We start from the raw sequence: 56,793 nt of genomic DNA, 5'->3' as shown, positions 1-56,793 counted from the left end.
GCGGCCCACCACGAACTCGCTGACCGCCATCCCGCCCGCGGCCGCCGCCAGCACCATCCCGGCCCGCCCCTCGCCGCCGAGGTAGGGCACGACCATGGCCTCGGCCCCGGCCAGGCACACGCACGGCAGCCATTGGGCGAGCAGCAGTCCCCGTACCCGCCGGTCGCCGACCAGCCGCCGGTTCACCCGCAGCGTCTCGCGGACGGCACCGCCCCACCCGGACAGCAGCCGCCCGGCCTCCCGGGCGACCCGGGCCGGTCGATGAGGCAGGCCCACGCGCAGCACCACCGCCGCCACGACGGACAGCGCCGACGTGACGGCCAGCGCCCCGGACGGCCCGGTGGCGGCCAGGAACGCGCCCCCTGCCGCGAGCCCCACGATCTGCGCGCTCGCCGAGGCCACGTTGAGCACCGACCGCCCCAGCACGAACGCGTCCCCGGGCAGCACCTCCGGCAGCATGGCCGCCCGCGCCGCCATGAACACCGGCGAGAACAGCCCGGTGGCCAGCACGAGCGCCAGCAGCGCCCACACCGGCAGCTCCGCGTACGCCAGCACCAGGCAGGTCACCGCCCGCACCACCTCGCCGGCGATCATCAGCGCCCGCGGCGCGACCCGGTCGGCCAGCGACAGCAGGAACAGCCCGCCCACGATGAACGGCAGCCACCCCGCCATGTACGCCGCCGCCGACAACCCCGCCGACCCGGTCCGCGCGTACACCAGCACGGACAGCGCCAGCATCTTGACCACGTCCCCGGCGATGAGCAGCACGAAGCTGCCGAACAGCACCCGGAACTCCTTGACGGCGAACACCTCGCCGAACGTCGCGCCTTTCACCCGACCGATGGTGCGGACCGGACCGCCACTAGCGCGACTTCTTCGGATATAACCGAAAGGTGCCGGTGCGCATCGACGTGACCTCGCAGGACCTGATGGCCAGCAGGTTCGCCATCTCCCCGCTGATCGAGACCATGCACGCCCAGTGGCTGCTGGCCGGGCGCGTCGAGGCGGGCCCGCACGCGGAGTGGGCGGAGCGGTGGCGGGGCACGTACGCGCGGCTCGCCGCCCGCTACCCGGCGCTGCGGGCCGCCGCCGCGGTCAGCGGCAACATCGGGGCGGCGAACGTCGACTTCATCGCCCCTCCCCCGACCGCCGTGGACGTCGCCTTCGCCGACGAGCTGGCCGCCGTGCGCGCCACGCCGGTCGCGCGGGCGCACGCCGAGATCGAGCGGGTGCTGGCCCAGCGCCCGCCGGTCACCGGCTGGGTGCGGGAGCTGCTGCTCGGCCCGGAGGTGGTGGAGCTGTTCGCGGAGGCGTACGAGGCGCTGTGGACGGACGTGCTCGCCCACGACTGGCCGCGCTTCCACGCGATCCTGCAGCGGGACGTGGCCTACCGCGCGGGCCGGCTGGCCGCCTACGGCTGGGCGGCGGCCCTGGACGACCTCAGCCCGCGGGTCCGGTGGCGCCGGAGCGGGCACATCGAGGTGCGGATGCTCTCCGGGCGCGAGGAGCGGCACGACCTCGGGGGCAAGGGGCTGCTGTTCCTGCCGTCGGCGTTCATGACGTCCATCGCCACCTATCTGGACGAGCCCTGGCCGTACGCGCTGCTCTATCCCGCGCGCGGGCTGGGCGCGGCGCCGCCCCGGCCCGACGGCGCCCTGGCGCCGCTGATCGGCCGCAGCCGGGCCCGCATCCTCGCCGAGCTGGCCGAGCCCGCGACGACCACGCAGCTCGCCGCCCTGCTGGGCCAGAGCCCCGGCACGACGGGCGAGCACATCGCGGCCCTGCGCCGCACCGGCCTGATCGCGGGCGCCCGCGTGGGCCGCGGCGTCCTCTACACGCGTACGCCTCTCGGCGACGCCTTGATCAACGGCTAGCCTGGGACATCAAAGGTATGCTCGTTGAGCATCAGTTCTGCAAAGCTGTTCAAGGAGGGCGCATGAACGCCGCCGACGCCGCCCCCGACACCCAGCAGGCCAGATTCCCACACGAGCTGATGTACGCGGCGGCGCAGCAGTACTACCTGGAGGACGCCACCCAGGGCGACATCGCCAAGCGGCTCGGCGTCTCCCGCGCGACCGTGAGCCGGCTGCTCACCGAGGCCCGCAGGCAGGGCATCGTCGAGATCAGGGTGCACCGCCCCGACACCATGGCCGACGGCCCGCTGGCCGACGAGGTGGCCCGGGCGCTCGACCTGCGGCGGGTCCACCTGGTGCCCAAGGTCAGCGGCCCGGCGCTCGGCCCGTGGCTCGCGCCTGGGGTGGCCCGCGCCCTCGCCGGCGTGGGGTTGGAGTCGGGCGACGTCGTGCTGGTCGCCTCCGGCACCACCGTGTACGAGTGCGCCCGCGAAGGGCTCGGCCAGTTCCCCGGCGTCACGATCGCCCCGGCCGTCGGCGGCCAGGAGGAGCCGCAGCCCTGGTTCCAGACCAACGAGACCACCCGCATCCTGGCCGAGCGCGTCGGCGGCGTGCCCGCCTACCTCTACGCGCCCGCGCTGCCCGGCCCCGAGCTGTTCTACTCGCTGCAGCACGAGCCGTCCGTGCGCCGGGTGATGGACCTGTGGGCGCGGGCCAAGTGCGCGCTCGTCGGGGTCGGCTCGGCGCCGCTCATGCGGCAGATGGTGCCCTCGCTCATGCCGCGCGACGCCGAGAGCCTGCGCCGGGCCGTGGGCGACGTGTGCATGCGGGTCTACGACCGCGACGGCGCGCCGGTGACGTACCCGGGGAGCGAGCGGCTGGTGGCCGCCAAGCCCGAGGAGCTGCGCCGCATCCCGTCCGTCATCGCGGTCGCGGTGGGCGCGGAGAAGGTGCTGTCGATCGTGGCCGGCGCCAGGGGCGGCTACTTCAACGAGCTCGTCACGGACACCCCGACGGCCGAGGGACTGGTGGCCGCCGCTCACCAGCTCTAGCCGTAGTGAACAAGTGTGCTGGACAAAGTTTCTGAAGGCACGCTAACGTCGTTTCGTGAGCAGCGAGGGCAGCGAGGGCAGCGCCTGATGGCGGTCATCTGCGTGGACGCCGGCACCACGGTCATCAAGGCGGTCGCCTACGACCACACCGGCGCGGAGTCGGCGCTCGCCCGCCGCGCCACCGCCGTGTCCCGCCCCGCCCCCGGCCACGCCGAGCAGGACATGGACGCGGTCTGGGACGCGGTCGCGGCCACCGTACGCGAGGTGGCCGCCGCCGTCGCCGAGCCGGTCGAGCTGGTCGCCGTCACCGCCCAGGGCGACGGCTGCTGGCTCGTGGACGCCGACGGCGAGCCGACAGGCCCCGCCGTGCTCTGGAACGACGCCCGCGCCGCCACCACCGTCGACGCCTGGACCCGCGACGGCCTGGCCGCCGCGGCCTTCAGGATCAACGGCTCCTCGGCCGCCTCCGGGCTGCCGCACGCCGTCCTGTCCTGGCTGCGGGCCCACGACCCGGCCAGGATCGACCGGTCGGCCGCCCTGCTCACCTGCGGCGGCTGGATCTGGTCGCGGCTCACCGGGGAGCTCGCGGCCGAGGAGTCCGACGCCTCCGCGCCGTTCATGGACCTGCGGGCGCGGGCGTACGCGCCGGAGCTGCTGAGCCTGTTCGGCATGGAGTGGGCGGAACGGCTGCTGCCGCCGGTGCGCTCCTGCCCGGTCGCCGGGCTCACGCGGCGGGCCGCGGACGCGCTCGGCCTGCGCGCCGGCGTTCCCGTGGTGATGGCACCGTACGACATCGTGACGACCGCGCTCGGCGCGGGCGCGGTGGCTCCCGGGCAGGCGTGCGCCATCCTCGGCACCACCCTGTGCACCGAGGTCGTCGCCGAGAGCCCGGCGCTGGACGGCGAGCCGACCGGCATCACGATCGCGCTGCCCGGCGGCTACCTGCGGGCCTTCCCCACGTTCGCCGGGACCGAGGTGGTGCAGTGGACGTGCCGGCTGCTGGGCCTCGGCGGCCCGGAGGAGCTGGGCGAGCTGGCCGGGCGGAGCGAGCCCGGCGCGGGCGGGCTCGCGTTCCTGCCCTACCTGTCGCCGGCCGGGGAGCGGGCGCCGTTCTCCGACCCGCTGGCGAGGGGCGCGCTGCTGGGCCTGTCGTTCGAGCACGGGCCCGAGCAGATCGCGCGGGCCGCGCTCGAAGGGCTCACCCTGGTCATCCGCGACTGCCTGGCCGCCACCGGCAGGGACCCCGGCGAGCTGCGGGTGTGCGGCGGCGGCTCGGCCAGCGCCACCTGGCTCGGGCTGATCGCCGACGTCACCGGGCTGCCCGTGCGGCGGCCGGCCGACGCCGAGGTGGGGGCGCGGGGCGCGTACGTCGCGGCGCTGGCGGCCACGGGAGCGGCCCCGTCGCTCGCCGCGGCGGCGGCCGAGCACGTACGGCTGCGCGACGCCGTCGAGCCCCACCCGGCCCGCCGCGCCCGCTACGACCGGCTGTTCGAGGACTTCCTGACGCTCCGCGCGGGCCACGCGGACGCCTGGCCGCTGCTGGCCGAGATGCGGAGCCGGGCATGAGCGTGTGGATCGGCGTCGACCTCGGCACGCAGAGCGTGCGCGCCCTGGTCGTCGGCGGCGACGGCGAGGTGGCCGGCGCCGCCGCCCGCCCGCTCACCAGCCACCGCGACGGCCCCCGCCACGAGCAGGACCCCGAGCAGTGGTGGCGCGAGCTGGCCGCCGCCACCCGCGAGGCGCTGGCCGGCGTGGCCCCTGAGCGGGTGCGGGGCGTCGCGGTCGCCGCGACCAGCGGGACGATCCTGCTCACCGGCGCGGACGGCCGTCCGCTGACGCCCGCCCTCATGTACGACGACCGCCGCGCCTCCGCCGAGCGCGCCAACGAGGCGGGCGCGGCCGTGTGGGAGCGCCTGGGCTACCGGCGCATGCAGCCCAACTGGGCGCTGCCGAAGCTGCTCTGGCTCCTCCGCGACGCCCCGGCGGGCGCCCGCGCCGCCCACCAGAGCGACTTCGTCAACCGGCGGCTGGTCGGCCACGAGGTCGCCACCGACCTCAGCAACGCGCTCAAGACCGGCGTGGACCTCGTCGCCGAACGCTGGCCGGACGAGGTGCTCGGCCTGCTGCCCCCGGGCACGCTGCCCGAGGTGGTCCGGCCCGGCGCGCTCCTCGGTACGGTCTGCGCCGAGGCCGCCGCCGAGACCGGCATCCCGGCCGGCACGCCGGTGGTCGCGGGCGCCACGGACGGCTGCGCGGCCCAGCTCGGCGCGGGCGCGACCGGCGTCGGGAGCTGGAACTCGGTGCTCGGCACCACGCTGGTGCTGAAGGGCGTGACCGAGGAGCTGATCCACGACCCGCTCGGCGTCGTCTACTCCCACCGCGCCCCCGACGGCTCCTGGCTGCCGGGCGGCGCGTCCAGCACGGGCGCCGGCGTCCTGTCCCGCGACCTGCCGGGCCGCGACCTCGACGCGCTCAGCGCGGAGGCCGCCCGCAGGGAGCCGGCCTCCGCCGTGACCTACCCGCTCGTCTCGCGCGGGGAGCGTTTCCCGTTCGACGCGCCCACCGCCGAGGCGTTCACGCTCGGCGAGCCCGCCGACGACGTCGAACGGTACGCCGCGATCCTGCTCGGCGCGGCGTTCGTCGAACGGCTGTGCTTCGACTACCTGGACCTGCTCGGCGCGCCCGTGGACGGCGAGATCATCCTCACCGGCGGGGCCACGCGGAGCGCCTACTGGACCCGGCTGCGCGCGGACGTCCTCGGACGTCCCGTGACGTTGCGCGAGAACGCCGAGCCCGCGCTCGGCATGGCCGTGCTGGCCGGCGGCGACCCGGCCCGCATGATCAGGACCAGGGCCGTGGTCGAGCCGTCCGGGGCCGGGCGGCGGGAGCTCTACCTGCGGTTCGTCGCCGAGCTGGAACGGCGCGGCTGGCTGGACCCGTACGTCGCCGCACACGCCCGCGAGAGGACCACCCGTTGACCGACCTCGTGCTCGTCCGCCACGGCGAGACCGTCTGGCACGCCGAGAACCGCTACGCGGGCGTCAGCGACGTCGAGCTGACCCCGCGCGGCCACGAGCAGGCGGCCACGCTCGCCGAGTGGGCCGCGGACGCGGGCCTGACGGCCGTCCTCGCCTCCACGCTCAGCCGCGCCGTGATCACCGCCACCGCCGCCGCCGAACGGGCCGGTCGGGCGCTGCGCACCGACGCGCGCCTCGTCGAGCTGGACTTCGGCGAGGGCGAGGGGCTGACCTCGGCGGAGATGGCGGCGCGCTTCCCCGAGGCGCGGGCCGCGTTCGAGGCCGACCCGGCCGCGCATCCGCTGCCCGGCGGCGAGGACCCGCGCGCCGCCGCCGCCCGGTTCGTCGCCGCGCTGCGGGACGCCGCGGCGGCGCATCCCGGCGGGCGGGTGCTGGTCGTGGCGCACACCACGGCGATCAGGCTGGCGCTCTGCGCGCTGATCGGGGTGCCGCTCGGCGAGTACCGGCGGCTGTTCCCGCGCCTGGACAACTGCGCACTGACCGAGCTGCGGCTCCGCGACGACGGTCGGCCCGCGCTGCTTCACTACAACTGCCCGACGGGAGCCGTTCGTTGACCATCCGAGTCCTTGCCGCAGGTGACCACTTCGTCACCAACCGCCTGCTGGTGGACGCGCTGCGGCGCGAGGTCCCCGGCGAGGTGGACGTCCACGAGCTGACGCTGCCGTGGCCGGTGGTGCCGTTCGGCCGCGTCGGCGAGGTGGACGAGGCCTCGGACGTCGAGGACGAGCTGATCGAGGCGCTGCGCGGCGTCGAGGTCTGCGTGACCCAGATGGCCCCGCTGACCAAGCGCGTCCTCGACGCCTCCCCCGACCTGCGGCTGTTCTGCGTCAGCAGGGGCGGGCCGGTGAACGCCAACCTGGAGGCGGCCGCGCGGGCCGGGGTGCGGGTGACGTTCGCGCCGGGACGCAACGCGGTGGCCACCGCCGAGCACACGCTCGCCATGCTGCTCGCCGCGACCCGCCGCATCCCCCAGACCCACGCCGACCTGGCGGGGGGCGTGTGGCGCGGCGACTACTACACCTACGACAACGTGGGCCCCGAGCTGGAGGGTGGCACGGTCGGCCTGGTCGGCTACGGCGCGATCGGCCGCCGGGTGGCCCGGATGCTGGCAGGGTTCGGGGCCGAGGTGCTGGTGCACGACCCGTACGTGGACGTCCCCGGCAAGGTGGAGCTGCCGGAGCTGCTGCGCCGCTCGCGCTTCGTCTCCCTGCACGCCCGCGCCACCGCGGAGACCGCCGGCCTGATCGGCGCGGCCGAGATCGCCGCCATGCCGCCGGGATCGGTGCTGGTCAACTGCGCGCGCGGCGCGCTGCTCGACTACGACGCGCTCTGCGACGCGCTGGAGTCCGGCCACCTGTTCGGCGCCGCGATGGACGTCTTCCCCGAGGAGCCGATCCCCGAGGGTTCGCGCCTGCTCACGGCGCCGAACCTGGTCATGACCCCGCACCTGGCCGGGGCGAGCAAGGAGACGGCGGCGAAGGCCGCCGCGATCGTCGCGGCCGACGTGGCCCGCTACGTCCGCGGCGAACCCCTCCTGCATGTCGCTAACCCTTGAGCGCCCCCGCCATGAGCCCGCGCATGAAGAACCGGCCCAGCAGGACGTAGATCACCATCGTGGGGATCGACGCCAGGATCGCCGCCGCCATCTGCTGGCTGTACGGGGTGGCCTGCGCGCCGGCGATGTTGTTGAGCATCACGGTCGTCGGCCAGCTCGTCGGCCCGGTGAGGAAGACGGCGAACAGGAAGTCGTTCCACAGCGAGGTGAACTGCCAGATGACGACCACCGCGATCGCGGGCCCGGACACCGGCAGCACCACCGACCGGTACGCCCGCAGCATCCCGGCCCCGTCCACCCGCGCGGCCTCGATGAGCGTGGTGGGGATCGTCACGTAGTAGTTGCGGAAGATCAGCGTGCAGATCGGGATGCCGTAGACGACGTGGGCGAGCACCAGGCCGGGGATGCCGCCGTAGAACACGCCGTCCAGCCCGGTCAGGTCGTTGAGCCCGACGAGGAGCTGCACCAGCGGGATCATCACCCCCTGGTACGGGATGAACATCCCGAACAGGAACAGCGTGAACAGCACGTCCGCCCCGGGGAAGCGCCACTTGGACAGCACGTAGCCGTTCATGGAGCCGAGCGCGCACGACAGCAGCGAGCCCGGCACGGCCAGCAGCACGCTGTTCCACAGCCCAGGGGCGAGCTTCTCCCACGCCACCCGCCAGGCCTCGACCGTCCACGTCCGCGGCAGGTTCCACGCCTGGCTCGGGTCCGCCTCGGTGAGCGGCTTGAAGCTGGTGACCAGCAGCACGTAGATCGGGATGAGGAAGACCGCCACGAACAGGCACAGCACGCCGAACCGCGTCCACTGGAACACGGCTCCCCGCCGCCCGGCCACCGCCGTCATGACGTCCTCTCCTTGCGCACGGACCAGATGAGGTACGGGATCACGAAGATCGCCACGCTCACCACGATGTACGCCGCGATCGTGGCCCCCTTGGCCGGGTCGTGGGAGTCGAAGACCGCCACCCACATGAACACCGCCGGCACGTCGGTGATGATCTGCTTGCCGGACACCGCCACGATCAGGTCGAAGACCTTGAGCGAGATGTGCCCCAGGATGATCAGCGCCGACAGCAGCACCGGCCGCAGCAGCGGCAGCACGACGTGGCGGTAGACGCCCCACTCGGTGCAGCCGTCCACCCGCGCCGCCTCGCGCAGCTCCTCGGGCACGCCGCGGAAGCCCGCGAGGAACAACGCCATGATGTATCCGGACATCTGCCAGATCGCCGGCAACGCCATCGCGGCCATGCCCCAGTCCTGGTCACGGAACCACTGCCACTCCGGCAGCCCCAGGTAGCCGAACAGCCGGTTGAGCCCGACGGCCCGCTCCCCCGTCCCCGAGTTCATCAGCCACCGCCACACGATGCCGGTGGCCACGAACGAGATCGCCATGGGGAACAGGTAGATCGCCCGGAACGTCCCCTCGCCCCTGATCCCCTTCTCCATGAGGAACGCCAGCAGCCAGCCGAGCAGCAGCGCCCCCAGCACGAACACGATCGTGAACAGGATCGTGTGGTTCACGGACAGGTGCCAGCGGGGCTGGTCCCAGATGTCGACGAAGTTCTTCAGCCCCACGAACTCGCCCTCGGCCACCTGGCTGTGCTTGTCGGTCATGGCGAGCTGGAAGTTCCAGCCCAGCAGGCCGTACACGAAGACGCCGATCAGGATGATCGACGGGGTGACGAGGAGCAGCCCGGGCAGCCACGTACGTGCCCGCCTCACGATTCTTCCCTCCAGGGACGCGACGGCCGGCCGGGCCGCCGCGTCCCGCTCGATGGCGTCAAAAGAGCGCTACTGGGCGTTGGCCGTGGCCGCGTCGGCGAGCCCCTGCTGGAGGGCCTTGACGTCCTTGCTGCTGATGAAGAGCCCGACCGCCTCGGTGATGGCGGCCAGCCACGGCTGGTTCACCGAGACGCCGTGCTGGACCGAGCCGGCCAGCTTGTTGCCCGACCAGTCCTTCAGCGCGTCGGCCAGGTAGTCGGTGTAGAGGGACTTGTCGGCGTCGGTGCGCGCGGGGATGGAGCCCTTCTTCGGGTTGAAGGCGTCCTGTCCCTCCTTGCTGGCCGCGACCTTGAGCCAGGCGATGGCCCCGTCCCGGTGCTTGGCGCCCTTGGGCAGGGTGAAGCTGTCGGACAGCCAGAGGTAGGTGCCCTCGGTGCCGGGGGCCGGCGCCCAGTCGAAGTCCGTCTTCGAGGTCTTGCCGAGGCCGCCCTCGGGCGGGTTGTGGAAGTAGCCGTAGGCCCAGTCGCCCATGATGTTGAACGCGGCCTGGCCGTCGGCCACCTGCTTGGCGGCGGGCTGCCAGTCGTCCTGCGGGTCGCCCGCGTACGACATGATCTTGTTGAAGCTCTCGAGGGCCTTGGTGACCTCGGGCCCGGCCCAGTTGCCGCCCGGCTTGAACAGCGCGTTGTAGGCGTCGGTGCCGAGGCTGCCGAGCAGCACGTTCTCCAGCAGGTGGGTGACGGTCCACTCCGAGCCGATGGACAGCGGGATCTTGCCCGTGGCCTTGACCTTCTCCAGCGCCGTGATGAACTCGTCGATCGTCTTCGGCGCGGCGGCGACGCCGGCCTCCTTGAGCACGGCCGGGTTGTACCAGAGCACGTTGGAGCGGTGGATGTTCACCGGCACCGAGTAGATCTTGCCGTCCACGCTGATCTGGTCCACGAGCTGCTGCGGGAAGACGTCCTTGAGCTTCAGCTCGTCGTAGAGGAAGGTGAGGTCCTCCAGGTTGCCCGCCTTGATGTAGCCCTGCAGCTCGGCGCCCGCGTGGCCCTGGAAGGTGTCCGGCGGCTGGCCGGCCTGGAGCTTGGACTCCAGCAGCGCCTTGGCCTTGTCGCCGGAGCCGCCCGCCACGGCGGCGTCGAAGAAGGAGTAGGTGGAGTTCTGCTGCTCGAAGATCTTCCGCATCTCGGCGAGGCCGTCCGCCTCACCGGGCCCGGTCCACCAGGAGAAGACCTCGACCTGCTGCTTGCCGCCACTGGCCGCGGGCGGTTCGGAGGACTCTCCTCCGCCGCCACCGCCGCACGCGGCTAATCCCAGGACGCCCGCCATCATGATCGAGGCGGTTGCCAACCACCGTCGCATCGCACACCATCCCTTCGAAGTCCCCCGAAGCAGGTGGTTCTTGACAACGTTGTCAACGGGGCTATCAACCCATCTCACACAACGGGACGTCAAGGGATGAGGTGGTAACAGCTCCGCATACTCCCCCTGACGCAGGCGCTTGTTCCTTGTCACTCCCGGGGGCGCGGCGCTCACGCTGGGCACACTTCCTGGCATGCCCGACGAGCCCCTGGAACTCGGCGAGATCTCCTTCTCGGACTGGCACGCCCACACCGGCAAACTGGCCGAGGTCGGCTTCCTCACCATCGCCAGGCGGCTGCCGTCGCTGGTGTCCCAGGCGATGAGCATCGCCTGGCGGGCGAGCCCGCGCGACACCGCGCTGGCGATCACGCTCAACCTGCTCGGCGGGGTGTTCACCGCGTTCGGGCTGCTCGCCACGACCGGCGTGCTCACCGCGCTGTTCAGCGCGGGCCCGACCGCCGACCGGGTGATGGCCGCGCTGCCCAGCCTGGCCCTGGTGGGCGCGGCGGCGGCGCTGCGCGCGGCCGTGCAGGCCGGTGCGGGCTGGGCGCAGGCCCGCCTCGACCCGCAGGTCAGCCGGCTCACCGAGGAGCGGCTGTACGGGCTGACCAGCCGCGTCGAACTGGCCGCCTACGACGACCCCGACTTCCACGACGCGCTCCAGCGGGCCCGGCTGCGCGGCGTGGCCATGGCGGACTCGGTGGTGTCGGCGACCGTGGACGTGCTGACCGCCGCCGTCGGCATCGCCGCCGTGGCCGGCGTGCTGGGCGTGCTGCACCCGGTGCTGCTGCCGCTGCTCCTGCTGGCGGTGCTGCCGGACGCCTGGGCCATGGTCCGCAGCGCCAAGATGCGCTACGCCACCCTGTACGCCCTCATCCCCGCCGCCCGCCGCAAGTGGATCATCGGCGAGCTGCTGGCCGACCGCGACCCGGCCGCGGAGGTGCGCGCGTTCACCATGCGCGGCTTCCTGCTGCGCATGTACGACGCGGTCGCCAAGGTCGAGCAGGACGTGATGCTCGGGCTGGCCCGGCGGCAGACGTACGCGCGGGTCGCCGGCGAGGCGCTGAGCGGCCTCGGCGCCGGCCTGGTCTACGTCGCCCTCGGCGTGCTGCTCGCGATCGGCGCGATCCCGCTCGCCGTGGCGGGCACGGCGGTGCTGGCGATCAGGTCCGCCCAGCAGTCGCTGTCCACCCTGATGTACGCCACCAACCGCCTCTACGAGGAGGGCCTGTACTTCACCGACTTCCTGGAGTTCTGCGCCGACGCCGAGCTCCGGGTGCCGGGCAGCCGGGCCACCCCGATGCCGGCCGGCTTCCAGCGCATCACCGCCGCGAACGTCACCTTCACCTACCCCGGCGCGGAGGAGCCCGCGCTGCGCGAGGTCTCCGTCGAGATCAAGCGGGGCGAGATCATCGCGTTCGTCGGCGAGAACGGCTCCGGCAAGACCACCCTGTCCAAGATCCTCGCCGGCCTGTACGAGCCCGACTCCGGCACCGTCCACTGGGACGACACCGACCTGCGCCAGGTGGACCCCGACGAGCTGCGCCTGCGCACCGCCGTGATCGCCCAGGACCACACCCGCTGGCCGCTCGCCGCCCGCTACAACATCACGATGGGCACCGACAAGGGCGAGCAGGCCCTGCACTCGGCGGCGACGGTGGCCGGGGCCGACGAGGTGATCGCCGGGCTGCCGCACGGCTACCGCACCCTGCTCGACCGCCGGTTCAAGGACGGCCACGAGCTGTCCGGCGGGCAGTGGCAGCGCATCGCCGTGGCCCGCGGCTTCCACCGCGACGCCGACCTGCTCATCTGCGACGAGCCCACCGCCGCGCTCGACGCCCGCGCCGAGCACGCGCTGTTCGAGCGGATCCGCGGCCACGCCGACGGCCGCACGGTGCTGCTCATCACCCACCGCCTGGCCAGCGTCCGCTACGCCGACCGCATCTACGTGCTGGAACACGGCCGGGTCACCGAGGAGGGCGACCACGACGCGCTCATGGCCAGGGGCGGGCTCTACGCCGACCTCTACAGCCTCCAGGCCACCGCCTACCGATGATCACGAAAGGGCGGCCTGGATGACCGCCCGCGCGATCGTCGCCACGGCGGCGGCCCGCGCGCCCGGCCGCTCCAGCACCACCCCGACGGCGACCTCGGGCTTGTCCGCGGGCGCGAACGCGGTGACGAGCGCCTGCTCCTGATCCGGGGGCGCGGACTTCGCCGTCCTGGCGGCCGCCTCGACGCCGGGCGGCGCCGCGCTCGTCCCCGTGCCGCCCGCCCGCGGCACCGTCGTCATCAACGCCGCCAGGTGTTTGGCCAGCGCCGGCGGCATCGCCACCCGCCACGGCGCGGGCGCCGCCTGGTTGATCACGGAGCCGTCCGGCAGCCGTACCTCCTCCACCAGGTACGGCCGCATGAGCACCCCGCCGTTGGCCACCGCCGCCGACATCATGGCGATCATGAGCGGCGTGGCCCGGTTGTCGTGGTGCCCGATGGCGGCGAGCGCCGTCTGCGCCCGGTCCATGCTCAACGGATACCTGCTGGGCGTGGCGGGCAGCGGGATCGCGAGCGGCCCCGCGTTGAAGCCGAACGCCTCCGCCTGGTCGCGCAGCAGGTCCTGGCCGAGCTGCAGCCCGATGCCGGCGAAGGCGGTCTCGCAGGAGACCTGGAAGGCGTAGATGAGGGTGGGGTGCGCGTCGTCGCAGCCGGGGTTGTTGCGCACGGTCTGCCGCCCGCCCGGCAGGGACAGCAGCGCCGGCGCGTCGAGCAGGCTGGAGGGGGTGTACTCGCCGGAGGACAGCGCCGCCGCCGTGGTGACCAGCTTGAACGTGGCGCCCGGCGGATAGGGCCGGTTCAGCGCCCGGTTCAGCAGCGGCCGGCCGGGGTCCTCCCTGAGCCGCCGGCCGGTCACGTCGAGCAGGTCCCGGTCGAAGGTGGTGAAGGCGTTCGGGTCGTACGACGGGTACGACGCCAGCGCCAGCACCGCCCCCGTCGCCGGATGCAGCGCCACCACCGCCCCCGGCACCCCGGCCGCGCGCAGCCCGTCGTACGCCGCCCGCTGCGCCCGGTCGCTGATCGTCAGCCGGACGTCGGCCCCCTCGACCTCGCCCGCCCGCACCAGCGAGCGCACCTTGACCTGGGCGTCGGCGCCGGACAGCACGCCGTCCTCGGCCTGCTCGATGCCGGTGGCCCGGTGCAGCGCCAGATGGCCGGTGACGGCCGCGTACACCGGCCCGTGCGGGTAGACCCGCCGGAACCGGTAGGGGCCGCCACCGGACGGGCGGCTCACGGCGACGGGCGTGCCGTCGTAGGTGAGGATGTGGCCGCGCGGGTGGGAGTAACGCTCGATGAGCGGCCGCTCGTTCCTGCGGTCGGCGTTGAGCGCCGACGTGCCGAACGCCTGGATCACGGTGACCTGCCCCAGCAGCGCGAACAACAGGCCGCCGCACATCAGGGCCACGCGGCCCACCGACTCGTTGATCCTCCCGCCCCGCGTCTCCGCCATCACGTCCTCCCGAGGGCCGTCAAGGCCCGGGCGTGCGGTGACCTGTCTGGTTCACCCATCAGAGTTCTCCGTTCGTCGCCGCAGTAAAGGTGCGGCACTGGATAATGATCGGATGACTCCTCAGGTGGGCGGCTGGCGCCACGCGGCCGTGGGCGGCCGGGCGAAGAACCGCATGCAGGAGTCGATCGCCGCCACGGCAGCCAAGACCGGCGAGCACGGCCGGCGGGTCGTGGTGCTGGAGGTGATGCCTGACCACGCGCGCCTGTTCGTCAAATCCCGTCCCCAGCGCGCCCTGCGCTCCGCCCGGACGGTGCAGCGCCACCTCCGGGCGCGAGACGAACGCGCCCCCAAGGGTGGTGGCTGTGCGTAGGTCGTACAAGTTCCTGTTGCGCCCGACCCGTCGGCAGGAGACCGCGCTCGCGGCCTGCCTGGAAGACCACCGGCAGCTCTACAACGCCGCTCTTGAGCACCGCCGCACCGCCTACGCCAAAGCGAAGGTCACGATTCGCTACGGCGACCAGTCCGGTGAGTTGAAGCACATCCGGGCCGACGATCCGGACGGTCAAGCCCGGTGGTCGTTCTCTTCCCAGCAGGCCACGCTGCGCCGGCTGGACAGGGCGTTTCGCGCGTTCTTCGACCGGGTCAAGGCCGGGCGCACGCCCGGGTTCCCGCGGTTCAAGGGCCGGGGCCGCTTCACTGCGGCGGAGTGGCCGAAGGACGGTGACGGCTGCCGCTGGGACTCCCAACCCGACCACCCCACTGCCACGTTCGTGCGGCTGCAGGGCGTCGGGCATGTTCGCGTCCACCAGCACCGGCCGGTCAAGGGCCGGGTGAAGACGATCAGCGTCACGCGGGAGGGGGCGCGCTGTTACGTGGTGCTGTCGTGTGACGACGTGCCTGCCGAGCCCTTGCCCGCGACGGGCGCGGCGGGCGGGATCGACATGGGCGTGGCGTCGCTGGTGACCACCAGCGACGGCGAGCACCTCGCCAACCCGCGTCACCTGGCCGCCTGCGCCGACCGGCTCGCGGCGGCCCAGCGGGACCTGGCTCGCAAGAAACGCGGCTCCAACCGCCGCCGCGAGGCCGTGGCCAAAGTCGCGGCGCTGCACGCCAAGGTACGTCGTCAACGTCTCGACACCGCGCACAAGGCCGCGCTGGCGCTGGTGCGCGCCTACGACGTGATCGTGCACGAGGACCTGCGGATCGCGAACATGACCCGCAGCGCGTCCGGCACGGTCGAGGCGCCCGGCCACAATGTCGCGGCCAAGTCCGGTCTGAACAAGTCGATCTTGGACGCGGGTTGGGGGGTGTTCCTGCGGGTCCTCGCGTACAAGGCTGAAAGCGCCGGTCGGGAGGTGATCGCGGTGAACCCCGCCAACACCTCCCGCAGGTGCGCCGAATGCGGTCACGTCGCCGCGGAGAACCGCGTCACTCAAGCCGTGTTCCGATGTCGGGCGTGCGGGCATGCCGCGCACGCCGACGTGAACGGGGCGGTCAACATCCGCGGGGCAGGGCTTGCCCTTCGCCAGGCTGCGCAAGCGGCTTAGCGAGAAGCCGCTTCCATCGGGGAGCGGAGGAGTCACGGCTCACGGTCTAACAGCCGGAGCGCAAAGGGCGGGCTACAGGAGACTGCGGTAGTAGGAAATCTTGTTGTGGATGTAGTCCTGCCGTTCGGCGAGGTTGGCGATCTGCTCCTGGACCTGCCGGTCGTGCTCCTCCAGCAGTTTGATCCGGTCGGGCACGGTGTGGTCGCCGGCGCGGACGAGCTCGGCGAAGCGGAGCATGGTGGCGATGGGCATGCCGGTCTCACGCAGGCAGCGCAGGGTGCCCAGCCAGCCGATGTCCTCCTCACTGAACCTGCGCTGCCCGGCGGCGTTCCTGTCGACGCGCTCCAGCAGCCCGATCTTCTCGTAGTAACGCAAGGTGTCGAGGGAGAAGCCGGTCTCCACGACGGCTTCGGCGGGGGTGTACACGCTCACCCCCTCAGGATTTCACCTGGAGCGTGCTCCAGGTCAACCGTTTGACATGGAGCGCGCTCCAGGTCCGAAAGTCGGAGCCATGAGATTCGCACTCGGGACGATCCCCTTCGGCACCAGCGTCAGTCTGGAGGACACCTTCGCCCTCCTCGACCGCTTCCACGAGGCGGGCGGCACCATGCTGGACACCGCCAACAACTACCCGTTCTGGGTCGAGGGCCGCACCGGCGACGAGAGCGAGCAGGCCATCGGGGCCTGGCTGGCCGCCCGCGGCAACCGCGACCGGATCTTCATCAGCACCAAGGCGGGCGCGCGGCCCACCGTGCCCGGCGACACCACCCTGGACTCGGCCGAGGGCCTGTCGGCCGCCGCCATCGCGCGGGCGGCGGAGGGCAGCCTGCGCCGGCTCGGCACCGACCACGTCGATCTGTACTGGGCGCACATCGAGGACCATTCGGTGCCGCTGGAGGAGACGCTGGGGGCCTTCGACGAGCTGGCGCGGGCCGGCAAGGTCGGGGCCGTCGGGGCCAGCAACACGGCGGCCTGGCGGCTGGAGCGGGCGCGGAGCGTCTCGGCGGCGCGGGGCTGGCTGCCGTACACGTACGTGCAGCTCCGCCACACCTATCTGCGCCCGCGACCGTTCACCAGCCCCGCCGAGGCCGGGCACCGGCTGGTCACGGACGACCTGCTCGACTATCTGGCCGCCGAGCCGGACGTGACGCTGTGGGCGTACAACACGCTGATGTTCGGCGCCTACACGCGGGCCGACCGGCCGATCCCGGAGATCTACGACCACCCCGGCACCACGGCCCGGCTGGCCACGCTGCGCGAGGTGGCCGGGGAGCTGGGCGCCACCCCGAACCAGGTGGTGCTGGCGTGGCTGATGGCGGACGGGATCGTGCCGATCGTGGGGGTGTCGACGATGGCCCAGCTCGACGAGGCGATCGGCGCCGCCGGGCTCAAGCTGGACGCGGAGCTGAAGGCCCGCCTGGACGCGCCCCGCTGACGCTCAGGACAGGGGCGGCTCAGGGCAGAGGCGGCTCAGGGCAGGGGTCGGCTCAGGGCAGGTGGTCGGCGAGGTAGCGGCGGACGAGCTGCTTGCACTCGGCGATGAGCTGCGGGTCGCCCGCCGGGTCGGCGCGGAAGGCGAGCTTGAGCACCGCGTCGGTGGCCTCCACCGCGACCAGCAGCGCGCGGTCGAGGCCGGACCCGGCGGGCGCGTCCAGCAGCTCCTTGGTGAGCAGGCGCAGCCGGTCGGCGACGATCTCATTGTTGTCCCTGGCCTCGTCGAGCGCCCGGTGGGTGCCGGGGAGCGCGGGCCCGCCGGGGGCGATGAGCACCTCGCCGAAATCCACGACGCCGAAGCCGGGGGTGGTGCGCTTCATGTGGACGAACTCGTCGACCGCGAGTTCGACGAGGTCGGTCCAGTGGCCGAGGTCGGCGGCGGCGATGCGCTGCGTGATCCGCTCCAGGAACGCGTCGAGGTTGCGCAGCGCGAGCGCCCGCACCAGGGCCTGCTTGTCGCGGAAGAACTGGTAGAAGGTGCCGATCGGCACCTCGGCGCGGCGCGCGACCTCCTTGGTGGTGAGCGCTTCGTAGCCCACCTCGTCGAGCAGCAGCGCGCACTCGTCGAGCATGCGCTCCACGCGGACCGCGCTGCGGCGTTGGGCGGGACGGCGGCGCAACACACTCGTCATGCCTCCATCCTTGCGCATTACCTGCAGGTAAAGGGAATCCGAGGTGACGGAGTTAACATGAGCCACACTCGCATCAACTGAGGAGCGCGCATGTTCCTGTGGGGCACCGCCACGGCCGCCTACCAGATCGAGGGGGCCGCCGACGAGGACGGCCGCGGCCCGTCCGTCTGGGACGTCTTCGCCCACGAGCCCGGCCGGGTACGCGACGGCCACACCGGCGACGTGGCCTGCGACCACTACCACCGCTGGCCCGAGGACGTCGCCCTCATGGCCGGCCTCGGCGTCAACGCCTACCGCTTCTCCGTCTCCTGGCCCCGGGTGCTGCCGAGCGGCGCGGGCGAGGTGAACGCCAAGGGACTCGACTTCTACGAGCGGCTGGTGGACGCCCTGCTGGAGCAGGGCATCCAGCCGGTGCCGACGCTGTTCCACTGGGACCTGCCGCAGGCGCTGGAGGAGTGCGGCGGCTGGCTGAGCCGCGACACCGCCGCCCGCTTCGCCGACTACGCGGCCGTCGTGGCCGGGCGGCTGGCCGACCGGGTGCCGCTGTGGATCACGCTGAACGAGCCGTTCGTGCACATGGCCTACGGCTACGCCATGGGCGTGCACGCCCCCGGCCGGGCGCTGCTCACCGAGGCCCTGCCGGCCGCACACCACCAGCTGCTCGGGCACGGCCTCGCGGTGCGGGCGCTGCGCGCGGCCGGGGCGCGCGAGGTGGCGATCACCAACAACTGCACGCCCGTGCGGCCCGCCTCCCAGGAGGAGCCCGACCTGCGGGCGGCCGAGGCGTACGACATCCTGCACAACCGGCTCTTCCTCGACCCGGTGCTGCTGGGCGCGTACCCGGACCTGTCGGCGTACCCGCCGGGGCTGGACTGCGTGCGGGACGGCGACCTGGAGGTCATCGCCTCGCCGATCGACGCGCTCGGCGTCAACTACTACAACCCCACCAGGATCGCCGCACCGGAGGCCGGCGCCGGGCTGCCCTTCGCCGACGCCGGCCTGCCCGGCCACCCCACGACGGCCTTCGGCTGGCCGATCGTCCCCGACGGCCTGCGCGAGTTGCTCACCGGGCTCAAGGCCCGCTACGGCGCGGCGCTCCCGCCGATCCACATCACCGAGAACGGCTGCTCACAGGAGGACGTGCCCACCGAGAGCGGCACCGTCGAGGACGAGGGCCGCATCGCCTTCCTGCGCGACCACATGGCGGCGATGCGGCAGGCGATGGCCGAAGGCGTGGACGTGCGCGGCTACTTCGTCTGGTCGCTGCTGGACAACTTCGAGTGGGCCGAGGGCTACCACCAGCGGTTCGGGCTGGTGCACGTGGACTACGCGACGCTGCGGCGCACCCCGAAGGCGTCCTACCGGTGGTACGCGGAGTTCGTACGGAGTCAGAACACCGACACGTGAACGTGGTCGTAGTGGTTGGCCGTGACGCCGCCGCGGTTGGACATCGGATCCCAGCCGCCGCCGGAGCGGATGTCGTAGTAGCGCTGCTTCCAGATGATGTACATGACGCCGATGCGGGCGCCGTTGCTGATCAGCCAGGCGGCCAGGGCGTCGCCGTTGGCCGCGTCGGCGCCCGTGGCCATGGTGCCGCCGCGTGACATCATGAAGTCGCAGGCCCGGCCCTTGCCGTGCTCGCCGGGGTCGCCGGGGCGCAGGCAGCCGACGCCGTACTTCATGGGGAAGTTGGCCATGATCTCGGCGCGGACCGCGACCATGCGGGGGGTCAGGCCGTCGGCGCCGCCGGGCTGCTGGAAGCCGAATTTGTTGAGCAGGCGCTGGATCTCGTCGCGCTTGCTCTGCAGCCGCTTGATCTCCCGCTTCATCTTCTGGATCTTGTCGTTGGCGTTGAGCTTCGCCTCTTTCGACTTCTTGATCAGGCTCTGGATGCTCTTGACCTTCTCGGTGCGCTCGACGGCCATGTAGGAGAGGTTGGCGGCCTGGCCCAGGATCTGGTGGGGCTCGGCGCGCATGCCGAAGAGCTTGGTGTTGTCGAGCGGGCCCAGGATGTAGGAGGCCTGGGCGATCCGGCCCACGTCGGCCTGGGCGGCGCGGAGCTGCGCTTCAAGGTCGCCGCTGGTGTCGGTGGCCCTCTTGGCCTGGATCCTGATCTCCTCCAGGCTCTGGATCTGGCCACGGTAGAGCTCGTTGAGCTGGGCCGCCTGCTTGGTGAGCCTGCGCAGCTCGGCGGGGCTCGGCGCGGCGGAGGCGGGCGGCGCGCCGGAGAGGGTGAGCAGCCCGGCGAGGACGGCGACCAGAACGGCGACGCGTCCGGTTCTCACACCCGCCCCCTCCTTCATGGTCGGTCCGAAACTATAGAAGATGATCTTGATATCTGTCATCCGAACGACCGAACTGCTGCACCTTTAGCGAGGTTCCGGCGATTTGTCGGATTTAAGGGGGACGTAAAAATTTGGGCCTTGTAGGGATCGCTCCAACGGTCTGAGATGGCGGTCGAATCCGTCTCGCAAGGGGGGCAACAAGCGTGACTCGATTAACGACCATCGCCTCGGCCGTCGTGCTCGGAGTGGCCACGGCCGTCGTGGCCCTGCCGGCCCAGGTCTCCGCGGCGCCGCTCCCGCCCTCGGACCGCATCGAGCTCTACGAGCTCGACAGCGCGCCCGGCACCGGGCAGACGCTCAGGGAGAAGGGCTTCGACGTCGTCCAGCAGCAGGTCGAGGGGGGCAAGGAGCACGTCGAGCTGACCGCCGCCGCGGCCGGGCTCGCCGGGCTCAGGAAGCTCGGCTACAAACCCGAGCCCGTACGCAACCCACAGGGCCAGACCCAGCTCGAAGCCGCCAGATCCCAGGCGTCCGGCGGCTACACCGTCTGGCGGTCCTACTCGGAGCCCGGCGGCATCGCCGACCAGCTCAAGGCGCTCGCGGGCGCCAACAAGGACGTGGTCAAGCTCCAGTCCATCGGCAAGACCCTGCGGGGACAGGACATCCTCGCCGCCAAGGTGAGCACCGGGGCCAGGCTGCTGCCCGACGGCCTCAAGCCGGCCACGCTCTACTCCGCCACCCAGCACGCCCGCGAGTGGATCGCCACCGAGGTGGACATGCGGCTGCTGAAGTACGTCCTCGCCAACAAGGGCCGGCTGCGCGACCTGCTCAACAGGACCGAGCTGTGGTTCGTCCCGGTCGCCAACCCCGACGGCTACGACTTCACCTTCACCGAGGGCAACCGCCTGTGGCGCAAGAACCTGCGCGACGTGAACGGCGACGGCCAGATCACCGTGGGCGACGGCGTGGACCCCAACCGCAACTACCCCACGAACTTCCACTACGACGAGGAGGGCTCCTCCAGCATCCCGAGCAGCGAGACCTACCGCGGCTCCGGCCCGGCCAGCGAGCCGGAGACCCGGGCCCTCGACGGGCTGCTCAAGCGGGTCGGGTTCGAGATGCAGCTCAACTACCACTCCTTCGGGCCGCTGCTGCTCTACCCCGCCGGCTTCCAGATCGCCACGCCCACGGCCGACAACCCGATCTACGAGGCGATCACGGGTGACGACGAGCATCCGGCCGTCCCCGGCTTCGACCCCGACCTCGGCGCCGAGCTCTACACCACCAACGGCGAGACCACCGACCACGCGCACTACGCGTACGGCACGCTGTCCTGGACGCCGGAGCTCGACGAGGGCTGCGACGGCTGCGGCTTCGTCTTCCCCGACGACGAGGCCCTGGTGCAGGCGGAGTTCGAGAAGAACTTGCCGTTCGCGCTCGACGTGGCGAACTCGGCGGTCAACCCGGTCGAGCCGGTCAACCACCTGGGCAACACCACCCCGGACTTCGTGCTCGACCCGTTCCAGGTCAGTTACGGCAAGGACCAGGTCGTGCAGGTCAACGCCAAGCGCAAGCTCGGCCCGGTGCTGCTCAACTGGCAGGTCAACGGCGGGCGTACGAAGACCGCGCTCACCGGCGAGTGGAAGGGCGGCGAGCGGTACGGCAAGGGCTACGACCGCTACTACCACTGGATGCGCGGCAAGATCACCGGGACCAAGCCGGGTGACCGGGTGAAGGTCTGGTTCAGCGCGATCGGCAAGAAGAGCGCCGACTTCACCTACACCGTCGCCTCCGACATCGGCGGCAAGGTGCTCGTGCTCGCCACCGAGGACGTCACCGGCCTCAGCCCCGCCCAGGGCGCCACCGAGGCCAAGTACGCCGCCGCCTACACGGCCGCGCTCACGGCCGCCGGATACACCTCCGACGTCTACGACATGGACAAGATGGGCCGGGTGCCGCCGCATCCGCTCGGCGTGCTCAGCCACTACAAGGCGGTGGTCTGGGAGACCGGCGACGACATCATCCCGAGGTCGCAGGGCCAGGTCCCCGGCACCACGTCCAAGGGCGGGGTGCAGACCGAGCTGGCCGTGCGCGACTACCTCAACGAGGGCGGCAAGCTGCTGCACGCCGGCAAGTACCCGTCGTACGCGGCCAACAACAACGGCGCGTACTACTACGAGCCGGACGCCGGCCAGCCCGAGTGCACGGTGCCGGACGACCCGCCGTGCATCCCCGTCTTCAACGACTTCCAGCAGTACTACCTCGGCGCCTACGTCTTCTTCGACGACGCGGGCACCGACCACGACACCGGGCAGCCGTTCCCGCTGCGGGGCCAGGGCGGCGCGTTCGAGGGCTTCCAGGCCGGCCTGGAGCCGAGTCACACCAACTCGTTCGTGGCCACCTCGGCCATCCTGCCGGCCGCGCAGTTCCCGCTGTTCGCCAGCTCCGCGCAGGTCAAGTGGGTACGCCCCGGCGGCCCGTTCGACCCGCACACCGGCTCCTGGGACGTCTACAGCGGCATCGCCGACGTGTCGTGGAAGCGGCTGACGACGACCGTGGACCTCACCGGGAAGAGCAGCGGCGAGCTGACGTTCTGGACGTCGTACGACACCGAGGCCGACTGGGACTTCCTGACCGTGGAGGCCAGGACGGCGGGCGGCGACGACTGGACCACGCTCCCCGACGCCAACGGGCACACCAGCCAGAGCACCGGCGAGAGCTGCCAGACCGCCAACAGCGGCGGCTGGCGGGTGATCCACCCGTTCACGCAGCGCTACCAGGGCCCGGCCTGTGAGCCGACCGGCTCCTCCGGCGCCTGGCACGCGGCCTCGGGCAACTCGGCCGGCTGGCAGCAGTGGCGGATCGACCTGACCCCGTACGCGGGCAAGCGGGTCGAGCTGTCGATCTCCTACATCAGCGACTGGGCCACCCAGGGCGCCGGCGTCTTCCTGGACGACGCCAAGGTGACCCTGGACGGCGCGACGGCCGTGGAGACCTCCTTCGAGAGCGATCTGGGCGGCTGGGCCGTCGGGGCGCCGCCGGCCGGCACCTCGGTCTCCATCAACAACTGGTTCCGTACCGACCAGGTCTTCGAGGAGGGCGGCGGCATCGTCACCAAGGACACCGTCTACCTCGGGTTCGGCGTCGAGAGCGTGACCGACCAGGCGGCGCGTACGGACCTCGTCAAGCGGTCCATGCGGCACCTGCTCGGCGACCGGCGCTAGCGGGCGCGACACGGAGGGGCGCGGCGCGGGCCGCGCCCCTCTTGCGTGCGTGAGCAGAACATGATTCGGTCGCCTTTGAGGCATACCCCCATCCCGTCCAGCAGGAGGCTCTCGACATGCGCCAGCACGACACGCTTTTCATCGGGGGCGAATGGGTGGCCCCCGCGGGCACCGGCACCATCGACGTCATCTCGCCCCACACCGAGGAGGTCGTCGGCCGGGTGCCCGACAGCACCGCCGCGGACGTCGACCGCGCCGTCGCCGCCGCCCGCGAGGCGTTCGACCACGGGCCCTGGCCGCGCATGACGTTCGCCGAGCGGGCCGAGGTCATCGCCCGGCTGGCGGCGATCTACAACGAGCGGCAGAGCGAGATGGCCCAGCTCATCACCGAGGAGATGGGCTCGCCGATCACCTTCTCCAACCTCGCGCAGGCGCCGCAGCCGCTGGAGATGCTCAACTTCTACGCCGAGCTCGGCAGGACGTTCGAGCAGGAGGAGCAGCGGCCCGGCCTGTTCGGCCCGGTGACCGTGCGCCGCGAGCCCGTCGGCGTCGTGGCCGCCGTCGTGCCGTGGAACGTCCCGCAGTTCGTCACCATGACCAAGCTCGCGCCCGCCCTGCTGGCCGGCTGCACGGTCGTGCTCAAGCCCGCGCCCGAGACGCCGCTGGACGCGTACCTGCTGGCCGAGTGGGTCGTCGAGGCCGGCATCCCGGCCGGCGTGCTCAACATCGTGCCCGCCGGGCGCGAGGTCGGCGAGCACCTGGTCTCGCACCCCGGGGTGGACAAGGTCGCCTTCACCGGCTCCACCGCCGCCGGCCGCCGCATCGCCTCCATCTGCGGCGAGCAGCTCAAGCGGGTCAGCCTGGAGCTCGGCGGCAAGTCCGCGGCCATCATCCTGGACGACGCCGACCTCGCCTCCAGCATGGGCTTCCTGTCCCTGGCCTCGCTCATGAACAACGGCCAGGCGTGCGTGGCGCAGACCCGCATCCTCGCCTCGCGCAACCGCTACGACGAGGTCGTGGACGCCGTCGCGGGCATGGTCGCCTCCCAGCAGGTCGGCGACCCGGCCGACCCCACGACCGGCATCGGCCCGCTGGTCGCCAAGCGGCAGCAGGAGCGGGTCGAGGGCTACATCAAGATCGGCATGGACGAGGGCGCCAAGGTCGTGATCGGCGGCCTCGACCGGCCCCAGGACCGCGGCTGGTACGTCGCCCCCACCGTCTTCTCCGGCGTCACCAACGAGATGCGCATCGCCCGCGAGGAGATCTTCGGCCCGGTCCTGGCGGTGATCCCGTACGAGGACGAGGCCGACGCCGTCCGCATCGCCAACGACAGCGACTACGGCCTGGCCGGCACGGTGTGGACCGCCGACACCGAGCACGGCATGGACATCGCCCGCCAGGTCCGCACCGGCACCTACGGCGTCAACTGCTACCTGCTCGGCGCGAACACGCCCTTCGGCGGCTACAAGTCCAGCGGCATCGGCCGCGAGCTCGGCCCCGAGGGCCTGTCCGGCTACCTGGAGTACAAGAGCATCGCCCGCCTGGGCTGAGCCCTTGCGTGAGAAGCGGCCCCGCGCCCAGAGGGTGCGGGGCCGTTCCCGTGCCGAAGGCCACCCAGCGCGCCCCCGCGACGCTGGGCAACCGCCTGACTACTGAAGTATGTCCCATGTCCAGCCCGTAGCCGGATTTCATCCCCAGGGACTTTCTCCCGGCGGTTTCCTTCCATACGCCTCAGTACGACGTGTATTACTCAGGAAAAGTTCAAGGAGATCCATTTGCCGATCCGGCGGACGAGATCAGGGGTCGCCGCGGCCTCCGCGTGCCCGTAGCCCGGCTCGATCCAGAGCTCCTTCGGCTCGCGCGCCCCCGCGTAGATCTGGTGCGCGTGCTCCAGGGGGAAGAACGTGTCGGCGTCCCCGTGGACGACCAGCAGGGGGACCGGCGCGATGAGCGCGGCGGCCTCGTACGGCGGCAGCGGGACCGGGTCCCACGGGGCGCGGCGGATCCTGGTGCGCTTGACCAGCCGCGCCGCGAACCGGCCCACCGGCTGCTCGATCGCCCAGTGGACCTGGCGCATCGGCCTGGTGCCCCGGTAGTACCAGCGGGCCGGGCCGCTCACCGCCACCACCGCGTCCACGCCCTTGAGCAGCCCGGCGTGGCGCACGGCCACCGCCGCGCCCATCGAGAAGCCGACCACCGCCACCTTCTCGTAGCCGATCCTCCGCGCGTGCCGGACGGCCGCCTCGACGTCCAGGATCTCCACGTCGCCCACGGTGGTCTCGCCGCCGGAGCGCCCGTGGCCGCGGAAGTCGAAGGCGAGCACGCCGCCGTAGCCGCTCAGCACGTGCACGATGCGGCGCGCGGGGCGCTCCCGCCACGAGCCCGTGAAGCCGTGCGCCACCACGATCCCGACGCCGTTCCCAGGCGCGCCGTTCCCGGCCGCGCCGCCGGTGTGGCGGGGCGGGGTGTGGGCGGCGTCGATGCGGACGCCGTCCTCGGTCCTGAGCATGACGGAGAAGCTGGGCGCGAAAGGCATGGATGCGAGCTTAGGCGCGGCCCGCGTCCTGCCCCCGACCGGCGTCCCCCTCCCCCGCCGTGTCGTCCCTGCGGGGGACGCCCAGGTCAGCCACGCCCAGCACGATCCGCACCCACGACTCCTCGGCCGCCCGCACGGCGTGCGGCACGTCGGAGATCATCACGCGGGCGCGGCTGGCCCGTACGCGGTCCCTCAGCGTGGCGGCGGGGAGGTCGGCGGGCATGGGATAGGCCACGCCGCCCGCGGCGATCACCGCGTCGGTCGCCACCAGCAGGTCGGGCCCGACGGGCAGGCAGATGAGCACGGTGTCGCCCGTCCGCACGCCACGCCGGCGGAGCTGGACGATCGCGACGGCCGACCGCTCGTCGAGCTGCTCCTCCGTGAGCTTCACTCCGGTGTCCGCGTCCATGATGACGTAGCGCTCATCCATGCCGACCACCGTAGGGAGGGCGTCTCGTGCGTACATGGGGCGGAATATGCAAATCCCTATGCAGTCCCTATGCAGAAGGGCCCGACGCCTGCTCGGCCGCCCACACCGCGATCTGGGCTCGGGAGGTATAGCCGAGCTTCTCCATGATGTTGGCGATATGCCGGGCCACGGTGGCGGGGCTGATGACCAGCTCCCCGGCGATCGCCCGGTTGGACAGGCCGCGGGTGAGCAGGCCAGCGATCTCCTGCTCGCGGGCGGTGAGCAGCGGGCGGCGTACCGGCTCGACCGGCACCGGAGGCTCCCGGCGCGGCTGCCGCTCGCCCTCCAGGACGCGGCGGGCGGCGTCGTCGGGGCCCATGACCCGGCCCCGCGACCACAGAGCGGCCGTACGGCCCTCGCCGAGCCGGGCACGCGCCCGGCCGAGCAGTTCCTCGATGCGGAGCGTGGCGTGCTGCTGGCCGATGGACTCGCGCAGCGCCGCGGCCGCGGCGGCGGCCGGCAGCGCGCCCTCCAGGTCGCCCTCGCACTCCGCCAGCACCGACAACCCCATCAGGCAGCGCGCCACGCCCTGGCGCTGGCCGGTCTCCCTGCTCAGCGCGAGGCTCGCGGCCAGCCGCCGCCGCGCGACGGCGAACTCGCCCAGCATCGCCGCCACCCGTCCGCCGTGGGCCAGGCAGCGGGCCAGGTCGCCGTCGGCGCCCAGCTCGCGCAGCCAGGGGACGGCCATCTCGTACCTGGCCTTGGCCGTCACCAGATCGCCGCGAACCTCGGCCACCGCGCCGAGCTGCGCGGCGGCACGGGCCATGATCCACCGGTGGCCGTGCTCGCGGGCGCGGGCCAGCGCCTCCTCGCCGTGCCGCTGCGCCTCCCGCAGCCGGCCACGGGTCAGCGCCACCGCCGACAGCCCGGCCAGCCCCGCCGCCTGGTTCCACGGATCGCCCGTACGGGTCGCCGCGGCCAGCCCCTCCTCGGCATGGCGTACCGCCTCGTCGACGCGGCCCATGCGCAGCAGCACCACGACGACGAGGCTGTGCATGACGCAGCGCGGGAACACGTTGTCCGGCGCGAGGCCCGCCAGGCTCTCCTCGGCCGCCTCCAGCGACCGGCTCAGCTCGTCACGCGCCTCCAGGCCATAGGCCAGGTACGCCTTCGCGTGCGCGACCTGCTCCGGAGACACCGCCGACACGTCCAGCGACAGCAGCCGCTCGATCCAGTCGACGATCTCCGCGGGATTGCCGCCCAGCGGCAGCAGGGCCGTGCTGACGGTGCACAACCGCAGGCCCAGCGCCACGTCGCCGGACTCGACGGCCCAGTCGAGCGCCGCCCGCTGGTCGTCCAGCAGGCTCCGGCTCGCGGTCAGCGCCCGCAGCCGCTCCGGCCACGGCACGCCGGGGTCCACCATCTCGGTCGCGAAGAGACGTTCCTGCAGCTCGCACATCACGCCGAGGTGCCGCTCGCGCAGCAGCTCCCGCTCGCCCGCCTGACGCAGCCGCTCCAGCGCGTAACGCTTGATGGTCTCCAACAGCCGGTAGCGGGTGCGGTTCTCGTCGCACAGCACGAGCGACTTGTCGACCAGGCCGCCGAGCAGATCGACGATCTCCGCCTCGGCGACGGGCCGCACGGCGCACACCCGCTCGGCCAGGCCGAGATCGAACCCGCCCGCGAACACCGCCAGCCTGCGCAGCACCACCTGCTCCTTGTACGAGAGCAGGTCGTAACTCCACTCGACGGCCGCGAGCAACGTGCGCTGCCGTGCGGGGGCCGTGCGTCCGCCCGTGGTGAGCAGCGAGAATCTGTCGTCGATGCGGTCGGCTATCTGGCCGGGACTGAGCAGGCTCGTACGGGCCGCGGCCAGCTCCAGAGCGAGCGGGAGCCCGTCCAACGCCCGGCACAGGCGTACGACGTCGGCGATGCTCTCCGGCCCCAACCGCGTCCCCACGGCCGCCGCCCGATCAAGAAACAACTGCACCGACTCCACCTCCACCACCCCACCCCACCTCCCCCAATCACCCTCTTTCTCCTCCTCACCACCATCCCCCCACCTGACCACCCCGCCCTGCTCATCGCCCACCCCACCGGCGGCCCCTTCCCCCACGCCCACCACCCCGCCCGCCACGCCCAGCACCCCGCCTGCCGCATCGGCGCCCAGCACCTCATACGCTGACCCGCCGCCCACCACCCCGCCTGCCGCGCCTCCGCCGCCTTCCACCCCAAGCGCCGCACTCCCGCCGACGCCCAGCACCTCGCCGCCGGGAATTCCCGCACCACTCCGCGTCCCACCGCCCACATGCCGCTCCGCGCCACCCGCGAACTCCCCACCACGAGCCGCCTCGCCCCCGCCAGCGCCCAGCAGCTCATGCGCCGCATCGGGCCCCACCGCCCCCCGCGCCACAGCCCCGCCAACGCCCACGACTCCACAGGTCACACCACCACCGGCGCCCATCACCCCGCCCACCACAGTCCCGTCGGCGTCCAGCACCCCGTCCGCCGCGCAACCGTCGGCGCCCAGCCCCCTGCGCCCCGCACTCCCGCCGCTTTCCACTCCGCGCGCCACACTCCCGCCGACGCCTACCACCTCACCGCCGAGGTTTCCCGCACCACTCCGCGTCTCACCACCCACATCCCGCTCCGCGCCACCCGCGAACCCCCCACCACGAGCCGCCTCACCACCACCAGCGCCCAGCACCCCACCCGCCGCGCTCCCGCCGCCATCCGCCCCGCGCGCCACACTGCCGCCGCTTTCCACTTCACGCGCCGTACTCTCGCCGGCGCCTAGCACCCCGCCGCCGGGGGTTCTCACGCCGCCCCGCGTCCCACCACCCACATCCCGCTCCAGGCCACCCGCAGCCTCCCCACCACGTGCCGCCTCACCCCCACCAAGGCTCACCACGCGGCCCGCCGCCCCACCGCCGCCTTGTACTTCGCGCGCCGCACCACCGCCAGCGCCCAGCACCCCGTCCGCCGCACCACCACCAGCGCCCCACAACTCACGCCCCGCACCCCCAGCGGCGCTCATCACGCCGTGCGCCGAACCCCCATCGGCCCCCAGCACTCCGCCCGCCGCACCACCCCCGGCGCCCATAGCCCCTCGCGCCGCACTTTCACCGACGCCCAGCACCTCGCCGCCAGAGGTTCCCGCACCACTCCGCGTCCCACCACCACCCACGTCCCGCTCCGCACCATCCGCGGCCTCCCCACCATGAGCCGCCTCACCCGGCCCCCCGCCGACCGGTCCTCCCCCTCCTAACCACCCGCCGTCGTCGGCAGCGGTCCCGGCTCCCTCAGGGGGTGCCTTGCCCGGTGGTGCCTGGCCGCGGCCGCCCGCAGCAGCGGAGCCGGGTTGCTGCTCGGGAAGGGGCCGCGCAGGGGGCAGGGCGGCGGGGCCGTACGGACGGGCGGGGGCGGTGAGGGCGGCGGCAGAGTCCAGGCGGAGGACGGGGCCGGGGTCCAGGCCGAGGACGGGGCCGGGGTCCAGAGCGGGGTCCAGGGTGGGGTCCGGGTCGGGAAGGTCGAGTGGGGGGACGCGCCAGATCAGCTCGCTGGCGATGCGCAGCGGCTCCCGGCTGGTGGCGAGCACGCTCAGCCGCGGGCAGGCGGCCACCAGCCCCGCCGTCACCTCGGCGCAGGCGTCCACCAGGTGTTCGCAGTTGTCGAGCAGCAGCAGGCAACGCAGGTCGCGCAGCCGAGCCGTAACGGTGTCGAGCAGCGGCCGCCCGGTCTCGGCCCGCACTCCCAGCACGCGGGCGATCTCGGGGACGACCAGCTCGCCCCGCCCGAGCCGGGCCAGCTCGACCAGCCAGACGCCGTCCGGGTACGCGCCCGTCAACCCCGCCGCGACCCGCAGCGCCAGCCGCGTCTTGCCGATGCCGCCCACCCCGCACAGCGTGACGACCCGCGTCCGCCCGAACAGCCCGCGCAGGTCGTCGAGGTCGCGCTCGCGCCCGACGAACCGGTTGGGCTCTGCCGGAAGGTTGTGCCTGGGGGGCTCTGGCATGCGGTCACCCTGTGTCGCGGAAGGATCACACTCTCCCACAGTAGTGTCGCACTTTCAAGCCGAGTGAGCTCACGATCGCCCGTTCGTCGACGACCCGCAGCAGCGGATCGCCGAGCAGCCTCCTGGCCATCTCGTACGGCGCCACGACCACCGTGGCCCGCCGTTCCTTGGCGAGCACGCGGCACCCGACGAAGCTGGGGTCGTGGGCGACCACGACGTGGGCCCCCGCCATCATGGCGAGATCGATGACCCGCAGGCCGCGGAAGGGCTCGCTGACCGCGCTGACGACGACGTCGTCCTTGTCGATGACGAGCCGGGTGGCCAGCCGCCGCAGATCGCCCGCGAGCTGCAGGTGGTCGAGCACCCGCCCTCCGTCGAACGCGACGGCCGGCCCCGCGAGCGGCCCGAACTCGACGGCCCCGGCGGTCAGCAGGTCGCCGAACGGCCGGGCGCCCGGCGCGCGCTGGAAGGAGAAGACCTGCTCGACCTGTACGGCGGACGGGTCGCGGAGGCCCTGTGTGATCATCATGCGGGCCTTGCCGGCGTTGCCGAGCACGGTGACGCCGCCGGCCCAGGCCACGGCGTGGACGGCGACCGGCAGCGCGGCCCCGAGCGGCACGTCGACGAGCACGTGGTCGCCGGCCTGCAGGCCGTGGTGACGCAGCCCGGCCGCGGCCCGCGTCACCCGCCGCACGAACCCCGCGTACGACAGCACCTCGCCGGTCCTGACGTCGCTCACCGCCGGATCGTCGCCCTTGGTCGGCGCCGACGCCGTCACCAGCTCTGTCCACGTCATGCCCGCCAATCTAGGGAGCGGGCCCGCGCTTGCCATGCGTACAAATGTGCAGCCGGATATGTAGGTGCGGCCCTGGAGGGACGGCCGGACGATCCGCGACCGATCCTGCCCACAGAAGGGAATCAATTAGAATTGGTGGGTCGCGAGTTCGCGCGGCCGCCCCCACGACAAAGAGCGAGAAGTCATCATGCCTCTGAACAGCCGCGACGACCTGCGGAACATCGCGATCATCGCGCACGTCGACCACGGCAAGACCACACTGGTCGACGCGATGCTCTGGCAGTCCGGGGCCTTCCGCGCCAACCAGGACGTCGACGACCGCGTCATGGACTCCAACGACCTGGAGCGCGAGAAGGGCATCACCATTCTCGCGAAGAACACCGCCGTGCAGCACGGCGGCATGACCATCAACATCATCGACACCCCCGGCCACGCCGACTTCGGCGGCGAGGTCGAGCGTGGCCTGTCGATGGTCGACGGCGTGGTGCTGCTGGTCGACGCCTCTGAGGGGCCGCTGCCGCAGACCCGCTTCGTGCTGCGCAAGGCGCTGGGCGCGAAGATGCCGGTCATCCTCTGCATCAACAAGGTCGACCGTCCCGACGCCCGCATCAGGGAGGTCGTGGACGAGGTCTACGAGCTGTTCATGGACCTCGACGCCACCGAGGAGCAGATCGACTTCCCGATCGTCTACGCCTCGGCGAAGGCCGGCCGGGCCTCGATGAACCGTCCCGACGACGGCGGCATGCCCGACTCCGAGGACCTGGAGCCCTTGTTCGACATCATCAAGTCGACGATCCCGGCGCCCACCTACGACCCGAGCGCCCCGCTGCAGGCCCACGTCACCAACCTCGACGCCTCCTCCTACCTCGGCCGCATCGCGCTCTGCCGCGTCCACCAGGGCCAGATCCGCAAGGGGCAGCAGGTGGCCTGGTGCCGCACCGACGGCTCGATCCAGCGCGTCAAGATCACCGAGCTGCTGATGACGGAGGCGCTGGAGCGCAAGCCGGCCGAGGAGGCGGGCCCCGGTGACATCATCGCCATCGCCGGCATCCCCGACATCATGATCGGCGAGACGCTGGCCGACCCCGAGGACCCGCGCCCGCTGCCGCTGATCACGGTCGACGAGCCGGCCATCTCGATGACGATCGGCACCAACACCTCGCCGCTGGTCGGCAAGGCCAAGGGCACGAAGGTCACCGCCCGCATGGTGAAGGACCGCCTGGAGAAGGAGCTCGTCGGCAACGTGTCGCTGCGCGTGCTGCCGACCGACCGGCCCGACGCCTGGGAGGTGCAGGGCCGCGGCGAGCTGGCGCTGGCCATCCTGGTCGAGCAGATGCGCCGCGAGGGCTACGAGCTGACCGTCGGCAAGCCGCAGGTGGTCACCAAGGAGATCGACGGCAAGGTGCACGAGCCGGTCGAGCGGCTGACGGTCGACTGCCCCGAGGAATACCTCGGCGCGGTCACCCAGCTCCTGGCGGTGCGCAAGGGCCGCATGGAGCACATGACCAACCACGGCACCGGCTGGATCCGGATGGAGTTCGTGGTGCCGGCGCGCGGCCTCATCGGCTTCCGCACCGAGTTCCTCACCGAGACCCGCGGCACCGGCCTGGTGCACCACGTGTTCGAATCGTACGAGCCGTGGTTCGGCGAGCTGCGCACCCGCGCGAGCGGTTCGCTGGTGGCCGACCGTTCCGGCCCGGTGACCGCGTTCGCGATGCTCAACCTGCAGGAGCGCGGCGCGCTGTTCGTCTCCCCCGGCACCGACGTCTACGAAGGCATGATCATCGGGGAGAACTCCCGCTCCGACGACATGGACGTCAACATCACCAAGGAGAAGAAGCTCACCAACATGCGCTCCTCCACCTCGGAGGAGACCGAGAAGGTGATCCCGCCGCGCGTGCTGTCGCTGGAGCAGGCTCTCGAGTTCATCCGCGAGGACGAGTGCGTGGAGATCACCCCCGAGGCGGTGCGCATCCGCAAGGTCGTGCTCGACGGCGCCTCCCGCGCCCGCGCCGCGGCCCGCGCCAAGCGCGCCTGACGGCCCGCGCGTAGCGCCTGTAACGGCCCGCGTACAGCGCCTGAAACGGCCCGCGCCGAGCGGGCCTGACGCTCACCGGCGGGGCAGTTCGCTGCCTCGCACGTGGGCGCAGAGCCAGTCGACCAGCGGCGCGAAGTCGCGCCACGCCGCCGCCACCCGCTCGCGCGCCCCGGCCGTGGACACCCAGGGCTCGGGGTCGAAGCGGATGCCCGCGTACAGCGACTTGTGGCGCAGCAGCCCGATGCGGGGATGGTCGTCGTCGAAGCCGCGCGGCCGGGTCTTCAGCCGCGCGCCCTCCACGGCGTAGCCGGCCGCGGTGAGGGCGTCGGCGAGGGCCGCGAGCGGCTTCCCCGACAGGTCCTCGTCCACGGCCGCCCGGTAGCGGGCGACCTGGTCGGACGCCTGGGTGTAGCAGCCGCCGGCCACGTACAGGCCCGCCGCGCTGATCTCGACGTAGAGCCCGATGCCGGGCAGGCGTTCGACGAACGCCCCTTGATGCGTCTTGTACGGCGACTTGTCCTTGGCGAAGCGCACGTCGCGGTGCGGCCGGAACAGGTGGGCCGGCCCGAACTCGGCGGCCAGCTCGTCGGTGAGCGCGAGCATGGGCGCCCGCACGGCCTCCTCGTAGCCGCGTTTGTGCTCCGCGAAGTAGGTCTTGGAGTTGTCGGCCTCAAGTCCCTCGTAGAACAGGAACGCCTCGTCGGGAAAACCGGTGAAACCCATGCCGCCAGAGTGCCACGCCGCACCGACAGGGCGGCAATCCGATCACCGGCGCTCGGTGTACTCCCTGCCGGGCACGGGCGGGCGGCCGTACAGCTCGGAGACCGTGACGAAGGTGAACCCCCTGCGGAAGAGCGTGTCCAGCAGATGGGGCACGGCCCGGACGGTCGTGGGGTGGATGTCGTGCATGAGGACGATCGAGCCGGGTCCGGCCTTCCCGGCCCGTCGGGCCACGACCTCGGAGACGCGGTCGCGCCAGTCCAAGGTGTCGACGTTCCACAGGATCTGCGCCAGGCCCTCGCGGCGGGTCTCCCTGGCCACGTGCGGGTCGGTCGCCCCGTAGGGGGGCCGCATGAGCCGCATGCGCACCCCCGTGAGCCGCCGCACCAACTCGGTGGTACGCCGCAGCTCGCGGCGCACCCCCTCGGCGGACAGCCCCGTCAGCGCCGGATGGCTCCAGGAGTGGTTGCCGATCTCGTGGCCCTCGTGCACGATGCGCCGGGCGAGGTGCGGGCCGTGGTCGGCGGCCACCATCTGGCCGAGCACGAAGAAGGTGGCCAGGACGCCGCGCCGCTTGAGCATGTCGAGCAGCCGGCCGGTGTGCTCGCCCGGCCCGTCGTCGAAGGTGAGGGCCACGCACTTGATCCGCCCGCAGTCGAACGAGCGGGTGCGCGGCCAGCCGGGCTGGATGGCCGCCAGCCGCTTGGCGAGCCGGTCGGGATCGACGTGGGCCGCCCGCATCGGCACGATCGCGGGCGCCCTGGCCGCCCGCTGGTGCGCCGCCGACTGGGTGACGCACGCCGCCAGGGCGAGCAGGGCCAGCGGCAAGGCCCATACACGCATGATTCCCCCCGAGGCGCCACAGGCGGGGGGCTCACATCATGGATAGTCCCGGGCCGGCGTCCCCCGCAGCTCCCTGGCCAGGTCGTCCCACCAGAGTGGGATATCGGCCTGCAATTCCTGGTAGCGGCGCGCCACGCGTATGGCACATCCGACCGGATCCGTACCCAGATGCCGACGTTTCACCAGTCCTTCCTGCCATCGGTAAAAACCATCTCTATAGCGCACGACCAGACCGATCCACACGGGAATGGTCTCGTCGTCGCCCAGTTCGTACGCGCTGGCGACGCCCCGGCCATGAAGCTCGGCGTGCAGCTTCTCCGTCGCCGCTCGGGCCTCACTCATACGCCACCTCCTACCTGCGGCTTGTCCAGGACATGGGGTAATCATGAAACTCCGGCGGGTGATCCGCAGGTCGTTCGACGTTATTGGTCATGCGTCTCGCGCGGCTCGGCGACGACCATGACGATGCGCAGCTCAGCGGTGCCCTGATTGGCGTAGCGGTGGGGGCGGTCGGCGGTGAACAGCACGGCGTCGTCCTTGCCGACGACGTGGCTCTTGCCGTACACGGTGAGGGTCAGCTCGCCCTCCAGGACGGTCACCATCTCGCGGGTGCCGGGCGGGTGGGCGTCGCCGTCGTGGTGGTCGCCGGGGGCGATGCGCCAGTCCCACAGCTCCAGGATCATCGGCGAGTCGGCGCCGACGAGCAGCCGGGCCCGCACCCCGTCCTGGGTGAAGGTGACCACGTCGGACTTGTCGACGATGCGCACCACGGGCGCGTCGCCGACCTCCACCAGCCGGGCCACGGTCACGCCGAGGGCGGAGGCGATCCTGGTGAGCGTGGACACGCTGGGGTTCGTCCGGCCCTGCTCGACCTGGACGAGCATGCCCCGGCTCACGCCCGACCGGGCGGCGAGCTGGTCCAGCGTGAGCCCGCGGTGGGAGCGCAGGTAGCGGACGTTGCTGGCGATGGCCTGGTTCATGAGCTCGGGGTCTTCCATGCAGTGCAGTCTAGTGATATCCAGTGACAATGCACTGCACTCAATCTGTTGTACTGGAAGGGCAACACATTGGACTTCCGAAAGGAGTGGACGAATGACCGCGGTGATCCTCGCGACCGCCTGCGCGGTGGTGTACGGCACCGCCGACTTCTTCGGCGGCCTGGCCACCCGGCGCACCCAGGTCCTCGCGGTCGTCGTGCTCTCGCAGCTCGCCGGTCTGGCGCTGATCCTCGTCCTGGTGCCGGTGCTGCCGGGCACGGCCGGCGGGCCGGCGCTGCTGTGGGGCCTGGCCGCCGGGCTGTCGGGCGCGGCCGGGCTGGCGCTGTTCTACCGGGCGCTCGCCACCGGCGTGATGTCGGTGGTCGCGCCGACCACGGCGGTGACCTCGGCAGCGCTGCCGGTGCTGTTCGGGCTGGCGACGGGCGAGCGGCCGGCGTTCTGGGCGCTGGTGGGCGTGGCGCTGGCGCTCGGCTCGGTGCTGCTGGTGAGCCAGGACCGCTCGGCCGGCGGAGAGAAGGGCCCCTCCGCCGGGCTCGCGACCGCGCTGCTGGCCGGGGCCGGGTTCGGCGGGTTCTTCATCCTGCTCGCCATGGCCCCCGCCGACGCCGGGCTGTGGCCGCTGGTCGGGGCGCGCATGTCGTCGGTGACGGCGGTGACGCTGGTGGCGCTCGCCACCGGGCGCGCGCTGCGGCCCCAGGCCGGGGCGGGGGCGCTGCGCGTGATCGTGGCGGCGGGCGTCCTGGACATGGTGGCCAACGTCCTCTATCTGCTCGCGCAGCGGCAGGGACTGCTCAGCCTCGTGGCCGTGCTCGTCTCGCTCTACCCGGCCAGCACGCTGCTGCTGGCGAGGCGGGTGCTCGGGGAGCGGCTGAACGGCATCCAGGTGACGGGCGTGGCATGCGCGCTCGGCGCGGTGGCCCTGATAGCCGTTGCGTAGCCCCGGCGCGCTTGTTACGTTTCGCCCGTGCGGCCCGACCGGGCACGGATCAATGGCGGGGGTCTGAGGCACGTCGGCGTGCCGTACGACTCCGAGGACGCCTTTGTCCGGCTCGTGGTGCCGCGCGTGCGGACCGCGCTCACCGAGGGGCGGCGCGTGCTGGTGATCACCGGCCAGGACAACCTGGACCGGCTGACCGACGCCCTGGGCCGCGACGCCGGGCACGTCGACCGGCGGGTGGCGGCCTCCTGGTACGCACACCCCTACCGCACCCTGGCCGCCCTGCACGACTACACCCGTGGCCGGCGCACGCTCGTCGTCGGCGAGCCGGCCTGGGAGGGCAGGAGCGAGCGAGAGGTCCGCGAGCTGATCCGCCACGAGTCGGTGCTCAACGCGGCGCTCGCGCCCTGCACGGCGCTGCTGTTCTGCATGTACGACCTGCGCCGGGCGCCCCCGGCCGCGCTGGCGTACCACGAGGCCAACCATCCGCTGCTGCTCGACGGGGCGGGCGAGACGCCGAGCGCCGGTTTCGTCCCGCCGGGAGAGCTGGTGCTGAGCGGCGACCGCGCGCCGCTGCCCGAGCCGGGGCCCGGCGCGGTGACGATCCGGTTCACCGCCCGCGAGCTGAGACGGCTGCGCCACACCGTCGGCGACTGGGCACGGATCGCCGGGATGGCCGGCGATCTGGTGACGTCGCTGGTCATCAGCGTCTCGGAGATCGCCGCGAACAGCGTGGAGCACGGCGCCGGGTTCGGCACGATCACGATGTGGAACGCCGGCGGTGAGCTGATCTGTGAGATCGCCGATCCCGGCGGAGCCCTGGACGACCCCTTACCCGGCTACATACCACCCGAGCCCGAGTCCCCGAGGGGATACGGGCTCTGGATCAGCAGGCAGCTCTGCGACCTGGTGGAGCTGCGCGCGGAAGGCGGCGTGCTTCGCGTCCGCCTTCACCTGTCTCTGGGTGGGTGACCTTCCGATCAGGCCGCGCGCTGGCTGGGGACGCGCACCGCGCCCTCCTCGCGGGCGTAGTCCTCCAGCATCCCGCGGAGCTGGCGGCGGCCCCGGTGCAGGCGGGACATGACGGTGCCGATGGGCGTGCCCATCCGCTCGGCGATCTCCTTGTACGGGAACCCCTCCACGTCGGCCAGGTAGACGGCCACCCGGAAGTCCTCCGGCAGGGAACGGAGCGCGTTCATCACGACGCTGTCGGGCAGCCGGTCGAGCGCCTCGGTCTCGGCCGAGCGCAGACCCGTCGAGCTGTGCGACTCGGCGGCGTGGAGCTGCCAGTCCTCGATCTCCTCGGCCGCGGACAGCTTCGGCGAACGCTGCTTCTTGCGGTAGTCGTTGATGAAGTTGTTCGTGAGGATGCGGTGCAGCCACGCCTTGAGGTTGGTGCCCTCACGGAACTGGTGGTAGGACGTGTACGCCTTGGCCACCGTCTCCTGGACGAGGTCCTCCGCGTCGGCGGCGTTCCGGGTCAAGCGCATGGCGGACGCGAAAAGCTGCGACGTCACGGGCACGACATCGCGCTCGAACCAGTCCTGGCGCTGCTCATCGGCCATGGTGATCAAAGTTTCATTCCCCCTTGCGCTGTCCCCCGTCTCGGCAAAGGCCGTCTGCCGACGTTCTCATCATGGCAAGTCCCTGCTAAGGGACGCGTTAGCGAGAGTCCGCCAAGGTCAGAAGGGGTTTCCGTCCGTCTGCTCGCGGCGTGCATCATCACGTCCACGGCCGGACAAGTCTCGTTATCATAACACTACCCACCCAATTCCGCAGTAATAGTGGCCAGCATCACAGGGGATAGCGTAAGAGCATGATTTTCGTAGACCGTCACGACTCGCGTACGCGCCGCTGGGTGGCGGAGGCCATACTCAAGGTGGAGGCCGATGCCAACCGGAGTTGCGACACACACCTTCACGTCTTTCCGCTGCCCTCGCACTGGGGAGTAAACCTCTACTTGAAAGACGAGTCGGTGCACCCTACAGGTTCACTCAAACACCGACTCGCTCGCTCACTGTTCCTCTACGGTCTGGCCAACGGCTGGATCGGGCCCACCACCACCGTCGTCGAGGCCTCCAGCGGCTCCACGGCGGTGAGCGAGGCGTACTTCGCCAGGCTGCTGGGCCTGCCCTTCATCGCGGTGATGCCCGCCACCACCTCGCCGGAGAAGATCCACCTCATCGAGTTCTACGGCGGCAAGTGTCATCTGGTGCGCGATCCCGCCACGATCTATGACGAATCTCACCGCCTGGCCGCCGAGACCGGCGGCCATTTCATGGACCAGTTCACCTACGCCGAACGCGCCACCGACTGGCGGGGCAACAACAACATCGCCGAGTCCATCTACTCCCAGATGGCGATGGAGCCGCACCCCGAGCCGGCCTGGATCGTCGTCGGGGCGGGCACCGGCGGCACCTCCTCCACCATCGGCCGCTACATCCGCTACCGCCGCCACCCCACGCGCCTCGCCGTGGTGGACCCCGAAGGCTCGGCCTTCTACCCGAGCTGGACCACCGGCGACGCCACGCTCACCGCGCCCGGCTCGCGGATCGAGGGCATCGGCCGGCCGCGCGTCGAGCCGTCGTTCCAGCCGTCGGTCATCGACCGTATGATCGCGGTGCCCGACGCCCGCTCCATCGCCGCCATGCACTGGACCCGCGAGGTCACCGGACTCGACGTCGGCGGCTCCACGGGCACCAACCTGGCCGCCTGCGTGCAGCTCGTCGACGAGATGCGCCAGGCCGGCGAGCACGGCAGCGTCGTCACGCTCGTCTGCGACAGCGGCGACCGCTACAAGGGCACCTACGGCAACCCCGCCTGGCTCGCCGCGCAGTCGCTCGACATCGAGCCGCACCTCGCCGAGCTGCGCGACTGGCTGGACCAGTAGCGCCGCTCAGCGGGCCGCGCCCAGCAGCTCCGCCAGCCGGGCGGCGTTGCGCTGGGAGTTGTCGCCGCAGCAGTTGTTGGTGAGCACGTGCGTCACCGCGGCCCGCTCCGACAGCCCGGCGATGCGCTCCGCCCAGTCGCGCAGCTCGTCCTCGCCGTACAGGTAGCCGAACCGCTCCTCGATGACCTTGCTCGTCCACCGCTCGGAGTGCCCGTGCAGGCGGACGACGGCGAGGTCCGAGGTGGCGGCGAGCACGGGCGGCACGGACGACGGGTGCCCCTGGGGCATGTCCACGCACACGTACGGCAGGTCGTGCGCGGCCAGGAAGGCGAGCGTGTCCTCCCGGTGCGCGTCGTCCATCCAGGCGGCGTTGCGGAACTCGACGCAGATCCGCATCGGCCGGCACCGGTCGCGGCAGCGCAGGAGATAGCGGCGGTTGCTCTCGCCCGGCGGGAACCACGGCGGGAACTGGAACAGCAGCGCGCCCAGCCGCCCCGCCTCGTGCAGCGGCACGAGCGCGCTCAGGAACCGGTCCCACACCTCCTCGACGACCCCCGGCGGTAAGTCGCGCTGGTAGAGGGTGCGCTTGGGGTTCTCGCCGAGCGCCGCGCGTAAGTCCTTGTGCAGCGCGTCCGGCCGGGTCGGGTGCTGGGTGAGCAGGGAGAACGCCTTGACGTTGAAGGTGAACCCGTCCGGCGTGCGCTCGCGCCACAGCTCGGCCGTGCGCCGCGCGGGCGGGTGGTAGTAGGTGGCGTCCACCTCGACGAGGGGGAAGCGGCTCGCGTAGTGGGCCAGCCTGGCCTCAGGGGTCCTCGCCTCCGGCGGATACCAGCCGGAGGCGAGCAGCGACTTGTCCGTCCACGACGCGGTGCCGACGAGGATCTTGCCCATCGCCGCCACGTACCCCGCGCGGGCGCCGGCTCACACCTCGGCCAGCGCGCGCCCCACGTCCTCGTCGCCCGGCGCCAGGTCGGCGGCGCGCAGCAGATCCCGCCGCGCCCGCTCGGGCAGGCCCGCCGCCCGGAACACCACCGACCGGTTGAACAACAGCTCCGCGCTCTCCTCCACGGCGAGTGCGCGGTCAAGGTCGGCCAGGGCGCCCTCGTGGTCGCCGCGCTCGTGGGCCAGCTCGGCGCGGCCGGCCCACGCCGCCACCAGGCGCGGGTCCAGCTCCAGCGCCCGGTCGTAGGCGGCCCGCGCCTCCTTGGGGTGGCCCTCGGCCTGCTCGACCTGGCCGAGCACGCACAACAGGTGGGGGTCGCGCGGCGCGGCCGCCAGCCCTGCCTGCGCGTCCTCCCTGGCCAGCGCGTACGCCCCGGTCGCCGCGTGGATCCCGGCCCGGTTGACGTAGGCGGGGGCGAAGGCGGGATCCAGCTCCAGCGTGTGGTCCAGGTCGGCGCGGGCGCCCGCCAGATCGCCCGCGGCGTAGCGCAACTCGGAGCGGTTGTAGTACGCCTCGGGGAAGGGCGGGCTGAGCCGCATGACGGCCTCGTAGTCGGCCAGCGCCTCCACCGGGCGGCCGAGCCGGTGCAGCAGGTTGCCCCGGTCGAGGTAGTAGTCGGGGTAGCCGGGGTCGGCGGCGATCGCCCGCCCGTAGTCGGCCAGCGCCTCCTCCGGCCGGCCCGCCATGGCGTGGAGCTGGGCGCGGTTGGCGTACAGCACGAGCCGGTGGATCGGGTGCTCGCCGGCGAGGTCGGTCTCGGCCAGGTCGAGTGCCCGCTCGACGAGCTCCATGGCGGCCTCCGCGCGGCCCCTGCGCACCTCGACGAGGGCCTTGCCGTTGAGGTCGAAGCCCAGGTGGAAGGCGCGCTCGCGGGGGTCGGGCAGCAGGGAGGTGATGGTGACGGCCTCGTTGACCCAGGCCAGGGCCTCCTCCGGGTCGCGCCGGGCCGGGTCGTGGTGCCGTACGAGGATCATGGCCGTGGCGTAGGCCATCGTGGCGCGGTGCCTCGGGTCGGTGACCCGGCGGCGGGCCTCGTCGTAGAGCGCGCGGGCCTCGTCCTCGCGCTCGACGGCCTCCAGAGCGCCGGCGACGCGTTGCAGCAGCCGCTCCCAGCCTCCCGGGTCGTCGTCGTACGCCGTCGCGCGCAGCCTCGCCAGCCCCGACTCGGCCATGGCGTGATGGAAGCCCTCGTCGCGGTAGCGGTCGAAGTCCTCGGGCAGCGGCCCCTCCGACGGCGCGGACGGGCCCTCCTCGATCCGCAGCAGCGCGGGGTCGAGCCGGCGGCGCAGCACCGCGACCAGCTCGGCGTCGGTGGGGTCGGCCTCGGCCAGGTTCGTGACGGTGACCGCGAGCGGGCCCGTCCTGACCAGATGGTCGCGGACGAACTCGGCGAGCCCGTTGGCCAGCCTGAGCGTACGCCGCGCCCCGGGGACCAGCACCCGCTGGGATCGGGGCAGCGCGCCGGCCAGCGAGCGCCTGCGGGCCGGCACGAGGGGCCGCAGGGCGGGCGCCGCCGCCCTGATCTCGATGTCGTACGCGGCGGGCAGCCCGGACCCGCTCTCCAGCGCCTCGGGGACGAGGCGGCCGAGGAGCGCGGCGGCGAAGGTGTAGGGGCCTCCGACGCGGCGGTCCGCGTCGATGACGATCGTGTTCACGCGACCTCTTCCGGTGCGGCCGGCGCCTCTGTGCGGGGAGGCGCCGGCGCGGTCGGCTCAGGACATGTGCCTCGGCGCGGCCGCGGCGGTGACCTTCATGGTCCCTGGCCGGTGTACGACGATCTTCTTCATGGTGGCGCCCTTTCACGTGCTCATGACCAGAGGATCATTGATGACCGGTACATGTCAGCACACGCAAAACTCGCCCATCAAGGCATCTTCTGGTAAGGGCCCTTACATGAACCGATAGGTCCTGACCGTAATGGATCACTCACCCAGAATCGCGTCCACGAAGACCTCCGGGTCGAACGGCGCAAGATCGTCGGGGCCCTCGCCGAGCCCGGCGAGCTTGACCGGAACGCCCAGCTCCCGCTGCACCGAGATCACGATGCCGCCCTTGGCGGTGCCGTCGAGCTTGGTCAGCGCAATGCCGGTGATGTTGACGACCTCGGCGAACACCTGGGCCTGGCGCATGCCGTTCTGCCCGGTGGTCGCGTCGAGGACGAGCAGCACCTCGTCGACCGTGGCCTTCTTCTCGATGACCCGCTTGACCTTGCCCAACTCGTCCATCAGGCCGGTCTTGGTGTGCAGGCGGCCTGCGGTGTCGACGATGACGGTGTCGACGTGCTCCTCCATGCCCTTCGCGACGGCGTCGAAGGCCACCGAGGCCGGGTCGGCGCCCTCGGGCCCGCGTACGGTGTCGGCGCCCACGCGCTCGCCCCACGTCTGGAGCTGGTCGGCCGCGGCGGCGCGGAAGGTGTCGGCGGCGCCGAGCAGGACCTTCTTGCCGTCGCCGACCAGCACCCGCGCGAGCTTGCCCGTGGTGGTGGTCTTGCCGGTGCCGTTGACGCCGACGACGAGCACCACGGCCGGCCGCTCGCCGTGCTTCTGCACGTGCAGGGTGCGGTCGAGATCGGGGTCGATCTGGGCGAGCAGCTGCTCGCGCAGCAGCGCCCGCACCTCCGCAGGCGTGCGGGTGCCCAGCACCTTGACGCGGGTGCGCAGCTCCTCGACGATCACCTGCGTCGGCGCGATGCCGACGTCGGCGGTGATGAGGCGCTCCTCGATCTCGTCCCACACCTCGTCGTCGAGCCGGTCGCGGGACAGCAGCTCCAGCAGGCCGCGCCCGAGCGCGCTCTGCGAACGGGCCAGCCGCGAGCGCAGCCGCACCATCCGGCCGGCGGACGGCGGCGGCACCTCGGTCGCGGGGGCGACGACCATCGGCTCCGCGGGCGGGGCGGGCGGCGGCAGCGTGGTGGTCGCGCCACCCTCGCGCTCCTCGCCCGCCGCGGGCGGCTGCTCCTTCTCCTCCGGGATCGGGAGGGTCTCGGGCGGCTTGACCGGCGGGGCCTTACGGCTCGGCCTGAGCAGCAGGAAGAGACCGCCGGCCGCCAGCAGGGCGACGACGGCCACGATCACGATGACGCCGAGGTAACTCTCCACAAGATGTCAGTTTTCCAGATCGACTGTCATGGTCACGCCCAAGGCCACACCGTTCAGGCCGACTCGCGCTCTCTGAGCCGCTGGCTGACGACCTGCGTCACGCCGTCACCGCGCATCGACACGCCGTAGAGAGCGTCGGCGATCTCCATCGTGCGCTTGTTGTGCGTGATGACGATCAGCTGCGAGCTCTGCCGCAGCTCCTCGAAGAGCGTCAGCAGCCGCTGCGTGTTGGTGTCGTCGAGGGCCGCCTCGACCTCGTCCATCACGTAGAACGGCGACGGCCGCGCCTTGAAGATCGAGATCAGGAACGCCACCGCCGTGAGCGAGCGCTCGCCGCCGGACAGCAGCGACAGCCGCTTGACCTTCTTGCCCGGCGGGCGGGCCTCGACCTCGATGCCGGTGGTCAGCATGTCGTCCGGCTGGGTGAGGACCAGCCGGCCCTCGCCGCCGGGGAAGACGCGGGTGAAGATCTGCTCGAACTCGCGGGCGACGTCCTCGTAGGCGGAGGCGAACATCTGCTCCACCCGGTCGTCGACCTCCTTGACCACGGTCAGCAGGTCGCGCCGGGTCTTCTTCAGGTCTTCGAGCTGCGAGGTCAGGAACGCGTGCCGCTCCTCCAGCGCCGCGAACTCCTCCAGGGCGAGCGGGTTGACCTTGCCGAGCTGGGTCATCTGCCGCTCGGCGGCCCGCGCCCGCTTCTCCTGCTCCTCGCGTACGTAGGGGACGGGCGGGTCGCCGGGGACCGGGGCGTCGGGGCCGTATTCGGCGAGCAGCGACTCGACCTCGACGCCGAACTCCTCCAGCGCCCGCTGCTCCATCTGCTCCAGCCGCAGCCGCTGCTCGGTGCGCGCGACCTCGCTGCCGTGCACGCGGTTGACCAGCTTGTCGAGCTCCTGACCGAGCTCGCGCACCCGCAGGCGCACCTGCTTGAGCTCGGCGTCGATCGCGACGCGGGCGAGGTCGGCCTCGTCGCGCTCCCTGGAGGCCAGCGCCACCGACTCGGCGAGGGCCGCGAGCACCCGCTGGGCGCCCTTGCTCACGGCCTCGGCCAGCGCCGCCTGACGCCGCCGCCTGGCCCGCTGGGCGGCCGCCTGGGCGCGTTCCTCGCGTTCGCGGCGGGCGGCCCGCAGCAGGCCGTCGGCGCGGCCCTCGACGCCCTTGACGCGCTCCTCGGCCGTGCGGACCTGGAGGCGGGTGTCCATCTCGCGCTGCCTGGCGGCCTCGCAGGAGGCGGCCAGCTCGTCGCGCAGGTCGGTGGTGGGCTCGGTCTCCAGCTCCTGGGCGTATTCGGCCTCGGCCAGGCGGATCTCCAGCTCGGCCAGCTCCTCCAGGCCCTCGGCGCGGGCCTCCTCGGCCTTGGCCACGCTCGCGGCCAGGCGCTCGGCCTCGGCGCGGGCGGCGCCCTCGGCGGCCTCCAGCTGGGCGAGCCGCCGGGCGGCGGCGGCCGTGCGCTGGTCGGCCTCCCGCTGGCGGCCCCTGACCTGGTCGAGCGCGCCCTGGGCGGCGCTCACGCCGGACTGGGCGGTGGTGACGGCGGTCTGGGCCTCGTTGACCCCGGCCTGGGCGGCCTCCAGCGCGGCCTGCGCGCGCTGCTCCCCGGCGATCGCCTCGTCCAGCGCCGCCGCGGTCTCCTCCGCCCGCGCCTCGGCCTCCTCCAGGTCTCTGACGGCCTCGTCGAACGCGGCGCGGACCTGGAGCACGGACTGCCCGCCCGCGGCTCCGCCGCTCGCCACCCGCGCACCCACGACGTCTCCGGCCATGGTGACGGCCCTGAGCCGCGGGTGCAGCTCGACCAGCTCCCGCGCCGCCTCCAGGTCGGCCACGACGGCGACGCCGTCGAGCACGTGGTCGAGCGCCGGCCGCAGATGATCGGGAACGGTGACCAGGTCGGCGGCCCACCGCGCCCCCGCGGGCGCGGCCCCGCGCGCCCCGCCGGGGCCGGAAGGGCCGCCGGGGCGTGCCACCAGCAGCGTGGCCTGGCCGGAGTCGTGCTCGCGCAGCAGAGCGAGTGCGTCCACGGCGGTGTCGATGGTCTTGACGGCGATCGCCTCGGCGACCGGGCCGAGCACGGCGGCGACGGCCGCCTCGGCGCCCGGCGTGACCTGCAGGGCGACCGCCAGCGGCCCGAGCACCCCGGCGAGGTCGGCCTCCAGCAGCGCGGCCCCGCCGTCGCCCCTCGCCAGGCCCAGCTCCAGGGCGTCGCGGCGGGCGGCCAGCGCGGCCACCGACCGCTGCGCCTCCTGGTCGGCGGAGCGCGCGGTGGCGACCGCCGAACGGGCGGCCTGCAGCCCGGAACGCGGCCCGTCGAGCGCGGCCTTGGCCTCCTCGGCCGCCGCCCTGGCCGCGTCGGCGACCGCTCGGGCCTCCTCGACCAGGGCCTGCGCCGTGGCCAGCTCCTCGGCCAGCGCGGGATCGACCGCGGGCTCCTCCAGCCGCTGGGTCTCCAGGTCCTCGCCGGCCTGCCTGGCGCGCTCGGCGGCCTCGGCCACGGCCTGCTGGAGCCGGCCGATCTCCTCCTCGGCGGCGCGGGACCTGCTGCGTACGGAGTCGACCTGGCCGCGCAGCTTGGCCAGGCCCTCGCGGCGGTCGGCGGCGGCCCTGGCGGCCAGCGCGAGCCGCCGCTCCTCGGCGCTCAGCTCGGCCTCGTGCCCCGCCCGCGCCTCGACGGCCTCCTCCAGCAGCTCGCGCGCCTGCTCCAGCTCCGCCCTGAGCACGAGCTCGCGCTCGCGCGCCTCGGCCGCCTCGCGTTCGAGGTCTTCGGGGTCGCGGCCGCGGCGCTCGATGGAGGCGGCGTCGAGCGCGTGGCGGTGCCGCTCGGCGGCGAGCTGCTCCAGGCCGGTGGTGCGCTCGCGGAGCGAGGACAGCCGGAAGTAGGTCTCCTGGGCTGCGGCCAGCCGGGGCTGGGCCTCGGCCTCGGCGGCCTCCAGCGCGGCCTCCCGCTGCTGGGCCTCGGACAGCTCGGCCTCGACCTGGGCCCGCCTGGCCATGATCGCGGCCTCGTCGGCGGCCTCGCGCTCCAGGGTGGCGCGCAGCGTGCCGACGTCGTCGGCGAGCAGCCGCAGCCGGGCGTCGCGCAGGTCGGCCTGGATGACGGCGGCCTTGCGGGCGATCTCGGCCTGCCTGCCGAGTGGCTTGAGCTGGCGGCGCAGCTCGGTCGCGAGGTCCTGGACGCGGGTCAGGTTGGCCTGCATGGCGTCCAGCTTGCGCAGCGCCTTCTCCTTGCGCTTGCGGTGCTTGAGCACGCCGGCGGCCTCTTCGATGAAGGCCCTGCGGTCTTCGGGGCCCGCGTGCAGCACGGCGTCGAGCTGGCCCTGGCCGACGATGACGTGCATCTCGCGGCCGATGCCCGAGTCGGACAGCAGCTCCTGGATGTCGAGCAGGCGGCAGGTGTCGCCGTTGATCGCGTATTCGCTCTGCCCGGACCGGAACATCAGCCGGCTGATCGTGACCTCGGTGTAGTCGATCGGCAGCGCGCCGTCGGTGTTGTCGATGGTCAGCGTGACCTCGGCGCGGCCGAGTGGCGGCCGGGAGGAGGTGCCGGCGAAGATGACGTCCTCCATCTTGCCGCCGCGCAGCGACTTGGCGCTGTGCTCGCCCATGACCCAGGCGAGGGCGTCCACGACGTTGGACTTGCCCGAGCCGTTGGGGCCGACCACGCAGGTGATGCCCGGCTCGAACCGCAGGGCGGTGGCGGAGGCGAAGGACTTGAATCCGCGCAGGGTGAGGGTTTTCAGGTACAAAAGCGACCCCCTTCTCCCCGACCCGGACCTTCGGAAGAGCCTACTGGTCCCGGCCACCCGGCGCAGGCGGCACCGGGTGGGACAAGGGCAAATAGCAAGGGACGCCTCTCGGAGACGTCCCTGGGTCTTGCGCTCCGATCACTCTCAGGTGAGTGCCGGCTCGCGCTCTTGCATGCGGCTGAGCGCCTCGTCGCGGGTTTGCGCCGCAAGAGCGTCGTTCGTGGCCTGAAGTCGGATGAGTTCTGCCTCCAGGTCACGGATGCGCTGCTGCAGGCGACGCATCTCCGAGACCATACGAGGGTCAGGACCGCCGACGTGGCCGAGTAGAGCCTTCGCCATGGTAAAGGGTCCTCCACGCTGAGTGACCAGACTGGTTCGCGCACTTCTTATTCCGCGGGAGGGGTGCGCGTGGTACCTAACAAGAGTCGCACCGGCAGTGTGGGCGGTCAAGTCGAACAAACCGCTGCGCCCTACTGATGGGCACTCCCGACATACAACTATACCCTATTTGGGCGGTTAGACAAAACCGTCTACCTCTCTACAAAACCGCCCAAACTACCTCGGGGTTCGCTCCAACGTTCCACTACTCCATCGACCCTGCCCGGCGTGTCGCAACCTCTGAGCAGCTCCAGCAGCTTGACGCAGCTCGCGCGGGGGCCCTCCGCGACGACCTCGACCCGGCCGTCGTCGGTGTTGCGCGCCCATCCGGTGAGGCCCAGCTCCAGTGCCCTGGCACGGGTCCACCAACGGAAACCGACACCCTGGACCCTCCCCCGGACCCAAGCCGTCAACCTGGCGTTTTCCTGATTTTCCGTCATCTTTCCCCTCCCCCTCAGGCCGTTCGCAGGCGGTCGGAGCGCCCCTCCCGGAGGGACGCCCAACCGTCCGCCGCCGTCACGAAGGCCCTGACCGCGGCGCTCTCCGCCGTCCTGACCCAGGCCAAACCCAAGATCGACGGCATCAGCCCGCTGACCGGGACGAAGCTTACGTCGGCCCGCTCGTGGACCTCGGCGGTGGGTGTGCACAAAAGCATTCCTCCCCGCCCCAGAGCCACCTGTGTCAAGCCCTCCTGGATGGTGGCGACCGCGCCGGCCCGGGGTATCGGACGACCGGAAGGCGTCACGGAGGGTGCCGTCCGCTCGCCCCACCAGCGCGGCGCCGGCCCCGCCAGGCCGATCAGCGGCACCCCGGCCAGCTCCTCCGCCGTGACAACCGCCCGCCCCGCCAGCGGATGGCCGGCCGGGAGCCCGAGCCGGTAGGAGACCCTGTTCAGCGCCGGCCCCGTGGCGAGATCGGGCTCGTCCACCGGCAGCAGGGTGAAGACGACGTCCACCCCGCCGGCGCGCAGCCGGGTGAAGGGGTCGGCCAGCGGGATCTCCACCAGCTCGGCCACGCTGCCGGGATGGCGGCGCTCGAAGGCCCGTACGCTGCCCGTCACGACCTCCGTGGGCGTCGCGAGGAAGCCGACCCGCACCACTTCCGTCACCGTACGCGCGGCCGCCCTGGCGCGGCTCACGGCGCCCGTCACGCCGTCGTAGGCGGGCCTCAGGTCGGCCAGGAACCGCTCGCCGAGCGGCGTGAGGCGCACCCGCCGGCTCGTCCGGTCGAACAGCCGGCCGCCGATCCTGGCCTCCAGAGCGCGCAGGAGCTGGCTCACCCGGGCGGGTGACAGGTAGAGGCGTTCGGCCGTACGGGCGAAGTGCAGCTCCTCGCTGAGCACCAGGAAGCACTCCAGCTCCCTGAAGTCCATGTCCGCCTCCCTTGGATCGTTAAGCCTGACTGAACCAAGCCTTCGGACTTCGCCGTTGTTCCCGGTGCGGGGCCGGAAGAAGGCTGAGGGGCATGACGACAACCCTTGACGCGTCCTCCGTACGGGCGCGCCCGCTCGCCGTGGCCGCGGTCGCCCTCGGCACCTTCACGCTCGTGACCAGCGAGATGCTTCCCGTCGGCCTGCTCACCCCGATCGCCGCGGACCTCGGGATCTCGCCGGGGGCGGCGGGCCTCACCATGACCGCGCCAGGGCTGGTGGCCGCCGTCGTCGCGCCGGCGCTGGCCGTGGCCGCCCGCCGGGCCGACCGCAGAACCCTGCTGATGGGGCTGATGGCGCTGCTGGCGGCGGCGAATCTCGCGGCGGCGCTCGCTCCCGGCTACGCGGTCATGCTGGCGGCCCGGGTGGCGACCGGGGTGAGCATCGGCGGATTCTGGGCGTTCGCGGCCGGGCTCGGGGCGCGGCTGGTGCCCGAGCGGCAGGTCGGGCGGGCCACGGCGGTCATTCTGGGCGGGGTGTCGGTGGCGTCGGTGCTGGGGGTGCCCGCGGCGGCGCTGGTGTCCTCCTCGGCCGGGTGGCGGGCGGCCTTCGCCGCGCTGGGCGTCCTGGCCCTGGCCCTGCTCGCCCTGCTCGCCGCCACCCTCCCGGCCCTGCCCGCCGCCGCGTCGGAGGCCGGGGCGAAGGCGGGGTTCCGGGTGTCGCGGGCGCTCGCCCTCGTGATCGTGCTGACCGTGCTGATCATCAGCGGCCACTTCGCCGCCTACACCTACCTGCGGCCGTTCATGGAGCAGGTCGCGCAGGCCGGTCCCGGCCTGGTCAGCGCCGCCCTCCTGCTGTACGGCGCGGCCGGCGTGGCCGGCAACTTCGCGGCAGGGGCCCGCGCGGCCAGGAGTCCACGGGCCGTCCTCGTCGTGCTGGCCGCCCTCATCGCCCTGGCCACGGCCGCCCTGGCGCTCGCCGCCCCGCCCCTCGCCGCGCTCATCGTGTGGGGGCTCGGCTACGGCGGCGTCGGCGTGACGCTGCAACTGTGGATCATGCGCTCCGGCGGCGGCGAGCTGGGGACCGCGCTGTTCGTGAGCGCGTTCAACCTGTCGATCGCGCTCGGCGCCCTGGCGGGCGGCCGGGTGGTGGACGGGGTGTCGATCACCGCCGCGATGTGGCCGGCCGCCGCACTCAGCCTGCTGGCCGCTGCCGCCGCTGGCATCTGGGGCAGGAGTAGGACGAGCGGTTCATGAACGCCTCCCGCCGGATCGCCGCGCCGCACCGGGAGCAGGGCAGGTCGCGCCGCCCGTAGACCTCCAGCGAGCGCTCGAAGTAGCCGCTCTCGCCGTTGACGTTGACGTACAGGCTGTCGAACGACGTGCCGCCCTGCCGCAGTGCGGCGGCCATGACGGTGCGGACCGCCGCCAGCAGCTCGGCGATCTTCGGCTTGCTGAGCGTCTGCGTCGGACGGGCCCAGTGCAGCCGGGAGATCCAGAGGGCCTCGTCGGCGTAGATGTTGCCGACGCCGCTGATCAGCGACTGGTCCAGCAGGGCCCGCTTGACCTCGGTGCGCCTGGCCCGCAGCCGCCGGGCGAACTCCTCGTCGTCGAAGGCCGGCTCGAACGGGTCGGGCGCGATGTGCACGATCGGCTCGGGCACCCCGTCCACCAGGGCGGTGAGCATGACGTGCCCGAACGTGCGCTGGTCGACGAAGCGCAGATCGGGGCCGCCGTCCTCGAAGCGGAGGCGGACCCGCAGATGCTTCTCCGGCGGCGCCTGCGGATCGACGACCAGGAGCTGGCCGCTCATCCCCAGATGCGCCAGCAGCGCCTCCGGAGCGCCCGACAGCGGCAGCCACAGGTATTTGCCGCGGCGCTCGGCCGACAGCACCGTGCGGCCCTTCAGCCGGGCCGCGAACTCGTCGGCGCCGGGCGCGTGCCGCCGGACGGCGCGCGGGTGCAGCACCTCGGCGTCGGCGATCTCGCGGCCGACGACCCACTGGGCGAGGCCGCGCCTGACGACCTCGACCTCCGGCAACTCCGGCACAGGGACTCCGCTCCTCGCGCGGGTCAGCCCGCGGCGGGCTGGCTCTCGCGCTGCTTCTCGCGCTCGTCGCGGCGGGCCCTGATGCGGGTCCACGCCGCCTCGGCGGCCTGCTGCTCGGCCTCCTTCTTGCTGCGGCCGGTCCCCGATCCGTAGGACTCGCCGCCGACCCGCACCATGGCGGTGAACGACTTGGCGTGGTCGGGCCCGCTCTCCTCGACGTGGTATTCGGGCACGCCGAGCGCCTCGGAGGCGGTGAGCTCCTGCAGCGAGGTCTTCCAGTCGAGCCCGGCGCCCAGCGACGCCGAACGCACGATCAGCGGGTCGAACAGCAGGTGGACCACGCGGAACGCCTCGCCGAGCCCTTTGTCGACGTAGATCGCGCCGATCAGGGCCTCCAGCGTGTCGGCCAGGATCGAGGACTTGTCGCGCCCGCCGGTGCCCTCCTCGCCCCTGCCGAGCCGCAGGAAGCGGCCGAGGCCGAGGTTGCGGGCCACGTCGGCCAGCGCGCGCATGTTGACCACGGCCGCGCGCAGTTTGGCGAGCTGACCTTCGGGCAGGTCAGGGTGGTTGCGGTAGAGGGTGTCGGTGACCACCAGGCCGAGCACCGAGTCGCCGAGGAACTCAAGGCGCTCGTTGGTCGGCAGGCCGCCGTTCTCGTACGCGTACGAGCGGTGCGTCAGCGCCCGCTCAAGAATGTCGTGGTCGAGCCCGACCGACAGAACCTGCTCCAGCTCGTCCCTGGCTACTTCGACGGCCACGGGCTTAGGACCTGCGCCCACGTGCTTCCTCCTCGGACATCTTCCTATGGCGATGGCGCGCCGACTGACGGGAAGATGCCCGAAAACGTGGTGGGCGTCGGGGTGATCGCGTTGGCCCCGGCGTCCACCACGGCCGCGGGCGAACCGCCGCCGCACGCATCTGAGACGGTAACGCCGACCGAGGCACAATGGCACTCGGTCGGCATCACGTCAACTGCTGACGAGAAACCTGCCGTGTGACTGCCGCCACGCTTTCAACCAAGCACGAAAGGCGTCGGCGGTCCATCCGGCAGAGGTGCCGGCGGATCAGGCGGACGGCTCGATGACCTGACGACGGTTGTAGGTGCCGCAGGTGGGGCAGGCGATGTGCGGCTGCTTCGGCGAACGGCACTGCGGGCAGCTCACCAGGGCGACGGCAGTCGTCTTCCACTGGGAGCGACGGGCGCGGGTGTTGCTCCGCGACATCTTTCGCTTCGGGACGGCCACGTCACTTCTCCTGATCGTTATCTTTGTCGGAAATCAGACCTTGCAACGACGCCCAGCGGGCATCGATCACCTCGTGCCGGTGGTCGTCGCCGGCCTCGGCCAGCTTGACCCCGCACTCCGCGCAGAGCCCTTCGCAGTCCTCGCGGCACACGGGGCTCAGCGGCAGTGCGAGCACCACCGCGTCGCGGAACGTCGGCTCAAGGTCGAGCAGCTCGCCGTCGAGCAGCGAGTCGTCCTCGGAGGCGTCCTCGTCGGAGTAGAAGAACAGCTCCTGCAGATCGACCTCGATGTCCGAGGACATCGGGTCGAGGCAGCGGGCGCACTCCCCGGCGAGCGGGGCGCGCGCCGTGCCGGACACGAGCACGCCTTCCATCACTGCTTCGAACCGGAGATCCAGCTCGACTTCGGCGTCCTTGGGGACACCGATCATGTCGACGCCGAGGTCTGCCGGTGCCGGGAGCGCCAGGGTCATCTGCCGCATCGTGCCCGGCCGCTTGCCCAGGTCATGAGTGGAGATCACCCACGGGGAGCGGGGGTCGAGGTGCTGAGTCATCCTGATCTCGCTAGGCATGGCGAAGATGCTCGCCGTCGTACAAGGCCGAAATGAAAGGATAGCAGGTCGCGTTCAGCCCCTGAGCCGCTCGATGAGGAGCTTGTGCACGAGGTCGGGCACCAGGCCCGACACGTCTCCACCATAGCGGGCGATCTCCTTGACCCTGCTGGAGGACAGGAACGAGTATTCGGGATTGGTCGGCATGAACAGCGTCTCCACCCCCGACAGGCGGTAGTTGAGCTGGGCCATCTGCAGTTCGTAGTCGAAGTCGCTGACCACCCTGATGCCCTTGACGATGGCGGGGATGTCGTTCTGCTTGCAGAAGTCCACGAGCAGGCCGTGGAACTTCCTGACGGTGACGTTCGCGAAATCCTTCGTGACCGTCTGCAGGATCTCGATGCGTTCGTCGACGGTGAACAGGCTGCTCTTCTCGACGTTGATGAGGACCGCCACGGTCACCTCGTCGTACAGGCGGGCCGAACGTCCGATGATGTCGAGATGGCCATTGGTGATGGGGTCGAACGACCCCGGGCAGACTACGCGGCGCAAGACGCCTCCCAGGTCTACGGGTTCCCGGCGGCGCGACCGTACCAAACGGACGCTTCGCCATAACGACGGACCCTCTCCTCAACGTACCCGTCAGGCCACACAAGGGCATTTCCCCTGCTTTCCCGCTCGAAAGCCACCAGCCCTTCCTCGGCCAGCCAGCCGTGGTCCCGCAGCAGCTCAAGCACGGTCGTCACCTCGGCGTCCGGCACCGCGTAAGGAGGATCGGCGAAGACGACGTCGAACGGCCCGCCCTCCGGCGGCTTGGCGAGCAGCCGCGTGACCTTGTCCGCGACCACCCGCGCGCCCTCCAGGCCCAGCGTGCGGACATTGTCCTTGATCGTCCGCACCGCCTTCGGGTCGGACTCGACCAGCACCGCCTCCGCGGCCCCGCGCGACAGGGCCTCCAGGCCGATCGCGCCGGAGCCGGCGTAGAGGTCGAGGAAACGGACCTCGTCGAGGCCGTACAGGGAACCGAGCGTCAAGAAGATGCCTTCTCTGGCCCTGTCGCTGGTCGGCCTCGTGCCGCGCCCCGGCGGCACCGCCAGCCGCCTGCCACCTGCGCTCCCCGCGATGATCCGAGTCATGTGCCCCATTCTTTCGCATGTTCCCGCAGGTCAAGAGTGGACAAGTGTCGGCCTCGGCTGAGCAAGGGTGATTGGCTTCGGCCGGGACGGCACGCATGATGAGTCTGCGGCCTTCAAGATGACCCACATGAAGGCCGACCGGCGTGATCGTGAGCCCTTCCGCACGCCGGTTCCCTCGGCACCTGACCCGAGGGTGGGCCCAGCCGGGGACGGCATTCGGGGGGAGGCCGTCCCCGCGGCTGGGTTTCTTCTTCCTCCTCTTTTGCGCCGCTCGCTCAGGTCTTCTCCAGGTATTCGGCCCGCTCGTCCTGCAGCAGCCGGTCGATCTCGGCCCGCAGGGCCGGGTGGCCGGCGAGGTCGGCGTCCTCGGCGAGCAGCGCGGCGGCCTCGTCACGGGCCGCGGCGATCACGTCCTCGTCGCGCAGGAGCTGCAGCAGCTTCAGCGAGCTGCGCTTGCCCGACTGGGCGGCGCCCAGGACGTCGCCCTCGCGGCGCTGCTCCAGGTCGACCCGGGACAGCTCGAAACCGTCGAGCGTGGCGGCCACCGCGTCGAGCCTCGCGCGAGCGGGGGTGCCCGCCGGGAAGTCGGAGACCAGCAGGCACAGGCCCGGCAGGCCGCCCCGGCCCACCCGGCCGCGGAGCTGGTGGAGCTGGGAGACGCCGAAACGGTCGGCGTCCATGATGATCATCACGGAGGAGTTGGGGACGTCGACGCCGACCTCGATCACCGTGGTCGCGATCAGCACGTCGAGCTCGCCGCGCGAGAACGAGCGCATGATCGTGTCCTTCTCCTCCGGCGGCAGCTTGCCGTGCAGGACGCCCACCCGCAGGTCGTGGAAGGGCCCCTGGGTCAGCAGCTCGGCCACGTCGAGCACGGCCAGCGGCGGTCGCCGCTCGTCGTCGCCCGAGGCCGCCGCCACCTGCAGGTCGCCCTCGTCGCCCTCCAGGTCGCCGATGCGCGGGCACACGATGTAGGCCTGCCGCCCCAGCGCCACCTCCTCCCGCACCCGCTCCCAGGTGCGGTCCAGGTAGTGGGGCTTCTCGGCGGCCGGGACGACGTGCGTGGTGATCGGCGCCCGCCCGGACGGGAGCTGCGACAGCGTGGAGACCTCTAGGTCGCCGAAGACCGTCATCGCGACCGTGCGCGGGATCGGCGTGGCCGTCATGACCAGCACGTGCGGCCGGGCGTCACCGGCCTTCTCGCGCAGCGCGTCACGCTGCTCCACCCCGAACCGGTGCTGCTCGTCCACCACCACCAGCCCGAGATCGGCGAACTGCACGTGCTCTTGGAGCAGCGCGTGCGTGCCGACCACGATCCCGGCGTTGCCCGAGGCGGCGTCGAGCAGCGCCGCGCGGCGGGCGGGCGCGCCCATCGAGCCGGTCAGCAGCGTGACCGCCGTGCCGCCGAACATGCCGCCCTGCGCGAGGTCTCCCAGCATGGCCGTGATCGAGCGGTGGTGCTGCTGGGCCAGCACCTCGGTGGGCGCCAGCAGCGCGGCCTGGCCGCCCGCGTCGACGACCTGGAGCATCGCGCGCAGCGCCACCACGGTCTTGCCCGCGCCCACCTCGCCCTGGAGCAGGCGGTGCATCGGGTGCTCGCGGGCGAGGTCGTCGGCGATCTCCTCGCCGACCGCGGCCTGCCCCTCCGTCAGCGCGAACGGCAGCCGCTCGTCGAACGAGGCCAGCAGTCCGTCCGCACGCCTCGGCCGGGGCCGCGCGGGCCAGGCGGTGGCCGCCTGACGGCGCTGGAGCAGCACCGCCTGGAGCACGAACGCCTCGTCGAACTTCAGCCGCTGCCGCGCCCGCCCCATCTCGGCGAAGTCCTTCGGCCGGTGGATGCCCGCCAGCGCCTCGCCCAGCGGCTGCAGCTTGTGGCGGGCCCGCAGCTCGGCCGGCAGCGGGTCGTCGAGCGGGCCGAGCGTGTCGAGCACGACGCCGATCGCCCGCCGGATCGCCCACGGCGTGACGTCCTTGCCCGCCGGATAGATCGGCACCGGCGCGGCCGCGAACTCCGCCGCGCCGCCCTCGTCCTCCTCCTCGAACAGCTCGAACTCCGGATGCGCGAGCTGCCAGCGCGGCCGGCCGCGCGCCCCGAACAGTCCCACCTTGCCGGCGAACATGCCGCGCCGCCCCGGCTTGAGCCGCGACTCGGCCGCGTGGGAGCCCTTGCCGAAGAACGACAGGTAGATCTTGTCGCCGCTGCCGTCGGCGACCTCGACCTCCAGCCAGGTGCCGCCCCGGTTGCGCATCGGCTTGCGCATCAGCCGGGTGACCTCGCCGACCACCGTGACGTGCTCGTCCACCTCCAGGTCGGCGAGCGAGGTCAGCTCGCCACGCTCGGCGTAGCGGCGTGGATAGTGGCGCAGCAGGTCGCCGACCGTCTCCAGGCCGAGCACACTGTGCAGCAGCTTGGCGGTCTTCGGGTCGAGCGCCTTCGTCAGAGGCTCGTCGAAACGGCTCACGGCATTAAGTTCTACCGCCTGCGGCCGACAGGAATCCCGCCATCCCCCGGCGCGTCACTCGACTCCGATCAGCAGGGGGTAGCCGCCCTGACCGCCCGCGTACACGGCGAGGTCGACGTCCGGCCGCGTGACCCGCAGGTGCTCCTCCACGCCCTCGGCGAGGCCCGGCGGGGCGCCGGCGCCCGTGATCAGGGTGACCAGCTCGCCGCCGCCCGCCACCAGGCGGTCCACGACCAGCGCCGCCACCTGATCGAGCGCGACGCCGATCACCGCCACGTCGCCCTCGATGAGGCCGAGCACGTCGCCGGGGCGGCACACCCCGGCGCTGGTGAACGCCTCCTCGCCGGCCACCGTCACGTGCCCGCAGCGG

At 72.4% G+C, this 56,793-nt stretch carries 50 protein-coding genes (2 of these 50 only partly in view); 18 read left to right on the top strand and 32 right to left on the bottom strand.

Annotated elements, in window-relative coordinates:
• On the bottom strand, window positions 1-834 hold the 5' portion of the coding sequence (locus SMD20_RS38405) for an MFS transporter (protein ID WP_329590673.1). It extends 399 nt beyond the left edge of the window; only the first 834 of its 1,233 coding nucleotides appear in the window; its start codon is at window positions 832-834; its stop codon lies off the left edge, out of view.
• Window positions 835-899: 65 nt separating this feature from the next.
• Between SMD20_RS38405 and SMD20_RS38400 the strand changes: the two genes are divergently transcribed.
• From SMD20_RS38400 to SMD20_RS38375, 6 genes are all read left to right on the top strand, one after another.
• Window positions 900-1,874 carry a helix-turn-helix domain-containing protein gene (locus tag SMD20_RS38400; RefSeq protein WP_329590671.1) on the top strand — a complete coding sequence of 325 codons (975 nt, stop codon included), beginning with the start codon at window positions 900-902 and terminating at the stop codon, window positions 1,872-1,874.
• A 62-nt stretch (window positions 1,875-1,936) separates the two neighbouring features.
• Entirely contained in the window at window positions 1,937-2,905 is a 969-nt protein-coding gene (locus SMD20_RS38395; RefSeq protein ID WP_329590670.1) for a sugar-binding transcriptional regulator, read from the top strand.
• Between the two features lie 87 nt (window positions 2,906-2,992).
• Window positions 2,993-4,471 carry an FGGY-family carbohydrate kinase gene (locus SMD20_RS38390; protein WP_329590668.1) on the top strand — a complete coding sequence of 493 codons (1,479 nt, stop codon included), beginning with the start codon at window positions 2,993-2,995 and terminating at the stop codon, window positions 4,469-4,471.
• A complete protein-coding gene (locus SMD20_RS38385; RefSeq protein WP_329590666.1) occupies window positions 4,468-5,883 on the top strand; it encodes an FGGY-family carbohydrate kinase in 1,416 nt (471 codons plus the stop codon). Before SMD20_RS38390 ends, SMD20_RS38385 begins: the two co-directional genes overlap by 4 nt.
• Entirely contained in the window at window positions 5,880-6,497 is a 618-nt protein-coding gene (locus SMD20_RS38380) for a histidine phosphatase family protein (RefSeq protein WP_329590664.1), read from the top strand. The genes SMD20_RS38385 and SMD20_RS38380 overlap by 4 nt, the downstream gene beginning before the upstream one ends.
• A complete protein-coding gene (locus SMD20_RS38375) occupies window positions 6,494-7,498 on the top strand; it encodes a 2-hydroxyacid dehydrogenase (protein ID WP_329590663.1) in 1,005 nt (334 codons plus the stop codon). The genes SMD20_RS38380 and SMD20_RS38375 overlap by 4 nt, the downstream gene beginning before the upstream one ends.
• Here the strand turns inward: SMD20_RS38375 and SMD20_RS38370 are convergent.
• The 3 genes from SMD20_RS38370 to SMD20_RS38360 all read right to left on the bottom strand — a co-directional run bounded on the left by SMD20_RS38370 (window position 7,488) and on the right by SMD20_RS38360 (window position 10,588).
• The gene (locus SMD20_RS38370) at window positions 7,488-8,348 is read right to left on the bottom strand and encodes a carbohydrate ABC transporter permease (protein ID WP_329590662.1); all 861 of its coding nucleotides are present in this window, start codon (window positions 8,346-8,348) and stop codon (window positions 7,488-7,490) included. The two genes, SMD20_RS38375 and SMD20_RS38370, sit on opposite strands and share 11 nt — an antisense overlap.
• Window positions 8,345-9,226: a carbohydrate ABC transporter permease gene (locus tag SMD20_RS38365; RefSeq protein ID WP_329590661.1), complete on the bottom strand. Its 882-nt coding sequence runs from the start codon at window positions 9,224-9,226 to the stop codon at window positions 8,345-8,347. The genes SMD20_RS38370 and SMD20_RS38365 overlap by 4 nt, the downstream gene beginning before the upstream one ends.
• Window positions 9,227-9,295: 69 nt before the next feature.
• Window positions 9,296-10,588 (bottom strand): ABC transporter substrate-binding protein, encoded by a 1,293-nt coding sequence (locus tag SMD20_RS38360; RefSeq protein WP_329590659.1) that lies wholly within the window; start codon window positions 10,586-10,588, stop codon window positions 9,296-9,298.
• A gap of 193 nt (window positions 10,589-10,781) precedes the next feature.
• On the opposite strand from SMD20_RS38360, the gene SMD20_RS38355 reads away from it, so the two are divergent.
• Complete coding sequence (locus SMD20_RS38355; protein WP_329590657.1) at window positions 10,782-12,644, top strand: ABC transporter ATP-binding protein; 1,863 nt, start codon at window positions 10,782-10,784, stop codon at window positions 12,642-12,644.
• Here the strand turns inward: SMD20_RS38355 and SMD20_RS38350 are convergent, their stop codons facing one another.
• Window positions 12,645-14,090, bottom strand: coding sequence for a penicillin-binding transpeptidase domain-containing protein (locus tag SMD20_RS38350; protein WP_329590655.1), 1,446 nt, complete (start codon window positions 14,088-14,090; stop codon window positions 12,645-12,647). It lies immediately after the preceding gene.
• 112 nt (window positions 14,091-14,202) lie between these two features.
• On the opposite strand from SMD20_RS38350, the gene SMD20_RS38345 reads away from it, so the two are divergent.
• Both SMD20_RS38345 and SMD20_RS38340 read left to right on the top strand, forming a co-directional pair.
• Window positions 14,203-14,460 (top strand): hypothetical protein, encoded by a 258-nt coding sequence (locus SMD20_RS38345; RefSeq protein ID WP_329590653.1) that lies wholly within the window; start codon window positions 14,203-14,205, stop codon window positions 14,458-14,460.
• A complete protein-coding gene (locus SMD20_RS38340) occupies window positions 14,453-15,637 on the top strand; it encodes an RNA-guided endonuclease InsQ/TnpB family protein (protein ID WP_329590651.1) in 1,185 nt (394 codons plus the stop codon). Before SMD20_RS38345 ends, SMD20_RS38340 begins: the two co-directional genes overlap by 8 nt.
• A gap of 72 nt (window positions 15,638-15,709) precedes the next feature.
• Here the strand turns inward: SMD20_RS38340 and SMD20_RS38335 are convergent, their stop codons facing one another.
• Complete coding sequence (locus tag SMD20_RS38335; protein ID WP_329590649.1) at window positions 15,710-16,069, bottom strand: MerR family transcriptional regulator; 360 nt, start codon at window positions 16,067-16,069, stop codon at window positions 15,710-15,712.
• Between the two features lie 79 nt (window positions 16,070-16,148).
• Here SMD20_RS38335 and SMD20_RS38330 point away from each other — a divergent pair, with 79 nt between their 5' ends.
• Window positions 16,149-17,072, top strand: a complete 924-nt coding sequence (locus SMD20_RS38330; RefSeq protein WP_329590647.1) for an aldo/keto reductase — start codon at window positions 16,149-16,151, stop codon at window positions 17,070-17,072.
• Between the two features lie 52 nt (window positions 17,073-17,124).
• On the opposite strand, the gene SMD20_RS38325 is transcribed toward SMD20_RS38330, so the two are convergent.
• On the bottom strand, window positions 17,125-17,763 hold the full coding sequence (locus SMD20_RS38325; RefSeq protein WP_329590645.1) for a TetR family transcriptional regulator: 639 nt from the start codon (window positions 17,761-17,763) through the stop codon (window positions 17,125-17,127).
• Window positions 17,764-17,853: 90 nt separating this feature from the next.
• On the opposite strand from SMD20_RS38325, the gene SMD20_RS38320 reads away from it, so the two are divergent.
• Window positions 17,854-19,170 (top strand): GH1 family beta-glucosidase, encoded by a 1,317-nt coding sequence (locus tag SMD20_RS38320; protein WP_329590643.1) that lies wholly within the window; start codon window positions 17,854-17,856, stop codon window positions 19,168-19,170.
• Here the strand turns inward: SMD20_RS38320 and SMD20_RS38315 are convergent.
• A complete protein-coding gene (locus SMD20_RS38315; RefSeq protein ID WP_329590641.1) occupies window positions 19,152-20,048 on the bottom strand; it encodes a coiled-coil domain-containing protein in 897 nt (298 codons plus the stop codon). The two genes, SMD20_RS38320 and SMD20_RS38315, sit on opposite strands and share 19 nt — an antisense overlap.
• A 203-nt stretch (window positions 20,049-20,251) precedes the next feature.
• Here SMD20_RS38315 and SMD20_RS38310 point away from each other — a divergent pair, with 203 nt between their 5' ends.
• Together SMD20_RS38310 and SMD20_RS38305 are read left to right on the top strand one after the other, a co-directional pair.
• Window positions 20,252-23,272 (top strand): M14 family metallopeptidase, encoded by a 3,021-nt coding sequence (locus tag SMD20_RS38310; RefSeq protein WP_329590640.1) that lies wholly within the window; start codon window positions 20,252-20,254, stop codon window positions 23,270-23,272.
• A 116-nt stretch (window positions 23,273-23,388) separates the two neighbouring features.
• Entirely contained in the window at window positions 23,389-24,822 is a 1,434-nt protein-coding gene (locus tag SMD20_RS38305; RefSeq protein ID WP_329590637.1) for an aldehyde dehydrogenase, read from the top strand.
• A 200-nt stretch (window positions 24,823-25,022) separates the two neighbouring features.
• Here the strand turns inward: SMD20_RS38305 and SMD20_RS38300 are convergent, their stop codons facing one another.
• The 4 genes from SMD20_RS38300 to SMD20_RS38285 all read right to left on the bottom strand — a co-directional run bounded on the left by SMD20_RS38300 (window position 25,023) and on the right by SMD20_RS38285 (window position 31,028).
• A complete protein-coding gene (locus SMD20_RS38300) occupies window positions 25,023-25,808 on the bottom strand; it encodes an alpha/beta hydrolase (RefSeq protein ID WP_329590635.1) in 786 nt (261 codons plus the stop codon).
• A 10-nt stretch (window positions 25,809-25,818) separates the two neighbouring features.
• Window positions 25,819-26,238 carry an AMP-binding protein gene (locus SMD20_RS38295; protein WP_329590634.1) on the bottom strand — a complete coding sequence of 140 codons (420 nt, stop codon included), beginning with the start codon at window positions 26,236-26,238 and terminating at the stop codon, window positions 25,819-25,821.
• Window positions 26,239-26,305: 67 nt separating this feature from the next.
• On the bottom strand, window positions 26,306-30,232 hold the full coding sequence (locus SMD20_RS38290) for a LuxR C-terminal-related transcriptional regulator (protein WP_329590632.1): 3,927 nt from the start codon (window positions 30,230-30,232) through the stop codon (window positions 26,306-26,308).
• 25 nt (window positions 30,233-30,257) lie between these two features.
• Entirely contained in the window at window positions 30,258-31,028 is a 771-nt protein-coding gene (locus SMD20_RS38285; RefSeq protein ID WP_329590630.1) for an AMP-binding protein, read from the bottom strand.
• Window positions 31,029-31,215: 187 nt separating this feature from the next.
• Here SMD20_RS38285 and typA point away from each other — a divergent pair, with 187 nt between their 5' ends.
• Window positions 31,216-33,066, top strand: a complete 1,851-nt coding sequence (gene typA / locus SMD20_RS38280; protein ID WP_329590628.1) for a translational GTPase TypA — start codon at window positions 31,216-31,218, stop codon at window positions 33,064-33,066.
• 72 nt (window positions 33,067-33,138) lie between these two features.
• Here typA and SMD20_RS38275 read toward each other — a convergent pair whose 3' ends face one another.
• The 4 genes from SMD20_RS38275 to SMD20_RS38260 form a co-directional block, all read right to left on the bottom strand.
• On the bottom strand, window positions 33,139-33,789 hold the full coding sequence (locus SMD20_RS38275; protein ID WP_329590626.1) for a DUF2461 domain-containing protein: 651 nt from the start codon (window positions 33,787-33,789) through the stop codon (window positions 33,139-33,141).
• A gap of 42 nt (window positions 33,790-33,831) precedes the next feature.
• Complete coding sequence (locus SMD20_RS38270) at window positions 33,832-34,629, bottom strand: polysaccharide deacetylase family protein (protein WP_329590624.1); 798 nt, start codon at window positions 34,627-34,629, stop codon at window positions 33,832-33,834.
• A gap of 36 nt (window positions 34,630-34,665) precedes the next feature.
• Window positions 34,666-34,971 carry a hypothetical protein gene (locus SMD20_RS38265; RefSeq protein ID WP_329590622.1) on the bottom strand — a complete coding sequence of 102 codons (306 nt, stop codon included), beginning with the start codon at window positions 34,969-34,971 and terminating at the stop codon, window positions 34,666-34,668.
• 80 nt (window positions 34,972-35,051) lie between these two features.
• Complete coding sequence (locus tag SMD20_RS38260) at window positions 35,052-35,627, bottom strand: helix-turn-helix domain-containing protein (protein WP_329590620.1); 576 nt, start codon at window positions 35,625-35,627, stop codon at window positions 35,052-35,054.
• A gap of 94 nt (window positions 35,628-35,721) precedes the next feature.
• Between SMD20_RS38260 and SMD20_RS38255 the strand changes: the two genes are divergently transcribed.
• Window positions 35,722-36,564, top strand: coding sequence for a DMT family transporter (locus SMD20_RS38255; RefSeq protein WP_329590618.1), 843 nt, complete (start codon window positions 35,722-35,724; stop codon window positions 36,562-36,564).
• A 27-nt stretch (window positions 36,565-36,591) separates the two neighbouring features.
• Complete coding sequence (locus tag SMD20_RS38250; RefSeq protein WP_329590616.1) at window positions 36,592-37,536, top strand: sensor histidine kinase; 945 nt, start codon at window positions 36,592-36,594, stop codon at window positions 37,534-37,536.
• An 8-nt stretch (window positions 37,537-37,544) separates the two neighbouring features.
• Here SMD20_RS38250 and SMD20_RS38245 read toward each other — a convergent pair whose 3' ends face one another.
• Window positions 37,545-38,129, bottom strand: coding sequence for a sigma-70 family RNA polymerase sigma factor (locus SMD20_RS38245; protein ID WP_329590614.1), 585 nt, complete (start codon window positions 38,127-38,129; stop codon window positions 37,545-37,547).
• A gap of 251 nt (window positions 38,130-38,380) precedes the next feature.
• Here SMD20_RS38245 and SMD20_RS38240 point away from each other — a divergent pair, with 251 nt between their 5' ends.
• Window positions 38,381-39,454: a PLP-dependent cysteine synthase family protein gene (locus SMD20_RS38240; RefSeq protein ID WP_329590612.1), complete on the top strand. Its 1,074-nt coding sequence runs from the start codon at window positions 38,381-38,383 to the stop codon at window positions 39,452-39,454.
• Window positions 39,455-39,460: 6 nt separating this feature from the next.
• On the opposite strand, the gene SMD20_RS38235 is transcribed toward SMD20_RS38240, so the two are convergent.
• The 7 genes from SMD20_RS38235 to SMD20_RS38205 all read right to left on the bottom strand — a co-directional run bounded on the left by SMD20_RS38235 (window position 39,461) and on the right by SMD20_RS38205 (window position 48,985).
• Window positions 39,461-40,345, bottom strand: a complete 885-nt coding sequence (locus tag SMD20_RS38235; protein ID WP_329590611.1) for a DUF72 domain-containing protein — start codon at window positions 40,343-40,345, stop codon at window positions 39,461-39,463.
• A 30-nt stretch (window positions 40,346-40,375) separates the two neighbouring features.
• On the bottom strand, window positions 40,376-42,052 hold the full coding sequence (locus SMD20_RS38230; RefSeq protein WP_329590610.1) for a tetratricopeptide repeat protein: 1,677 nt from the start codon (window positions 42,050-42,052) through the stop codon (window positions 40,376-40,378).
• A 267-nt stretch (window positions 42,053-42,319) separates the two neighbouring features.
• Window positions 42,320-43,495 (bottom strand): signal recognition particle-docking protein FtsY, encoded by a 1,176-nt coding sequence (gene ftsY, locus SMD20_RS38225; protein WP_329590609.1) that lies wholly within the window; start codon window positions 43,493-43,495, stop codon window positions 42,320-42,322.
• Between the two features lie 53 nt (window positions 43,496-43,548).
• Window positions 43,549-47,235 carry a chromosome segregation protein SMC gene (gene smc, locus SMD20_RS38220; RefSeq protein ID WP_329590607.1) on the bottom strand — a complete coding sequence of 1,229 codons (3,687 nt, stop codon included), beginning with the start codon at window positions 47,233-47,235 and terminating at the stop codon, window positions 43,549-43,551.
• A 144-nt stretch (window positions 47,236-47,379) separates the two neighbouring features.
• Window positions 47,380-47,574 carry a hypothetical protein gene (locus SMD20_RS38215; RefSeq protein ID WP_090938435.1) on the bottom strand — a complete coding sequence of 65 codons (195 nt, stop codon included), beginning with the start codon at window positions 47,572-47,574 and terminating at the stop codon, window positions 47,380-47,382.
• A 191-nt stretch (window positions 47,575-47,765) separates the two neighbouring features.
• Window positions 47,766-48,053, bottom strand: coding sequence for an acylphosphatase (locus SMD20_RS38210; RefSeq protein WP_329590605.1), 288 nt, complete (start codon window positions 48,051-48,053; stop codon window positions 47,766-47,768).
• 14 nt (window positions 48,054-48,067) lie between these two features.
• A complete protein-coding gene (locus tag SMD20_RS38205; protein ID WP_329590603.1) occupies window positions 48,068-48,985 on the bottom strand; it encodes a LysR family transcriptional regulator in 918 nt (305 codons plus the stop codon).
• A gap of 92 nt (window positions 48,986-49,077) precedes the next feature.
• Between SMD20_RS38205 and SMD20_RS38200 the strand changes: the two genes are divergently transcribed.
• Window positions 49,078-50,238, top strand: coding sequence for an MFS transporter (locus SMD20_RS38200; RefSeq protein ID WP_329590601.1), 1,161 nt, complete (start codon window positions 49,078-49,080; stop codon window positions 50,236-50,238).
• Here the strand turns inward: SMD20_RS38200 and mutM are convergent.
• The 8 genes from mutM to SMD20_RS38160 all read right to left on the bottom strand — a co-directional run.
• The gene (mutM, locus tag SMD20_RS38195) at window positions 50,177-51,031 is read right to left on the bottom strand and encodes a bifunctional DNA-formamidopyrimidine glycosylase/DNA-(apurinic or apyrimidinic site) lyase (protein ID WP_329590599.1); all 855 of its coding nucleotides are present in this window, start codon (window positions 51,029-51,031) and stop codon (window positions 50,177-50,179) included. The two genes, SMD20_RS38200 and mutM, sit on opposite strands and share 62 nt — an antisense overlap.
• Window positions 51,032-51,054: 23 nt before the next feature.
• Window positions 51,055-51,789 carry a ribonuclease III gene (gene rnc / locus SMD20_RS38190; RefSeq protein ID WP_442942626.1) on the bottom strand — a complete coding sequence of 245 codons (735 nt, stop codon included), beginning with the start codon at window positions 51,787-51,789 and terminating at the stop codon, window positions 51,055-51,057.
• Between the two features lie 306 nt (window positions 51,790-52,095).
• A complete protein-coding gene (gene rpmF / locus SMD20_RS38185) occupies window positions 52,096-52,275 on the bottom strand; it encodes a 50S ribosomal protein L32 (protein ID WP_033409409.1) in 180 nt (59 codons plus the stop codon).
• 1 nt (window position 52,276) lies between these two features.
• Complete coding sequence (locus SMD20_RS38180; protein WP_091078384.1) at window positions 52,277-52,846, bottom strand: YceD family protein; 570 nt, start codon at window positions 52,844-52,846, stop codon at window positions 52,277-52,279.
• Between the two features lie 54 nt (window positions 52,847-52,900).
• Window positions 52,901-53,377: a pantetheine-phosphate adenylyltransferase gene (gene coaD, locus SMD20_RS38175; protein WP_329590596.1), complete on the bottom strand. Its 477-nt coding sequence runs from the start codon at window positions 53,375-53,377 to the stop codon at window positions 52,901-52,903.
• Between the two features lie 14 nt (window positions 53,378-53,391).
• The gene (rsmD, locus tag SMD20_RS38170) at window positions 53,392-53,961 is read right to left on the bottom strand and encodes a 16S rRNA (guanine(966)-N(2))-methyltransferase RsmD (protein WP_329590594.1); all 570 of its coding nucleotides are present in this window, start codon (window positions 53,959-53,961) and stop codon (window positions 53,392-53,394) included.
• A 275-nt stretch (window positions 53,962-54,236) separates the two neighbouring features.
• Window positions 54,237-56,423, bottom strand: a complete 2,187-nt coding sequence (recG, locus tag SMD20_RS38165) for an ATP-dependent DNA helicase RecG (protein WP_329590592.1) — start codon at window positions 56,421-56,423, stop codon at window positions 54,237-54,239.
• Window positions 56,424-56,477: 54 nt separating this feature from the next.
• A protein-coding gene (locus SMD20_RS38160) for a DAK2 domain-containing protein (RefSeq protein ID WP_329590590.1) crosses the window boundary here: on the bottom strand, window positions 56,478-56,793 show its 3' end. The gene runs 1,229 nt beyond the window's last position; the window shows 316 of its 1,545 coding nt (coding positions 1,230-1,545); its start codon lies beyond the right edge, outside the window; the stop codon is at window positions 56,478-56,480.

It is taken from the genome of Nonomuraea sp. LP-02 (assembly GCF_036289125.1).
GTDB classification, from domain to species: domain Bacteria; phylum Actinomycetota; class Actinomycetes; order Streptosporangiales; family Streptosporangiaceae; genus Nonomuraea; species Nonomuraea bangladeshensis.
This window is presented reverse-complemented; position numbering and strand designations above follow the sequence as displayed.

What these genes read in the sequence shown, in the direction of transcription:
- SMD20_RS38395 (WP_329590670.1), top strand. Translation starts at nt 1,937, where the DNA reads ATGAACGCCGCCGACGCCGCCCCCGACACCCAGCAGGCCAGATTCCCA.
- SMD20_RS38390 (WP_329590668.1), top strand. Translation starts at nt 2,993, where the DNA reads ATGGCGGTCATCTGCGTGGACGCCGGCACCACGGTCATCAAGGCGGTC.
- SMD20_RS38385 (WP_329590666.1), top strand. Translation starts at nt 4,468, where the DNA reads ATGAGCGTGTGGATCGGCGTCGACCTCGGCACGCAGAGCGTGCGCGCC.
- SMD20_RS38370 (WP_329590662.1), bottom strand. Translation starts at nt 8,348, where the DNA reads ATGACGGCGGTGGCCGGGCGGCGGGGAGCCGTGTTCCAGTGGACGCGG.
- SMD20_RS38360 (WP_329590659.1), bottom strand. Translation starts at nt 10,588, where the DNA reads ATGCGACGGTGGTTGGCAACCGCCTCGATCATGATGGCGGGCGTCCTG.
- SMD20_RS38355 (WP_329590657.1), top strand. Translation starts at nt 10,782, where the DNA reads ATGCCCGACGAGCCCCTGGAACTCGGCGAGATCTCCTTCTCGGACTGG.
- SMD20_RS38350 (WP_329590655.1), bottom strand. Translation starts at nt 14,090, where the DNA reads ATGGCGGAGACGCGGGGCGGGAGGATCAACGAGTCGGTGGGCCGCGTG.
- SMD20_RS38345 (WP_329590653.1), top strand. Translation starts at nt 14,203, where the DNA reads ATGACTCCTCAGGTGGGCGGCTGGCGCCACGCGGCCGTGGGCGGCCGG.
- SMD20_RS38330 (WP_329590647.1), top strand. Translation starts at nt 16,149, where the DNA reads ATGAGATTCGCACTCGGGACGATCCCCTTCGGCACCAGCGTCAGTCTG.
- SMD20_RS38325 (WP_329590645.1), bottom strand. Translation starts at nt 17,763, where the DNA reads ATGACGAGTGTGTTGCGCCGCCGTCCCGCCCAACGCCGCAGCGCGGTC.
- SMD20_RS38320 (WP_329590643.1), top strand. Translation starts at nt 17,854, where the DNA reads ATGTTCCTGTGGGGCACCGCCACGGCCGCCTACCAGATCGAGGGGGCC.
- SMD20_RS38305 (WP_329590637.1), top strand. Translation starts at nt 23,389, where the DNA reads ATGCGCCAGCACGACACGCTTTTCATCGGGGGCGAATGGGTGGCCCCC.
- SMD20_RS38300 (WP_329590635.1), bottom strand. Translation starts at nt 25,808, where the DNA reads ATGCCTTTCGCGCCCAGCTTCTCCGTCATGCTCAGGACCGAGGACGGC.
- SMD20_RS38295 (WP_329590634.1), bottom strand. Translation starts at nt 26,238, where the DNA reads ATGGATGAGCGCTACGTCATCATGGACGCGGACACCGGAGTGAAGCTC.
- SMD20_RS38290 (WP_329590632.1), bottom strand. Translation starts at nt 30,232, where the DNA reads ATGCCAGAGCCCCCCAGGCACAACCTTCCGGCAGAGCCCAACCGGTTC.
- SMD20_RS38285 (WP_329590630.1), bottom strand. Translation starts at nt 31,028, where the DNA reads ATGACGTGGACAGAGCTGGTGACGGCGTCGGCGCCGACCAAGGGCGAC.
- typA (WP_329590628.1), top strand. Translation starts at nt 31,216, where the DNA reads ATGCCTCTGAACAGCCGCGACGACCTGCGGAACATCGCGATCATCGCG.
- SMD20_RS38275 (WP_329590626.1), bottom strand. Translation starts at nt 33,789, where the DNA reads ATGGGTTTCACCGGTTTTCCCGACGAGGCGTTCCTGTTCTACGAGGGA.
- SMD20_RS38270 (WP_329590624.1), bottom strand. Translation starts at nt 34,629, where the DNA reads ATGCGTGTATGGGCCTTGCCGCTGGCCCTGCTCGCCCTGGCGGCGTGC.
- SMD20_RS38265 (WP_329590622.1), bottom strand. Translation starts at nt 34,971, where the DNA reads ATGAGTGAGGCCCGAGCGGCGACGGAGAAGCTGCACGCCGAGCTTCAT.
- SMD20_RS38260 (WP_329590620.1), bottom strand. Translation starts at nt 35,627, where the DNA reads ATGGAAGACCCCGAGCTCATGAACCAGGCCATCGCCAGCAACGTCCGC.
- SMD20_RS38255 (WP_329590618.1), top strand. Translation starts at nt 35,722, where the DNA reads ATGACCGCGGTGATCCTCGCGACCGCCTGCGCGGTGGTGTACGGCACC.
- SMD20_RS38245 (WP_329590614.1), bottom strand. Translation starts at nt 38,129, where the DNA reads ATGGCCGATGAGCAGCGCCAGGACTGGTTCGAGCGCGATGTCGTGCCC.
- SMD20_RS38240 (WP_329590612.1), top strand. Translation starts at nt 38,381, where the DNA reads ATGATTTTCGTAGACCGTCACGACTCGCGTACGCGCCGCTGGGTGGCG.
- SMD20_RS38235 (WP_329590611.1), bottom strand. Translation starts at nt 40,345, where the DNA reads ATGGGCAAGATCCTCGTCGGCACCGCGTCGTGGACGGACAAGTCGCTG.
- SMD20_RS38215 (WP_090938435.1), bottom strand. Translation starts at nt 47,574, where the DNA reads ATGGCGAAGGCTCTACTCGGCCACGTCGGCGGTCCTGACCCTCGTATG.
- SMD20_RS38210 (WP_329590605.1), bottom strand. Translation starts at nt 48,053, where the DNA reads ATGACGGAAAATCAGGAAAACGCCAGGTTGACGGCTTGGGTCCGGGGG.
- SMD20_RS38205 (WP_329590603.1), bottom strand. Translation starts at nt 48,985, where the DNA reads ATGGACTTCAGGGAGCTGGAGTGCTTCCTGGTGCTCAGCGAGGAGCTG.
- SMD20_RS38200 (WP_329590601.1), top strand. Translation starts at nt 49,078, where the DNA reads ATGACGACAACCCTTGACGCGTCCTCCGTACGGGCGCGCCCGCTCGCC.
- SMD20_RS38180 (WP_091078384.1), bottom strand. Translation starts at nt 52,846, where the DNA reads ATGCCTAGCGAGATCAGGATGACTCAGCACCTCGACCCCCGCTCCCCG.
- rsmD (WP_329590594.1), bottom strand. Translation starts at nt 53,961, where the DNA reads ATGACTCGGATCATCGCGGGGAGCGCAGGTGGCAGGCGGCTGGCGGTG.